Below are 56,600 nucleotides of genomic sequence, written 5' to 3' on the forward strand. Positions count from 1 at the left end.
GACACGGACTGGATGAAGCAGGCATGCGGCTGGGGATGCTCATAGGCGCTGTCGGATTTGGTCAGCTTGCCGGACTTGTAGTCGACATAGTGGTGGCCCTGCGCGGGACCATCGATGCCATAGGCCCAATGCAGGCCAGTGTTGAACCACTGGGGCGAGTTGGGCGCGGCGCGCTGGGTTGCCAGCATGTAACGCATCTCGTCGTAATAGGCACGGGCGTCTTCCTCGGTCGAGAAATAGCCGCCCTTCCAGCCCCAATAGGTCCAGCCCCCGGCAAGACGGTCAAACACTTGTTTCGACGAGGTTTCTCCGCCAAATTCAACGTCATCCCCATCGGGCGCAGAGCGCCACAGGAACTCGGGCACGCCCTTCTCGCGTACCTTTTTCAGGCGGCTCGGCACACCGGCCTTGCGGAAGTATTTTTGCGCAATGACGTCGCTTGCAACCTGGCTCCATCCCGCCGGAACTTCGATGTTCTCAAGGCGGAATACGATGGTGCCATCGGGATTGCGAATCTCGGAGGTGGCCGAGATGAAATCCAGCTCCGCGTAGGCGTCCTGTCCTGACTTGGTAAACTTGCGTTCGATCTTCATGCTCTGCCCCTTTGCATTTGCTCTGTCCCGTCTTTTTGTCGGCACCCCGAAGGAGCGCCTGCGCCACGGCCAAACACAAAACAGCAGTCGGTGCATGCTTGCGAAAAAGCACGCCAGAAGGCCCCACACCTGCCCCGAACCAAGGAATCTATACTAGTGTTTAGTCTTGTTGCGACACCCAAGACCTCTACCAGATCTAGTGGCGCCGCAACTGGCCCCCACAATCTGGCGTATTCGCGACCAAAGGGTCAACGCAAAATTTACCGATTGAATACCAATTTTTTGGTTGACCGGAACGAAGGAAACCGCGGGGTCAGGATCACCCCGATTCATCCACATCCCGCATCCGCTGGCAACCGGCACCCGCCGGACATCGTTTTGTTTGGAATTTCTTTCGAAACCTAAAAGGTTTGCCGCACGAACCTCACACTCTCACCCAAAACCATTTACCACACCATCCCGTTCCGCCGTCCTGCGTTCCGCAGATTTCCGGTCGCGATGACCACACGGATACTCGTGGCTGCCGTTGCACATTCCGCACAGAAATCAGGCGGCCTGGCTCCCCCACTAAAGCCGAAACAGAAGCAAACTTGTCGCCGTTTCGCGTCACATGGTTAACATCAGGTTAACACAACATCTTGTAGCCACCAACTCCCCAACATCTATCTAGGCGTGATTCTCCCGATAAATCCGCTCTCACACACCCCAAGTTACAGCCGGGCCTGCCCACCAAAGCGGCTTTGGCACCGGCCACACCCGACCAGGCAAGACCTGAACACACCCGCGCAGATGGCGTGTGATGCGTCAGAGGAAGAATTCCAAAGAGGAGACCTACCCGGCGGACCTGTGGTCAGCTGCCTTGTAGGAGGAGGATGGTCGGGGCGGCGAGATTCGAACTCACGACCCCCTGTACCCAAAACAGGTGCGCTACCAGACTGCGCCACGCCCCGGACCGTGCGCTTTCCTAGCGGCCCCGAACTGGTTTGAAAAGCCCTAACAGGGCCAAACCGGCTGATTGGCGGAAAAAATTTCGTGTCGCAGTTGGGTGCCTGCCGTGATCCCGTAATCACGAGCGAGACCGGCGTTGATTTCAAGCACCGAAAAGACCCGATCCCCGCCAGCAATCGGGGTGAGATCAAGCGGTTTTGCATTGACGTGGACAGAGGTCACCGTTCCGGTTTCATCGACAAAGATGATGTCCAGAGGGATGTAGGTATTCTTCATCCAGAAGGCTGCCGTTGTCGGTTGATCGTAGACAAAGAGCATTCCAGCGCCACGGGGAAGCGTGTCCCGGAACATCAGCCCCTGGGCTCTTTCCTTTGCCGTATCAGCCAGCTCTATCGAAAAGGAGGCACGCCCCCAATCGCCGCGCAGATCGACACGGTCGTCCCGGCAGGCAGGATCATTTCCGGCAGTCGCGGCAATGGCAGAGGCCGCAAGCGAAGCAACACACAAGGAAACGATCCGGCCAAACCTTTGGACCCCAGACCGTCGTCTCATGGGTTATGCGTCCTCTTTGTTCTTGATGGCAGCTTCCCAGGCCATGACCTCGACAGCCATTGCGCCCCGCTTGCCGTCGATCACACGCAAGGCGAGCGCTTCACCCGGCTGCAGATCCGCAAGCCCGGATTGACGCAGAACCTCGACATGCAGAAAAACATCGTGACTGCGGCCGAACAGGTTGGCGAAACCAAATCCTTTGCCTTTATCGAACCATTTCACGCGCGCAGGCTCCAGCGGGCAGGCCTTCAGAGCCTCGGCGTCCAGATGCATGAAATCGCTCAGAACCGGAGCATCGTCGCGGGCGGGTGGCGTAATGGACAGGATTTCAACAGCCTGCACCCCACGGTCGGTGGAATGCGTGAGAATCACCACATCTGCGCCATCGGCAATCGAGCTTTGCCCGAAATTGCGCAAAACATTGACGTGAAGAAGGATATCAGGCCCGCCCGTGTCAGATACAATGAAGCCATACCCCTTGGCCGGATCAAACCACTTCACCGTGCCCTGGATTTGCCGCAAGCTGCTTTGATCGTCTGCCACTTGTTTTGGTCCGCTTTGTCTTATTTGTTTTCCCGATGCTTGATGCGCGATTTCGACATATGAGTTCAAGTTAAAAAAATTCCCCATTGTCCAGAAGTCCGCTTTCTGCATCGGTGCGCTCAGGGGTTCAGACGCTCCACACGCCACGAGTCTTGAGGACTTTCCCGACGCCAAACAAATCGATCATGGAGCCGAAACGCGCCATCGGCCCAAAACTCGATCTCCGTCGGCACAATCCGAAACCCACCCCAGAATGGCGGACGCTCGGGATCAGGCCCTTTCAATGCCGTTATTTTTGCTACCTCAGCCATCAAAGAGGCGCGGCCGGACAGAGGACGAGACTGTTTGGATGCCCAAGCTCCAAGCCTGCTTTTGAGCGAGCGAGACTTGAAATAGGCATCCGCTTGAGGGCCATCTTCACGGGTCACATGCCCCCGAACACGAATCTGCCGGCGCAGGCTTTTCCAATGCATCACAAAGGCAGCCTTGCCGGATTGTTCAATTTCCCGACCCTTTGCACTTTCGTAATTGGTGAAAAAAACAAATGCGTCTTTTTCAATTTCCTTTAGAAGAACCATACGAGCATTGGGCATCCCGTCGGGATCGACCGTAGAAAGGGCGATGGCATTGGGATCGTTCAGTTCGGTTTCCTCGGCCTCGGAAAGCCAGGACTGAGCGATCTCAAAAGGGTTTTCTCCGGCAAAAATCCCTGAGCGTTCGGACATGTAAACCTCACTATTTTCTGGGCACCCTATTCCTCTGGTTCAGGCAGTACAAGACAGCCCAATCAAGGTCCAGTCCCGGGCGCACTCGCGCCGCTTATGGCGCTCCGGATTGGCGCGTGACGCCGTCACATGGGCTCTAGCTCCATCGCCTTAGTCTCTTGAAGCAAAGGCAAGGTCATATTAAACGACCATCAGATTATTTCCTTTTCAGGCGGAGAACCTGCATGCCCAGTCAACTGCTGTCCGGCAAACGCGGCCTCATCATGGGGCTGGCCAACGACAAATCCATCGCATGGGGAATCGCCAGAGCCTGCGCGGATGCAGGCGCCGAGCTTGCCTTTTCCTATCAGGGAGAGGCCCTGAAGAAACGGGTCGATCCTCTCGCCGCTCAGCTGGGCAGCGACATTGTCCTGCCCTGCGACGTATCCGACGAAGCCTCGGTCGATGCGCTGTTCGACGCCCTGCAGGAAAAATGGGGCAAGCTGGACTTTGTTGTCCATGCCATCGGGTTTTCCGACAAGAACGAGCTGCGCGGGCGTTATGTCGACACCAGCCGCGACAACTTCCAGATGACCATGGACATCTCGGTCTACTCCTTCACCGCAGTGGCCCGCCGCGCCGAAAAGCTGATGAGCGATGGCGGCTCGATGCTGACGCTGACCTACTACGGAGCCGAGCAGGTCATGCCTCACTACAATGTCATGGGTGTTGCGAAGGCCGCTCTTGAAGCTTCGGTGAAATACCTGGCCGAGGATCTGGGCAAGGACGGGATCCGCGTCAATGCCATCTCGGCCGGCCCGATCAAGACCCTGGCTGCCAGCGGCATCGGCGATTTCCGCTACATCATGAAATGGAACGAGTACAACTCGCCCCTCCGCCGCAACGTGACGATCGATGACGTTGGCAAATCCGCCCTTTATTTGCTGTCGGATCTGTCCTCCGGTGTGACAGGTGAAAACCTGCACGTGGATGCAGGCTATCACGTAGTCGGCATGAAGGCAGTGGATGCCCCCGACATCACCAAATAAGCCATATCCGGGCCGCGACAGACTGCGCGCTGCCCCTTCTGCCTGACGCCATCACCTTCGGAGCTAGACGCAAGATGACCGATCGCCTGCCACACGAGAAAGGGTTTCACATCAGCTGGGACCAGATCCATCGGGACAGCCGCGCCCTTGCCTGGCGCCTGGATGGTCAGGGACCGGACGATGGCGCATGGCGCGCGGTCGTCGCCATCACCCGCGGTGGCATGGCGCCCGCAATGATCGTCAGCCGCGAACTGGACATCCGCACCGTGGATACCATCTCGGTGAAATCCTACCACCATCAGTCCCAGGGGGCGGCGCAGGTTCTGAAAGCACCGGACAAGGCCCTGATGGGGGACGGTGAAGGCATTCTTGTGATCGACGATCTGGTGGACAGTGGCAAGACCCTTGAACTGGTGCGCCAGATGTACCCCAAGGCGCATTTCGCGACCGTCTATGCCAAACCCAAGGGACGTCCGATGGTGGACACCTTCATCACCGAGGTAAGCCAGGACACCTGGATCTTCTTCCCCTGGGACATGGCCCTGCAATACGTGGAACCTTACCGCGGCACCGACTGAGGTCGACTGCCTCCTGTTCCGGCTCAAGGCCCTGTCAGCGCGCCCCCGTGGCGCGCTTTTTCTTGAGCGTTCCGCCTGCCCATGTCACACAGTTCGGCGCAGGCATTGCCACGCGCCACCAGAGACGGCCTTTTGATCACAGAAAGACACCCATGACACCCTCCAGCATTTCCGCACCGGCCCACCATATTGCCAGCACCGAGGCGACCTTTTGCTCTCCGATCGTGGAATCGCGGCGCTGGCTTGATGGTGTAGACTTTCCCGCCTCCCGTCCGCTGATCAACGTCAGCCAGGCGGCCCCGACCGAGATGCCGCCCGAAGGGCTGCGTCAGGCGATGGCCGAGGCGGCGCTCACACAGGTCGATGCGCATCTTTACGGCCCCGTTCTAGGCCGTGACGACCTGAGGGAAGCCCTGGCCGCGCAGATTTCCAGCCTCTACGGCGGCGCGGTCACTAGGCAGCACATTGGCATTACCTCGGGCTGCAACCAGGCTTTTGCGGCCAGCATTGCGGCCCTGTGCACCAAGGGGGACGAGGTGATCATTCCCGTGCCCTGGTATTTCAACCACAAAATGTGGCTCGACATGTCCGGCGTTGCGGCTGTGCCTTTGCAGGTGGGCGCGGATATGGTGCCTGACCCCAAGGCGGCAGCGGCCCTGATCACGCCCCAGACCCGTGCCATCGTTCTTGTCACCCCGAACAATCCCTGCGGCGTCGAATACCCAGCCGGGATCGTAAGCGCCTTTTTCGACCTCGCCCGGCAGCATGGTCTGTCGCTGATCCTGGATGAGACCTACCGCGATTTCGACAGCCGCGAGGGCGCGCCGCACGAGCTGTTCCAGGACCCGTCATGGGACGACACGCTCATTCACCTTTATTCCTTCTCCAAAGCCTACCGGCTGACCGGGCATCGCGTCGGAGCCATCGCGGCGAGCACCGGCAGATTGTTCGAGATTGAAAAGTTCCTCGATACCGTGACCATATGCCCGGCCCAGCTGGGCCAGATCGGAGCCCACTGGGGTCTGCAAAACCTGCAAGCCTGGCTGGCCGGTGAGCGGCAGGAGATTCTGGATCGCAAGGCCGCGATTGAGGACGGTTTTCACCGGCTTGCCGACAAGGGCTGGTCTCTTTTGGGATGCGGCGCCTATTTTGCCTATATTGAACATCCGTTTCAGCACTCATCGGAAGAGCTCGCCAAACGTCTGGTTCGGGAATGCTCTGTCCTGATGCTGCCGGGAACCATGTTCATGCCCGCAGGCGACCCCGGCGGCGCCCGTCAGTTCCGAATTGCCTTTGCCAATGTGGACCGGGCCGGGATCACGACGCTGTTCGACCGGCTGGCGGCCTTCGACCCAACATAGCTCTGCGAGCGATACCTGCCCTTGCCTGCGCGACAAGTTCTTGCTCCTGCTGGGGCGGCAGCGTATGCAGAAGCCCGAAGTGACAAATGGCACCCCCTGCCCGCCGCACCCCGGCGAAGGCGGGGCGGGCAGCAGGTAGGAACGAGGGCACTATGGCCGCTGGCATAAAAAATCTATCACGAACCTTTGTCTGGATCCTCATGGGGATGCTGATCGTGGGGCTCGCCGGGTTTGGCGCGGTCAATTTTTCCGGTTCAATGACATCCGTTGCCCTGGTCGGTGAACGCGAGGTCTCGGTCGATGCCTACATGCGGGAACTTCAGCGTGAACAGCAGGCCATTCAGGCCCAGACCGGTCAGGCCATGCCGATGTCGCAGCTTACCGCCATGGGCCTCGATCAGGTCGTCCTTGGCCGCCTGATCACCCTTGCCTCTATCGACAACGAGGTAGACCAGCTTGGCATCTCGATCGGTGACGAAAACCTGCTGGAAGAACTGACCAAGGTTTCGGCCTTCCAGAACGCCAGCGGCCAGTTTGATCGCGAAGCCTACCGATTTGCCCTTGATAATGCAGGTTTCAGCGAGTCCGAATTCGAGGATGATCTGCGCCGAGAGGCCGCACGCACCCTGGTGCAGGGCGCCATCATGTCCGGTGCACGGATGCCCGCGACCATGGCGGATACGCTGGTAGCCTACATCGGCGAGCGTCGCAGCCTTACCTATGTCTCCATCCCCACGGCCACGGTGCCACTGACGATGCAGATGCCCGGCGATGAAGAGCTGAAAGCCTTTTATGACGCCAACATCGATCGTTTCACCCTGCCCGAGACCAAAGTGTTGACCTATGTTCACCTCAGCCCGGAGATGCTGCTCGACACGGTCGAGGTGGACGAGGACGCGCTCCGCGCGCTCTATGAGGAGCGTACCTCCGAATACAACATCCCCGAGCGCCGCCTGGTCGAACGGCTTGTCTTTGCCAGTCAAGAGAGCGCCGCAAGCGCAAAGGCCCAGCTCGATGTGGGCGGCACAACCTTCGAAGTTCTGGTCCAGGATCGCGGTCTCTCTCTTGCCGATGTGGATCTTGGTGATGTGACCGAGACCGAGCTGTCTGAGGCTGGCGGGCAGGTTTTCGCGGCGGAGATCGGCGCGGTCGTCGGCCCCTTGCCCTCTGACCTTGGCCCGGCCCTTTACAGGGTCAATGGCGCTCTTGAGGCGCGGCTCACCACCTTTGAAGAGGCCAGAGACGAGCTGCGCGATGAGCTCGCCGCAGACCGCGCGCGCCGCTTGATTGAACAGCAGGCCGAGCCGATCGAAGACATGCTGGCCGGCGGCGTTACGCTGGAAGAGATTGCCGATCAGTCCGATGCCCAACTCGGTTCACTGAACTGGACCGGCCTGAACAGCGACGCCATCGCCGCCTATGACGGATTCCGCTCGGCGGCCGAACAGGTCACCGTCGAAGACTTCCCCTCGGTCGATTTCCTGGAGGACGGCAGCCTGTTCGCCCTGCGCCTCGATGAAGTCCTGCCGCCGCGCCCGGAACCCTTTGAAGACGCAGGCGAAGCCGTCTTCCAGGCCTGGAACGACAACCGCGCAACCGAGGCTGTCGCCGCCCAGGCCCAAGAGCTTATGACACAGGTCGAAGAGGCCGGAGCCTTCCCCGAAGACCGTGACGTAAAGACCGAAACCGCGCAGACCCGCACGGCCTATATCGACGGAACACCGGCTGAAATGATGATTGCCGCCTTCGAGATGCAGCCAGGCGAGGTGCGCGTCGTCTCGGACGAGAACGGCGCTGTCGTTCTGCGCCTGGATGAGGTCCTGCCTGCCGAAGACAGCCCGGAAATGCAGATGCTGCAACAGGCACTGGGCACCCAGCTCGATCAGGCGATCTCTCAAGCCCTGTTCGAAGCCTTTGCTCAGGACGCCCAGATCCGCGCCGCACCGCGGGTCGACCAGCAGGCACTGAATGCCGTCAAGTCCAGCTTCCAGTAACGATACAGACCCAGGCACATCGACATGGCTTTGACCCCGGATTTCGACAGTTTCGCCGCAGCCTATGACGCGGGTGAAAACCAACTGGTCTATACCCGCCTCGCCGCAGATCTTGATACCCCGGTGTCCTTGATGCTGAAACTGACCGGCGCGCAGAAAGATGCGTTCATGCTGGAATCCGTGACCGGCGGTGAGGTGCGCGGGCGCTATTCCATTATCGGGATGAAGCCCGATCTGGTCTGGCGCTGCCGGGGTGAACGTTCCGAGATCAACCGCTCCGCGCGCTTTGATGCCGAAGCCTTCGCAGCCGAGGACGGAAACCCGCTGGACAATCTGCGCACGCTGCTCGCCGAAAGCCGGATCGATCTTCCCGAAGACCTTCCGCAGGCTGCCGCGGGTCTGTTCGGCTATCTCGGCTATGACATGGTGCGCCTTGTCGAACATCTGCCGAATGTGAACCCGGATCCGCTGGGCCTGCCCGATGCCATCATGATGCGCCCCTCGGTGGTTGCCGTTCTGGACGGCGTCAAGGGAGAGGTCACCGTCGTCTCGCCCGCCTGGGCGGCCGCTGGACAGTCGGCCAAGGCCGCCTATGCGCAGGCTGCAGAGCGGGTGATGGATGCGGTCCGCGATCTGGAACGCGCGATGCCAGCCGAGACCCGCGATCTGGGCGATGCTGATGAAGTGGCTCCGCCGGTCAGCAACTTTTCCAAATCCGGCTACATGGAAGCGGTTGAAAAGGCCAAGGAATACATCCGCGCAGGTGACATCTTCCAGGTGGTGCCCGCTCAGCGCTGGAAGCAGGACTTCCCGCTGCCACCCTTTGCTCTGTATCGCTCGCTGCGGCGCACGAACCCGTCGCCCTTCATGTTCTATTTCAACTTTGGCGGCTTCCAGGTCATCGGTGCCAGCCCCGAGATCCTGGTCCGGGTCTTTGGCAAGGAAGTCACCATCCGTCCCATCGCCGGCACCCGCCCGCGCGGGGCCACCCCGGAAGAGGACAAGGCGCTTGAGGCAGATCTGCTGGCCGACAAAAAAGAGCTGGCCGAGCATCTGATGCTTCTGGATCTGGGGCGCAACGATACGGGTCGTGTCTCAAAGATCGGAACCGTGCGCCCGACCGAAAAATTCATCATCGAGCGGTACAGCCACGTGATGCATATCGTTTCGAACGTCGTGGGCGAATTGGACGACGACAAGGACGCGCTTGACGCTTTCTTTGCCGGAATGCCAGCGGGCACGGTCTCAGGTGCACCAAAAGTGCGGGCGATGGAGATCATCGACGAGCTGGAGCCGGAAAAGCGCGGCGTTTATGGCGGCGGAGTGGGCTATTTCTCGGCGGGCGGCGACATGGACATGTGTATCGCCCTGCGCACGGCCATCGTTCAGGATCAGACGCTCTACATTCAGGCCGGTGGCGGCGTTGTGTATGATAGTGACCCCGAGGCCGAGTATATGGAAACCGTGCATAAATCCAATGCGATCCGCCGCGCGGCGGCAGATGCCGCGCGCTTTGCCGGGCGCGGCAACCGCTGAGAAAGGCGGGCGCAAGACAGCGCGACTTGCTGCAGGGGATTATTCGGCGCTGTCTCTCAGATTGGCGGCAAGGCTGGCCGATACCGGTACCAGGGCCACGCGGCTGGCGCGGTCCTGCAACCCCCACAGCAAAAGCGCCGAAATCGTGTCGGGCTGCAACCGGCCCAGCATGATCACCGCGCCCTCCTGCCCCGCGCGAAAGGCGGCCTGATCGAGGAACCTGCGCATGGCGCGCGGGTTTTGTCCGGCGCCGTCAAAGTCACGGAAGACAACCCCGGCCGGGATCCCCTCCCGCAGCGCAAGCTTCTGGACCGTATTGAGGCCACTGTTTTGCAAGAGGAGGCCGTATCCGGCCGCCTGAGCCACATCAGACACCTGATCCGCCAATGGCCTCGTCCCTTGCACCCCTGTCTTGACCCCTTCGAGGAAGGCCACCGCCTCTGGCAGGCGGTCCCGCCAGACTGCAAGGGCGGTCTCTGCATCCTGCGGCTGCGCCTCGCGCGGCAGATCCGCCAGGATCAAAACCTCAAACCCGGCCGCCCGGTGTGCCGCCATTTTCTCAGCCGCGCGCGGGTCTTCGGGATCAATGGCAAAGCTCAGGGGATAGGGAAATTCCGCCAGGGCTTCGGCTCCGACGGCGTTTGCATCATCGATCAGTACGATGGACATCAGGGGGCGTCCGTCGCTGCCATCGAATGGCGCAGCGAAGGCTTCAAATGGCGCCAGTTGTGGCACTTCACGATTTGCAGCGGCCTCCTCGGCCCCGTCCCGTTCTGTCAGAGGGCGCACACGGGTCCCGATCTGAGGCCCATCAGCGCGATCGGGGGCATCCGCCGTGGGCAGGCCGGCGATCCGATCCGATCCGCCATCGTCCAGCGGCCCGGTTCCGGTGTCCGGCTGTTCTCTTTCTGCATCTTGCTCGGATGGAGCAGTCTGCCCCTCCGGCGCAGGGGCTTCGAAGCTGATCACCGGAGGCGCGGTCGGCGCGGGCGCGGTGCCCAGAGACGGCATCGAGATGGCGGGCACGCTGGGCGCACCGGCAGGGGGCCTGTCCTGCCCGACAGCAATCTGTGGGCGATCCGTTTCCTCCGCAGCTTCAGTTGGTGCCTCGGGCACATCCGCCTCGGATCCGGAAGGCGCAGGCGCGGGCTGGGTTGATACTACAACGTCATCCTCCCCGGTGAGCGTTTCCGGCAGGGCAACCGGCTCCCCGGTCCCGCTGGCGCTGGTCGGTTCAGAGGGCGCCGCTGGCTGATCCGGAAGCGCAGATTCGCCACTTCCGGCAACCTCTCCCGGCAAGGCGAGTTCGGGCCGCGAGGCAGTCTGTGTATCGGCCGCATTGATCCCGCTGACATCGTCAACAGGTGCCGTACTGGGCGCCACCGGGGCCGCCTCGACCAGATCGGCATCCGTGGCAGGGCTTTCGATGGGTGCAGCCGTGCTCGGCTCTGGCGCGACACCCGCATCCGGTTCGGTCACGCTGACGCGCACCTGCGACGGCAACGGCGTGGACAAAGACCACATGGCCGCACCGCAAACGGCCACCAATGTTCCGATACTGACACCGCCCAGAAAGCCTCGCATGCCCGTTTTGCCTCTCAATTCTTTGGTCCGGCCCGCTACACGCCCCACCTGCCCGGATCCGCCCGGGCAATTGTGCCAAAACCGCACCCTACCCTTGACGCTGGACGGCAAGCCTGAACATGTATGTCGCAACAACTATACTGCGGCGCAAGCCCTGCCCGCCACCCTTAAAAGAGCCTGCCAAGATGTTGCTGCTGATCGACAACTACGATTCCTTTACCTACAACCTTGTGCACTATCTGGGCGAACTCGGCGCAACGCTGGATGTGCGCCGCAATGACACGCTCGATGTGCAGGAAGCGATGGCTCTGAGGCCTGCCGGCATTCTCCTCAGCCCCGGCCCCTGCGATCCCGATCAGGCCGGGATCTGCCTGCCGCTCACACTGGCTGCTGCCGAGGCGGGGATCCCGCTGATGGGGGTCTGCCTTGGGCATCAGACAATCGGTCAAGCCTTTGGCGGCAAAGTGGTGCGGTGCCATGAAATCGTTCACGGCAAGATGGGACAGGTCCATCACAAAGGTAAGGGGCTGTTTGCAGGGCTCCCCTCGCCCTTTGAGGCGACCCGCTATCATTCGCTGGTCGTGGATCGAGAGACCCTGCCCGATTGCCTTGAAATCACCGCGGAGCTGGAAGACGGAACCATCATGGGGCTGCAACACCGGGATCTGCCGATCCATGGCGTCCAGTTCCATCCAGAATCGATTGCTTCGCAACACGGCCATGCGCTGCTGCAGAACTTCCTGAACGAGATGAAGGTGCCCGCATGAGCGACCAGATGAAGCCGCTGATCAATGCCGCTGCCGAACGCCCCCTGACCCGCGCGGAGGCGGAAGAGGCCTTTGCAATGCTGTTCGAGGGCGAAGCCACACCCAGCCAGATGGGCGGCCTGCTGATGGCGTTGCGCACCCGCGGCGAAACCGTCGATGAATACGCTGCGGCTGCCGCCGTGATGCGCTCCAAGTGCAATGCGGTGCGCGCGCCCGAAGGCGCGATCGACATCGTCGGCACCGGTGGCGATGGCAAGGGCACGCTCAACATCTCGACCGCAACGGCCTTTGTAGTTGCCGGGGCAGGCACGGTAGTTGCCAAGCATGGGAACCGCAACCTCAGCTCGAAATCCGGTGCAGCGGATGCGCTTGGCCAAATGGGAATCAAGGTCATGGTCGGCCCGCAAGTAGTTGAAAAATCCATAAATGAGGCGGGTATCGGCTTTATGATGGCGCCGATGCATCACCCGGCGATTGCCCATGTGATGCCCACCCGGCAAGAGCTTGGAACCCGGACGATATTCAATATCCTTGGTCCGCTGACCAACCCCGCAGGCGTGAAACGGCAGTTGACCGGCGCCTTTTCCCGCGCCCTGATCCGCCCAATGGCAGAGACGCTTCAGCAGCTTGGATCGACCCGCGCCTGGCTGGTACATGGATCGGACGGCACCGATGAGTTGACCATTACGGGCATCAGCTGGGTCTCTGCGCTTGAAGAAGACGGCAGAATCCGCGACGTTGAACTCCATCCCGAAGATGCGGGCCTGCCCGTTCACCCCTTCGAAGAGATTTTGGGCGGCACGCCGGAGGAAAACGCAACCGCCTTCCGCGCTCTTCTGGATGGCGCGCCCTCGGCCTATCGCGACGCGGTTCTTCTCAACAGTGCCGCGGCGCTTGTGGTTGCCGGGGACGCGAGCGATCTTCGAGAAGGTGTTGAAAAAGCACGTGAAAGCATCGACAGCGGCGCCGCGAAAGACAAGATCGTCGCCGTTGCCCGGATCACTTCCGAGGCATCCTGATGCCTCAGCCAGACCGGCTTGGCGCGTGGGCGGACCTGCCGTTCTTTGCAACCCGCTGGCCACAGATCGAGGCCAAGCTGGCGCGGGAGAGCAAAGAGATCCTGCCTCCGGGCTCGCAACGGTTCGCGGCGCTTGAGCTGACCCGACCAGATGACGTGCGCGTGGTGATCCTCGGTCAGGACCCCTATCCGACCCCTGGTCATGCCCATGGGCTGGCCTTTTCGGTAGAACCGGATGTGCGCCCCCTGCCCCGCTCCCTGTCCAATATTTTCAAGGAACTGGAGGCGGATCTTGGTGTCTCGCGGCAGAATGGTGATCTGCGGGGATGGGCGCGACAAGGGGTTTTGTTGCTCAATACGTCCCTGAGCGTCCCCGCGGGCGAGGCGAATGGGCACAAAGATCTGGGCTGGGATCACCTCGCTCAAGAGGTGCTTGAGCGCACATCAGGGCAGCCAACGGCCTATGTCCTGTGGGGAAAACAGGCGCAAAGGCTTGAAAAACACCTTAATCCGGGCGATCACCTGATCCTGAAGAGTGCGCACCCCTCGCCGCTGTCGGCGCGGCGCGGATTCTTTGGATCGCGGCCGTTCTCGGCAATCAACACCTGGCTGCAGACCCGTGGCCACGCGCCCATCGACTGGGCCGCCTGACAGGAGGCTATGCAATGACGGAAAACGTGCTCGACAAGATAAAGGCCTACAAGCTGGAGGAAGTCGCCGCCGACAAGGCCGCCGTTCCCCTCGCAGAGGTCGAGGCCGCTGCGCGCGAGGCCTCTCCGGTGCGCGGGTTCGCCAAGGCACTGATTGCCGCCAGCCGCCAGGGCTACGGGCTGATCGCAGAGATCAAGAAAGCCAGCCCTTCCAAGGGATTGATCCGCGAAGACTTCGATCCAGCCACCCTCGCACAGGCCTATGAACAAGGGGGCGCGACCTGTCTCTCCGTTCTGACGGACACCCCGAGTTTTCAGGGCGCGAAACCCTTTCTGACCGAGGCGCGCGATGCCTGCGCCCTGCCCGCCCTGCGCAAGGATTTCATGTATGATCCCTATCAGGTGGCCGAGGCGCGTGCGCTGGGAGCCGACTGCATCCTGATCATCATGGCATCTGTGTCGGATGCTCAGGCGAAGGAACTGGAAGACTGCGCCCTGGAATGGGACATGGATGTGCTGCTGGAAGTGCATAACGCCGAAGAGCTGGAGCGCGCCTGCGCGTTGAAGTCGCCTTTGATGGGCATCAACAACCGCAACCTCAAGACCTTCGAGACCACCCTGGACACGACCCGGGATCTGTCGCGCCGGGTGCCCGCCGACCGCACGATCGTCTGTGAAAGCGGCCTGTTCACGCCCAAGGACCTGTCGGACATGGCACGATATGGCGCCCGAACCTTCCTAATCGGTGAAGCCCTGATGCGGCAGGAGGATGTCGCCGCCGCAACCCGGCAACTGCTGGCCAACCCGTTGACCCCGGGAGGCATGTGATGGCGCTGACGCATTTTGACGGCAAGGGCGATGCCCATATGGTGGATGTCTCGGACAAGGCGGTCACCTCGCGCATTGCAACCGCAGAAGGCCACATCCGGATGGCCCGCGAGACCTTTGACATCATTTCGGAAGGGCGCGCCAAGAAGGGTGATGTCCTGAGCGTTGCCCGACTGGCCGGCATCATGGGCGCCAAGAAAACGCCAGAGCTTATTCCCCTGTGCCATCCCCTTCCGGTGACCAAGGTGGCGGTTGAACTGACGCTGGACCCGGAGCTACCAGGCGTCCGTATCGAGGGCACGGTCAAGACCACCGGCCAGACCGGGGTCGAGATGGAGGCCCTCACCGCTGTCTCCACCGCCGCGCTCACCGTCTATGACATGGCCAAGGCCGTGGACAAGGCGATGGAGATCGGGGGCATTCGCGTGATCCTGAAAGATGGCGGAAAATCAGGTCGGTACGAGGCGTAAATGATCCCAGTCAGCGAAGCCCTTGCGCATCTTCTGAACCTGGTCTCACCGCTTGAGCCAGAGATGATCCCCTTGGCAGAAGCTGCTGGCCGCGTCCTTGCCCGCGACGTGGTCGCGCGGCGCGATCAGCCTCCCTTCTCTGCTTCTGCTATGGATGGCTATGCGGTAAAAGGCGCCGAGGTGGAACTGCACGCCATGTTCAAGGTGATTGGCGAAGCGGCTGCCGGTCATCGCTTTGACGGCGTCGTTGGCGCCGGTCAGGCGGTGCGCATCTTCACCGGCGCGCCCATCCCCGAAGGCGCAGGTTTTGTCGTCATTCAGGAGGATGTGACTCGCAAGGGCGATCTGATCACCATCACGGACGAGCCCGGAGATGGCGACAATATCCGCCCGCGTGGCGGAGACTTTTTCGACGGCGAAACCGTTTCGGCGCCTCGTCGGCTGACGCCATCGGACATTGCCCTGCTTGCCGCGATGAACATTGCCGAAGTTCCCGTTACCCGGCGGCCCGAGGTCGCCTTGATCTCGACCGGAGATGAGCTGGTGATGCCCGGCAGCTCGCCCGGTCCCGATCAGATCATCGCCTCGAACACCTTTGGTCTGAAAGCCTTGCTCGAAGGTCTCGGGGCGCATGTTCGCATCCTGCCCATAGCCAAGGATACGATTGGATCGCTGAAAACCGCCTTTTCGCTGGCGACCGGCGCGGACCTCGTGGTCACCATCGGCGGCGCCTCTGTCGGTGATCACGACCTGGTTGCCGATGTGGCACAGGATCTTGGCATGGAGCGGTCCTTCTACAAGGTCGCGATGCGGCCGGGCAAACCCCTCATGGCGGGCCGCATGGGAACCGCTGTGATGGTCGGTCTCCCCGGGAACCCGGTGTCCGCGATGGTCTGTGGCCATGTCTTCCTGGCTCCGATGGTCAAAACCATGTTGGGCGCATCGGTTGTACAGGCTCCGCTGCTCAAAGCGCGGCTGGAGGCCCCTCTTGGCAAGAACGGCCCGAGAGAGCATTACATGCGCGCAACTCTGTCTGAAGACGGGCAGATCCACGCGTTTGACCGCCAGGACAGTTCTCTCTTGTCTGTTCTGGCCCAGGCAAATGCGCTCTTGGTGCGGCCACCGCACGATCCCGACCGCCATGTCGGAGATACAGTGGACTATCTGCCCCTCTGATCGGATCCGTCCCCCTTCAATCATGAAGCTTGTGCAAAAGCTCCAGAGCAAGCTCCGGGCTCAGTTGACACAAATCGTGAACAGGAGTAGAACAAAGTAACACAAACTGGCGCAGAGGGACGGACATGCTGACACAAAAGCAATTGGATCTATTGGAATTCATTCACGCCCGGATGCAGAAGGACGGCGTTCCGCCCAGCTTTGATGAGATGAAGACTGCACTGGATCTGCGGTCGAAGTCCGGGATTCACCGGCTGATCACCGCGCTTGAGGAGCGGGGTTTCATCCGTCGCCTGGCTCACCGGGCGCGGGCGATCGAAATCCTGCGTCTTCCTGACTCCCTCGGTGGTCGCGGCCGCGGCCAGTTTGCCCCAAGCGTCATCCCTGGGGGGCTATCGGGCGGGAACACAGGGGCCGCCCAGGGGGCGGACCTTTCTGCACCATCCGTTGCCACTGCGCAGGAATTGCCCCTGATGGGACGCATTGCTGCCGGTGTCCCGATTGAAGCGATCAGTCAGATTTCCAGAAGGATCAGCGTCCCCAGCTCTATGCTGAACGCGAATGGTGCCCACTATGCATTGGAGGTGCGCGGGGACTCCATGATCGATGCCGGGATCAACGACGGCGACATCGTAGTCATCCGCGAAACGGACACCGCAGACGATGGAGACATCGTGGTGGCGCTTGTCGAAGGCCACGAAGCCACGTTGAAAAAGCTCTTTCGCCGCAACAACACCATCGAACTGGAAGCGGCGAACCCGGCCTACCAGACACGCTGCTATCCGGCCGATCAGGTCAAGGTTCAGGGACGGCTGGTTGGGCTTATTCGCAGCTATTAAGGGGCGCCTTAGCCAGGGCACGGCCGGATACTTCCCTGCACCGGATCATCGTTCTCGCGACCGTGGCTGCTGATGCTGTTGTGCGAAACCGGTCAGGAGCCGCGCGTGCGCCCTTGCGGGTTGCGGGCCGTCTGCCGGGTGCATCCTTCTTTCACGGCAATCCCTTCAGGATCAAGGTTTGTGGCAGGTACTCCGAACCCGAATGGAGGGTCCACAGGCGCGTTCCGGCAACCTGCCGAGCAGTGGTGATCCTCCCTTCGGCATCAATGCTCAGACTGCCGGTACTGCGCAAGGTTCCGGGCCCCAACACCAGACATGGGCCGCTGAGGTCGATATCGACGGTCGTCACAACGATGTCTCGGGCGTCACAGTGACCGAGCCGATCTGCCGCGCGCTTCCCGAACGCGTGGACAAGGCGAAAATCTCCCAGCTGAGCATTCGGAAGCATTGAGGCCTTCCTGTGCGTGGTTTCACTGGATGCCTTGCCCGCCCATCTGCCGAAGGCCTGTTTCTGGCTGACGCGATCTCCATCGTTTTCCAACCAGACCCGGGCAGCGAACCCCTGCCCTTTTTCGCGTGACAGGGCACGCCCCTCTGACCCCAAGACTCCGACCAGCCCTCCATCGGGCGCAACAAGAACCAACGGGCGCAGGCTCTGGCTCCACACCGCCAAGGCCAGGGTGATCGGCAAGAGCCCCGCGAACCTGAACCATCCCTGCCAGATCAGCACAAACAGCCCGCCCAACGAGATCAGGGGCAGGACCACCCCACTTGGCTGCACGATCGCGCCCTGAGCTCCGGGTATATCGGAGATGACTGCAGCAACCGCCAATATCCAGCGCAACCCGGAATCAAGCACCGCCAGGGCAAGTCCTTCGAGGCCAAAAGGAAGCAAGACCAGCGACATGACTGCGGCCGGAACCACGACTGCTCCCATTATGGGAACAGACAGAAGGTTGGCCGGCAGCCCGTAGTGGGCCAACGTATTGAAATGCGCCGCGCCAAACGGTGCGGTGGCAAGTCCTGCCACCAGCGAGGACAGGATCAGGGCCGTCACGGGGCGTAGCCAATCTGGCCCGAGGGACAGTCTCCTGTCGCTGATCCATGCAAAAACGCCGACAAGGGCCGCAGTTGCGGCAAAACTCATCTGGAAGCCGGGACTGAGAAGGCTTTCCGGGCGGCGCAGCAACACCAGGGTTGCCGCCACCGCCACCGCACGCAGGGAAATGGCCCGCCGATCCATGAGCACGGCACCAAACATCACCGCCACCATCAGAAATGCGCGCTCGGTTGCGACGTTTCCTCCTGACAAAGCTAGGTATCCCGCTGCCGCCACCAGGGCCACTGCCGCAGCAACCTTCTTGATATTCACCCTCAGGGCAAGTGGCGGCACCAGGCACAGACCAAACCGCAAGGAGCCGAAGACGAACCCCGCTACAAGCCCCATGTGCAACCCGGATATGGCCAGAAGGTGCGCCAGATTGCTGGCCCGCAGATCCTCGAGGGTGGCCTGGCTTACACCACTGCGATCGCCGGTGGTGATGGCAGCGGCAATGGCTCCGACTTCACCTGGAAGACGGTGATGGAGAAACGAGGTAATCTTGCTGCGGATATGTGAAACTCCGCTCTCGGCTACGGCCGGGGCAAGGGTCAGGACTGCGACGCGGGAGTACCCGCTGGCGCCAAGTTGCGCGAACCATGCGTGGCGTCGAAAATCAAAGCCCCCCGGCTCCACCGGCCCCTGAGGTGGCATCAGATGGGCGGTTGTGGCCACCTGTGCGCCAATTTCGGGCAAGTCGCTGTCCGCAAGAACCGAAATCCGCACATGGACAGGCGTTCTTTCGATGGGCACGTTTTTCAAACGCACATCCGCCAGTGTCAGGCGCAAGAGATCCCGGCCAGACCGGTCAATTTCGACAAGACGCCCCTCAACCGGACCATAGTACCGGAAACCCAGAACAGGCGCTTCGACCGCATGACTGCGCAGCCCCGCAACCAGGACTCCGAGACAGGTGATAAGGATGGCCCGCGCAAGCAGTCCAAGGCCATGGGGGAGAAACGCAAACAGCACGGCCGCTCCGCCAAGCATTGCGACACCGCCATATGCAGCGATGCCCGGCTCGACAGGCAGTGCAAAATAGACCCCTATTCCAAGCCCCAGAAACACCGGCCCCCAGGCCAGCAGATGTCCCCTTTGAACCTGTAGCAGCTGGTCGAGGATACGCATCATTCCCATGCTTGCTCCTGACCCTTCGGGTGGGTAGACAGGCTGAAACGCTACTCCTCTTATGGTTTCCAAAAGGTAAATCGCCCCTATGTCCACACCGGTCGTCACCCGTTTCGCCCCCTCGCCCACCGGCTTTTTGCACATCGGCGGCGCGCGTACCGCGCTGTTCAACTGGCTTTATGCCCGGGGGCGCGGCGGACAGTTCCTGCTGCGAATCGAGGATACCGACAGGGAACGCTCCACCCCCGAAGCGACGGCGGCCATTCTTCAGGGGCTGGAATGGCTCGGCCTCGATCACGACGGCGATGTGGTCAGTCAATTCGCCCGCGCGGACCGTCATGCCGAGGTCGCCCATCAGCTGCTGGCCGAGGGCAAGGCGTATAAATGCTTTGCAACACAGGAAGAGATTGCGGCCTTTCGCGACGCGGCTCGGGCCGAGGGCAAATCCACCCTCTATCGCTCGCCCTGGCGCGATGCAGATCCGGCCAGCCATCCGGATGCTCCCTACGTGGTGCGCATCAAGGCACCGCAGGACGGCACCACCGTCATTCACGATGAGGTCCAGGGAGATGTAACCATCCGCAACGACCAGCTGGACGATATGGTCCTTCTCCGCTCGGATGGAACGCCTGTCTACATGCTGGCCGTGGTGGTGGACGATCACGATATGGGAGTGACCCATGTGATCCGGGGTGATGATCACCTCAACAACGCCGCACGCCAGATGACGATCTATCAGGCCATGGGCTGGGATGTACCGGTCTGGGCCCATATTCCTCTGATCCACGGGCCGGACGGCAAGAAGCTGTCCAAACGCCACGGCGCCCTCGGTGCGCAGGAATACCAGGCCATGGGTTATCCGGCAGCTGGTATGCGCAATTACCTGGCCCGCCTTGGCTGGAGCCACGGGGATGATGAGTTTTTCACCGACGCGCAGGCGCGCGACTGGTTTGACCTTGGTGGAATCGGCAAAAGCCCTGCCCGGTTTGACACCAAGAAGCTCGAAAGCCTCTGTGGTCAGCATATCGCCGTTGGCGATGACGCTGCATTGCGGCAGGAAATCGAGGCCTATCTGGCCGCTGCCGGAGAGCCTGCTTTGACTGACGCTCAGTCAAATGATCTTGAACGCGCCATGTACTGCCTCAAGGACCGGGCAAAGACTTTTCCAGAACTCCTTGAAAAGGCCCATTTTATTCTGGCGTCGCGCCCGCTTGAGGCGGATGAGAAAGCCGCAAAGGCGCTCGCATCTGTATCCGACGGTATACTGAAAGAATTGACGCCGCAGTTGCAAAGTGCTAGCTGGACGCGAGACGATCTGGAGGCGCTTCTCAACGCATTTGCGGAAGCACATGATACCAAGTTCGGAAAGCTGGCTGGACCCTTGCGGGCCGCCCTTGCAGGCCGCGCGGTAACGCCTTCGGTGTTCGATATGATGCTTATTCTGGGCCGCGACGAGACACTGGCCCGATTGACCGACGCAGCAGGCTGACCCCAGTCCTTAACCCTTGGGTAAGCCTGTTCCGATACGACCTCACCTGCGCGATGCCTCGCGCGGGTGCTGCCTGCCCAAAGCCCGGATGATTTCCGGGTTTTTGCGCCTGTAACAGGAAGGGACATCTATGACCGATTCAAACAAGACAGCCCAGCTCAGCCTGAATGGCGAAACCTACGAGCTTCCCATTTTCTCTCCGACGGCCGGGCCAGATGTTCTGGATATCCGCAAGCTTTACGCCCAGGCCGGCGTCTTTACTTACGATCCGGGCTTCACCTCGACCGCAAGCTGCGACAGCACCATCACCTTCATCGACGGCGGCAAGGGCGAACTGCTGCACCGCGGTTACCCGATCGACCAGCTGGCCTCGCAGTCGCATTACCTCGAGGTCTGCTACCTGCTGCTGTACGGGGAATTGCCGACCGCAACCCAGTTGGAGGACTTTGAAGCCCGTGTGACCCGTCACACCATGGTGCACGAGCAGATGCACAACTTCTTCCGCGGGTTCCGTCGCGATGCGCACCCGATGGCGACTCTGGTGGGTGTGGTCGGAGCCATGTCGGCCTTCTACCACGACTCCACCGATATTGCGGATCCCTGGCAGCGCGAAGTGGCCTCGATCCGTCTGATCGCCAAGCTGCCGACGATTGCGGCGATGGCCTACAAGTATTCGATCGGCCAGCCCTTCGTTTATCCGCGCAACGACCTGGATTACGCGGCAAACTTCCTGCACATGTGCTTCTCGGTTCCGGCCGAAGAATACCACGTGGACCCGATCCTGGCCCGCGCCATGGACCGCATCTTCATCCTTCATGCGGACCACGAGCAGAACGCCTCGACCTCAACCGTGCGCCTGGCATCCTCTTCGGGCGCGAACCCCTTTGCCTGTATCGCGGCTGGCATCGCATGCCTTTGGGGCCCTGCCCACGGCGGCGCCAACCAGGCCTGCCTGGAGATGCTGAAGGAAATCGGAACCCCGGACCGCATTCCGGAATTCATCGCCCGGGCCAAGGACAAGAACGACCCGTTCCGTCTGATGGGCTTTGGTCACCGCGTCTACAAGAACACTGACCCGCGCGCCAAGGTGCTGAAGCAATCCGCCGACGAAGTGCTGGAACTTCTGGGTGTTGATGACAACCCGCTGTTGCAGGTTGCCAAGGAGCTGGAGCAGACCGCGCTCAACGATCCTTACTTCATCGAGAAGAAACTGTTCCCGAACGTGGACTTCTACTCGGGTATCATCCTTGAGGCGATGGGCTTCCCGACCTCGATGTTCACGCCGATCTTTGCCCTGTCGCGCACGGTCGGCTGGATCTCGCAGTGGAAAGAAATGATTGCAGATCCACAGAACAAGATCGGTCGTCCGCGTCAGCTGTACCTCGGTGAAACAGCACGCGATTACGTCGACATCGAGAACCGCTAAGGCGTTCGAAACATAATGAAAAGGCCCCCCTGGATCCTGTCCGGCGGGGCCTTTTTCTTTGCGCAAATGCCACCATTGATCAGACTGCAGTGATCGCGATGCAGAGCCGCGCGCCCTTTGATGCCTGTATCAGACACAGTAGCATGTTCATCCAACCGACTGTTTCCCAAACAGACGTGATGATAAGGTTTTGTACTACTTAAGTTTTTGACAACCCTGACCAACGCCGATAATTTTCCATAAGTTGTATTTTTTTATTCTGGAAGACCCTCATGATTGCTCTGGCAGCTCTGCTTTCCTTTGGCCTTTTGGCCGGCTTACTGATTGATTCATCTGACGATGATGACCTGGCCTCATCTGAGGACGAAACATCATCGCCGGAGACCGGCGAAACCACCCCGCCCGGCGATCTCATCGAAGGCACCGCAACAAACGACAGGCTGATCGGGACCAATGCGGGTGAAACCCTGGCCGGACGCGGGGGAAATGATGAACTCCGGGGACTGTCGGGAGACGATCGGTTATTCGGCGATGCCGGGAACGACTCCATTCTTGGCGGTTTCGGAGACGACCTTGTATCAGGCGGGGCCGGAAACGATCAGATGACAGGTAGTGAAGGCAACGACACGATCTTTGGTGGCAGCGGCAATGACCTCGTTATTGACGGTCTTGGCAGCGATACCATCAACGGCGGCACCGGTGATGACGTGCTCTGGACCAGTTTCTTTGAAGTGGATCCGGTCGACGGCACAATTCTGTCCGATGGCGATACCGGCGCTGATGTGGTCAATGGTGGCGACGGTGATGATACCGTGCTCTTCGGCCGTGGGGATACGGTTACGGGCGGCAGCGGAGCGGATGAATTTTTCGCGGGTCATTGGCTCGAAACAACCGAAGCGGCCACCATTACCGACTTTGAACAAGGCGAAGACCAGATTGTCTATGGCTATGATCCGGACGACGGCCCGGCCCCGCGGCTGACGGTCGTGGATCGCGCCAATGACGCCGGAGGCAGCGACGCTATTGTATATGCAGACGGGGTCGAAGTCCTGCGCGTGCTCAATCAGGATGGCCAGTTCGATCCGGCCCGCGACATTCGCCTGTTTGCGGACGGCGGCCTTCCGATCTCCTGACTGTTCCGGTCATCGGTTCCAAATTGAAAAAGGCCTTTGCTGGATATCCCGCAAAGGCCTGTCTTCCATGAAAGGCTGGACTGGAAAGCGCCCTTACCGCCCTTCGAACTTGGCGGGGCGCTTTTCCATAAAGGCGGTAACCCCTTCGAGGAAATCGCGGGTTTTGCCGCATTCCCCCTGAAGATGCGCTTCGGCAGACAATTGTTCGGGCAGGCTGTTCTCATAGCTGCCCCGGATCGCGGTCTTGATGGCGCCAAAAGCCTTGGTCGGCCCATTGGCCAGATAGGCCGCACGGGCGCGCCAATGGGCGTCAAACTCCGCATCCGGCACCGCTTCCCAGATCATGCCCCAATCGCTGGCCTGTTTGGCCGTAATCTTGTCGGCAAACAATGCGGCCCCCATCGCCTTGGCCAGCCCCATCTGGCGCGGCAGGAACCAGGTACCGCCCGCATCCGGCATCAGGCCGATCCGGGCAAAAGCCTGCAGGAAATAGGCGCTTTCGGTGGCGATCACCACGTCCGCCGCCAGCGCAAGGTTCGCCCCTGCCCCGGCCACCGGACCGTTGACAGCCGCCATGGTCGGCACCGGACAGTCATACAGCGCCTCCAGCATGGGCGTGTATTCATCGCGCAAGGTCCGCTCCAGATCCAGGCTGCCGGATCCCGAAGCGTCGCTCAAGTCCTGGCCGGAACAGAACGCGCCACCCGCCCCGGTCAGAACCACTGCACGCGCTTCGCCAGCGGCCTGCTTCAGCGCATGGGTGATTTCGGCCCGCATCTGGCCGGTCAGCGCGTTCATCTTGGTCGGGCGATTGAGGGTAACGACCGCAAGACCGTCATCAAGTGAATAGAGGATATCTTTATAGTCCATCAGAAAGCCTCGCCTTTCAGTATCGGGGCACGCAGATCCATGGAAAGGATGCCCGCAGGGATTTGCGTCATGGTGACGCAAAGCGAAGGGCTGGAAAAGACGGACCCGGCGTCACTCATCCATGATTTGTTTGAGGCGCGCCTGCTCGTCCGGGCTAAGGCCCGCTTCTGCCGTACCCGGCGCCCGCGCGCGACCGCGCAGGTAGGCAGCCGCCAAGAAAAGGGCAGCCAACAGCATCAAGGGGCCTGCCGCCCAAAGCAGCCAATTGGCACCGCCGGTCGTCGGACGCAGCAGGACGTATTCGCCATACCGATCCACGACAAAATCGATCACCTCGGTGTCGCTGTCCCCGGCAACCAGCCGTTCACGCACCAGAATGCGCAGATCACGGGCGAGATCGGCATTGGATTCATCGATATTCTCGTTCCGGCACACCAGACAACGCAGATCCTTGGACAGCTCTCGCGCCCGCTCCTCCAGTACCGGATCAGGCAGAACCTCATCCGGCTGAACTGCTAGAGAGGCCCCCGGAACGAGACAGGCAAAACAGACCGCCAGCGCAGCAACCAGGCCTTTGAGATGTGTCATGCCCATCATTCTGCAGGCACCTTTGCAGCCGAGGTCTTCCGCGCGCCTGCGGCAACACGGAAGCGCCGGTCGCTGAGGCTGAGGAAGCCGCCAAGGGCCATCAGGATACATCCGCCCCAGATCCAGTTGGCCAGGGGTTTGATGTAGGTGCGCACGGTCCAGCCGCCATCGTCCTGCTGGTCGCCGATGACCACGTAGATGTCACGCAGGACCTGGTAATCGATGGCGGCTTCGGTGGTGGGCATCTTGGCGACCGGATAGTCGCGTTTTTCCGGGTACAGTACCGCCACATCCGCTCCGTCGCGGAAGACGCTCACTGTGCCCATCGTGGTGAAGTAGTTCGGGCCGCGCGCGCGTTCGACCGAATCCAGCACCAGCTCATACGACCCCACGGTGAATGGCTCTCCGATCTGGGCCACGCGAATGTCCTCTTCCTCCCATGCGGTCAGCCCGGCGATCGCGAACATGGTGATGCCAAGCCCCGCATGAGCCACGGCCTTGCCCCAGTCTGCGCGAGGCAGACGCAAGAGCCGGGCTGCGCGCCCGCCCTGCCCGGTCCGCGACCACAAGTCAGCGGCCGCGCCAAAGACCATCCAGGCACCAAGGAACAACCCCACTGGACCCAGCGCCGAACGACCCGTTTGCATGGCCCAAGCCAGTACCGCCAAGGCAAGTGACAGGATCAGCACATAGCGGAGATACCAGACCGTCTGCCCGATACGCCCCCGTTTCCAGGGCATCATGGCCCCGATTGGCAGAATCGCCCCGAGGATCACCATGAACGGCGTAAAGGCTGCGTTGAAGAACGGCGGACCAACGCTCAGCTTGCGATCAAAGGCCATCTCGGCCACCACGGGCCAGAGCGTGCCAAAGAACACCACAAAGCAGCTCACCGCCAGAAGGATATTGTTGGCCACAAGCGCGCCTTCGCGGCTGACGACCCCAAAGACGCCCTTGGCCTGCATTTCCTGAGCGCGCGCCGCAAACAGCGTCAGCGCGCCACCGGTGAAGAACGCCAGAATCATGAGAATGAAAACGCCCCGTTCGGGATCATTTGCAAAGGCGTGGACCGAGGTCAAAAGACCGGACCGTACGATGAAGGTCCCGATCAGCGAGAAACCGAAGGCAAGGATCGCCAAGAGGATCGTCCAGCTTTTCAGCGCTTCGCGCTTTTCCACCACGATAGCGGAATGCAGGAGCGCGGCCGCCAAAAGCCAGGGCATGAACGAGGCATTCTCGACCGGGTCCCAGAACCAGAAGCCGCCCCAGCCCAGTTCGTAGTACGCCCACCACGAGCCAAGAGCGATGCCGATGGTCAGAAAGATCCATGCTGCCAGCGTCCAGGGGCGCACCCAGCGCCCCCAGGCCGCGTCGATCCGCCCCTCGATCAGGGCCGCAACGGCAAAGGAAAAGGCCATCGAAAGCCCAACATATCCGAGATAAAGGAACGGCGGATGGAAGGCGAGGCCGGGATCCTGCAACAGCGGGTTGAGGTCCTGCCCGTCGAAGGGTGGAACCGCCAGCCGCAGGAACGGATTGGAAGTGAACAGGATGAAGGCAAAAAACGCTACGCCAATGGCAGCCTGAACGGCCAGAACACGCGCTTTCAGGGTTTGCGGCAACCCCCCTCCAAAAACCGAAGCCAAGGCGCCAAAGAGGCTCACGATCAGCACCCAAAGCAGCATGGAGCCTTCATGGTTTCCCCAGGTACCGGAAATCTTGTAGAGCATCGGCTTGGCCGAATGGCTGTTCAGCGTCACAAGCCGCAGCGAAAAGTCGGATGTGACAAAGGCCCAGACCAGCGCCGCGAAGGAAAAGGCGGTAAAGAAGAATTGCGCCTGCGCGGCAGGTTCGGCGACGGCCATCCAGCCGGGCCAGCGTTTATGGGCACCCACCATGGGCACGACCATCTGAACGATGGCGACCATGAAGGCGAGGATGAGGGCGAAGTGACCGAGTTCTGTAATCATGCAGGAGTTATAATCCGTCCCCGAGGCCGCGCCAATGGCATTCGGCGCGTCCAGCCGCCGCAGCCCACGATTTCGTGATCAGCTTTCAGATTGTGCAGAAACCTGCTGTCGCTCGCTTGCGCGCCAGGCGCTGAGGGCGGCATTTTCTGCCTCTGCAAGACGGGTGGCAGGCCCGGTTTGCGGCCTGTCGTCTTCCGTCAGGCCGCGCCTTTTTCCTGTGACCTCAGGCACCAAGGCCAGCATCTGCGTCAGGCTGCGCTGAAAGTCCTGGCTTTTGGCCTGATGCCGCGCACCGAAGTAAAAGGAAACGATCACACCCAAAAGCCACCAGAGCGGCTCTGGCACCAACAGAAGCCCCTCCATGCGCAGCGCAAACCAGACCGGATCCACCATTGCTGAGGACAGAAGCAAGAGCGTGGCAAAGGCGAGCATGGGGCGCGGCAGCCGATTGAGCCCGTCGATGACCGTGTCGAAGGTGCTCCGCTCGGCCCTTGCGAATTCTGCCGCGAATTGATCCAGAGCCGCCTTGCGATCCTGGTGTGCACGCTCGGCCCCGGCCTCAGCGTTTTCGCGGAACACTTCAACCGTTTCACGCAAAACGTTGCGATCAAGCCCAATGAGCGCATCAAACAAAGCCTTGATCATCAGATCACCCTTCCCATCCGGCCACCCGCGCCCGAAACGCGGCCGCATCCATGTGATATTTCTTAGAAACGAACTCTTCGGCCCGGCGGATCCAGCCGCCTTTGTGGCCCGCCCGCGTGCGGGCATATTTGCGGCTGGCAGGCCGCCGATCAGCCAGATCAAAATAGTAGCTGCGCCTTGCGATTCCGTAAGCATCCCTGAGGCTTACAGCATCGACCCGAGCCGCCCGATGAGCCGCCGACGCAGTCTGCGGTCCCACCACGCCATCCACAGCCACATCAAAGCCCATCTGCACCAGCAGACGCTGCAGGATGCGGATCGCGTTGCCGCCGGCATTGACATACATGTCAAAAACGCTGGCCTGCAGGACCGCGGGCAATCGTCCCAATCCGGGACGGTCAAAATACTCTTTCATGAACAGGCCTATCGCCTGCTCGCGGCTCAGCGCCTTGACGTCCCTGATGTCCACCTGCCCGTCTCCCGTAAGATCCAGACCAAGACGTCGCAGGGTGTGGATGGTCACCCCATGGTTGGTCGCGCCGCCGGGATCGTGGGGATCATTCACATAGCCGCCCTCACGGCGCACAATCTCCTCGGCGATGTTTCTGACCGTCATGGGAACGCCTGCTTTCTGGTGAGCCTCAATGATGGCAAAGACTCACTGACCATGTCTTTTCGCGCCGCGCGGGACCATGGCAACACGGCAGTCTTGGGTTGTTTCTGCCGCCCCTCGTCTGATAGGCGGGTTCATCAAAACAGCCCAAGGCAACGATATGACGCAGAACTCAATCAAGGTGGTCGACCGGGCAACGGGAAAGACCTTCGACGAGGTGATCCTTGGCGAGAAATGGATTCGCTGGGCCTATCAGGATGCCGGCTCCAGCCTGCTTGAACGGGTTCTGTTTCGCTCTTCTCTTGTCAGCCGCCTGTTCGGCGCCTGGTTCGACTCGCCGCTGTCGCGCGGCAAGATCGCTTCGGTGATTGACGAGCTGTCCATCGACATGAAAGAAGCCCGCGATCCCGTTGAAAGCTTTGCGTGTTTCAACGACTTTTTTGTTCGCCACCTGAAACCTGAAGCGCGCCCCTTTGACGAGGACCCGCACCAGATCGTCTCGCCTGCGGACGGGCGGGTCCTGGTGTTTCCCAAGCTGGACGAGGATGTCTTTGTCCCCGTCAAAGGCCATCCGATGTCGATCCGCACCATGCTGCCAGGCCTCTATGAGCGGTTTCTGGGCGGCGCACTGGCCATCATGCGCCTGTGCCCTGCCGATTATCACCGCTATCACTTCCCAACTGCAGGCCGGATCGTCGAAAGCCATGACATTCCCGGAGCGCTCCATTCGGTGAACCCAATCGCCCTGGGCGCGGGCCCCGATGTCTTTGGCGCCAACAAACGCAGCCTGACTCTGATCGAAACCGAAACCGCAGGCACAATGTGTTTCGTCGAAGTGGGCGCATTTGGCGTTGGCTCCATCGTCAACACGACGACCGCCGGAACCGTCACCAAGATGCAGGAAAAGGGTTACTTCAAGTTTGGTGGATCGACCGTCGTCGTTGTCTTCGAACCCGGCAAGATCCGCTTTTCCGATGACCTGATTTCCAACAGTGACAAAGGGTTGGAAACTCTTGTTAAGGTTGGCCAACCCCTTGCAACGGCCCTGTAGGCGCTATTTCTCAGGTGGGATCGAATAGGTCATGGTAGAGCGCGCCACCATCTTGTCCGACCCGTCCGAGAACATGTGCACATCCCCCACCGCCAGTGAGCGCCCAAGCTTCAGCAAGGTTCCCCTGGCGATCAGATCAACGCCCGCCTCTGGCTTGCGCATGAAATCAAGCGAGCAGTTGGTCGTGACCGCCAGCGCCTTGCGCCCGAGCCGAGACAGAACAAGCCCATAGACGGTCACATCCGCCAGCGCAAACATCGACGGGCCAGAGACGGTGCCGCCGGGTCGCAGATGCCGCTCGGCCGTCAGCAGGCGCATTGTGATCCCGGCCTCGGTCAGCTCATCAATTGCAAAATCGTCCGCAACCTGTGGAAATATCTCCGACATGTAGGCGGACAGCCCCGCCGCATCAAAAGCCAATCCCATGCTTTTCCTTCTCCCTTGTCCACCATAGAGTTGCCCCAAACAGGGTCAGGAGGACAAGATGACAATTCTGGAACGTCGCGACGCGGATGGCGTTGCCCATCTTATAATGAACGCACCCGAGCGGCTGAATGCGCTCTCGGATGAGATGCTGGCAGCGCTGCAGGAACAGATCGATGCCCTGCAGGGGGACAGCGCCATCAAGGCGGTGGTGATCTCTGGTGCGGGCAAGGCTTTCTGCGCGGGCCATGATATCCGACAGATGACCGCAGGCCGCGAGGCTGCGGACGGTGGAAAGGCCTATTTCCAGGATCTGTTTGCACGCTGCACCTCGGTCATGCTGGGGTTGCAACGCCTGCCCCAGCCGGTGATTGCGCAGGTACACGGGATTGCAACGGCTGCGGGTTGCCAGCTGGTGGCGTCCTGCGATCTGGCCGTGGCGGCGGATGACACGCGCTTTGGCGTCAATGGCGTCAACATCGGATTGTTCTGCTCGACCCCCATGGTGGCGCTGTCGCGAAACATCCCGCGCAAACATGCGTTTGAACTGCTGACCACCGGTGAATTCATGTCCGCCACGCGCGCTGCCGATCTGGGCCTGATCAACCGGGCCGTTCCGGCCGACACGCTTGAGGCTGAAACCCGGAAACTGGCAACAACCATCGCCGCCAAGCTGGGCTCCGCCGTCAAGATCGGCAAGGAAGCCTATTACCGGCAGTTGGAAATGCCCCTCGAGGAAGCCTACGCCTATACCAGCGGGGTGATCGTGGAGAATCTGATGCACCGCGATACAATCGAAGGGCTGGCGGCGTTTATCGAAAAGCGCCCACCGAACTGGGAAAAGAGCTGAATTTTCCGAAAATTTATGACAAGTTCAGCCTTTGTTTACAATTGACCGGGTATTGTTTCCATATCCGGTCTTTCAAAAAAGGCAGGATCATGGCAAAGATTGGGCACCGGTCACAGACCGGTCACAATTTTGGGTCGCTGCGTCGGAAGGTCCCTCCGATCCGGGTCTCTCTCCCCGGCTGACATACCCGCCGCAGCGACCCCAAAATCCCCCCCCAAAAAAAACCTCCACCTACCTCGCACCAGGTGCACAGGCCGATACTTGGATTCATGGACGCTCGTTCATCGAATACGGTCGACCGCGCCTGTCGTATTGCGCAAGGGCCGAAGCTGCCCTATGTGGCACGTCATGACACAGGAATTGCATATCGTGGGCGGCGGCATGGCCGGGTCCGAAGCCGCCTGGCAGGCGGCCAACATGGGCGTGAAGGTGGTGCTGCATGAAATGCGCCCCAAGGTGGAGACCTTTGCCCATCAGACCGGCAACCTTGGGGAAATGGTCTGCTCCAACTCCTTCCGCTCGGATGATGATGAGCAGAACGCCGTGGGCCTGTTGCATTGGGAAATGCGCGCGGCAGGCGGATTGATCATGACGACCGCCGATGCCCACCGCCTGCCTGCGGGCGGTGCCCTGGCCGTGGACCGCGACCCCTTTGCCGAAACCATTACGGCCAAGTTGAAGTCTCATCCGAATGTGACTGTTTCCTATGAAGAAATCACGGCGCTACCCACAGATGGGCACTGGATTTTTGCCACCGGCCCGCTGACCTCTGCGGCATTGGGCCAGGCCATTCAGGCAGAAACCGGGGCTGAGGCGCTGGCGTTCTTTGATGCCATAGCGCCCATCGTCTATGCCGAAAGCATCGACATGTCCAAGGCCTGGATGCAGTCGCGCTATGACAAGGGCGAGACCGAGGAAGAGCGCACCGCCTACCTCAACTGCCCGATGGACAAGGACCAGTACGAGGCCTTCATCGATGCCCTTCTGGCCGCCGACAAGACCGAGTTCCACGAAGGCGAGACTGCCGGATACTTCGACGGCTGCCTGCCGATCGAGGTGATGGCCGAACGCGGCCGCGAAACCCTACGCCATGGGCCGATGAAGCCCGTAGGCCTGACCAACCCGCACCAGCCCGATGTGAAGGCCCATGCGGTGGTGCAGTTGCGGCGGGACAATGCGCTGGGGACGCTGTTCAATATCGTCGGCTTCCAGACCAAGATGAAATATGGCGCCCAGACCGAGGTGTTCCGGATGATTCCGGGGCTGGAGAATGCCAGCTTTGCCCGCTTGGGCGGTATTCACCGCAACACCTTCCTGAACTCCCCCACGCTGCTCGACAGCCAGATGCGGCTGAAGTCCAAACCCCATATCCGCTTTGCCGGGCAGGTCACCGGTGTTGAAGGATATGTGGAGAGTGCTGCGATGGGTCTGCTGGCAGGCCGTATGGCCGCGGCCGAGATCCTGGGCCAGGACCTGAGTGAAGTACCGCAGGACAGCGCCATGGGCGCGCTGATCCACCACATCACCGGCGGCGCCGAGGCAAAGACCTTTCAGCCGATGAACGTGAACTTTGGCCTGTTCCGCCCGGTTGATGGCCTGAAAGGCGGTCGCCGGGGCCGCAAGGACCGCTACAAGGCCTATACCGACCGGGCCAAAGAGGCCTGGACGAACTGGCTCCAGCAGTTTTCCTGAACACTGGGGGGGGCGCAATGACATTTCGCACCCGATTTGCACCCTCTCCCACCGGCCCGCTGCACCTGGGCCATGCCTACTCTGCCATTGTGGCCCATGACATGGCCCGCGCCGCTGGCGGAGAGTTCCTGCTGCGCATGGAGGACACGGACCTGCAGCGCTCCAAACCGGAATGGGACGCGGCTGTGATCGAGGATCTAACCTGGCTTGGCCTCAGCTGGGATGGCCCCATCCTGCGCCAGTCCGAGCAGCTGGAAAGCTACAGCACTTACCTCGAAGCCTTTGAACAGATGGGGCTTTTGTATCCCTGCTCCTGTAGCAGAGCCGACATACGCGCAGCCCTTTCCGCGCCGCAAGAAGGTGTGTCTCACGATGTCTATCCCGGCACCTGCAAAAGCCGCACGATGGCCACCCGCAAGCCGGGCGACGCCCTGAGGCTCCATCTTGACCGCGCTCTTGCGCGGCTCGAAGGCCAGAGTGTCGTATTTGAGGAAACCGGTGAGGCCCACAGGGGCACGCATCATCTGGATCCAGAGCCCACCCTGCGCGACATCGGCGATGTGGTTCTCTGCCGCAAGGGCGAAGAGATCATCGCCTATTTCCTGGCCTCTGCGCTGGACGATGCGCATCAGGGCATCACCCATGTGGTAAGGGGTGAAGATCTTTTTGACTTCACGCAAATCCAGGTACTGCTTCTGACCCTTCTGGAACTGCCCATCCCAATCTACCACCATCACCGGCTGATCCGGGATGAGACGGGCAAACGGCTGGCCAAACGCGACGATGCCCGCGCGATCTCGAAATACCGGGCTGAAGGGGCAAGCCCGCAGGACATCCGCCGCATGGTCGGACTGGCCTGAAACGCCTCAGACCATGGGCTTCATAAGCTCGACTTCTTCCCCGTCCCGCACCGCGGTATAGAAACAGCTGCGCCGGTTGGTGTGGCAGGCCGGCCCGGTCTGGCGCACCACGGCCAACAGACAATCGCGATCACAGTCCAGTCTGAGATCGACCAGTTCCTGCACATGGCCAGAGCTTTCGCCCTTGATCCAGAAGGACTGACGCGAGCGCGACCAATAGGTAACCTTTCCTGTCTCAAGCGTCAGGGCCACGCTTTGTGCGTTCATCCAGGCCATCATCAGCACCTCGCCGCTGTCGTGGTCCTGCGCGATGCAGGGGATCAGACCATTGGCATCATAGCGCAGGCTTTGCGGATCAAAGGATGGAGTGCTAGCGGACATGGCAAAAACCTTTTGCATCTGAGGCGTTGCTGCCTATGTATTGGGAAGTCACCAAAAGGGAAACCCCGAGGCCGTCATGTCCAGTGAAACCGATCTGATCAAGCTCTATTCGTCGCGTATCCTGGCGCTTGCGGCGGATATTCCTTATCTGGAGCGGCTGGAAAACCCGGATGCCACTGTCAAGAAACGGTCCCCCTTGTGCGGCTCCACCGTCACGGTGGATGTGAACATCGAGAATGGCAAGATCACGGATTTCGGCCAGGACGTGAAAGCCTGCGCATTGGGACAGGCCGCCGCTGCTGTGGTGGGTGAGAACATCATCGGATGCTCATTGGACGAGGTGCAAACCGCGCGCGATCAGCTTAAGGCGATGCTCACCGAAGGAGCGGCACCCCCCGATGCTCCTTTTCAAGATTTGGAAGTTCTGCTGCCCGCGCGGGAGTTCAAGAACCGTCATGCCTCAATCATGCTAGCGCTTGAGGCAACGCTTGAGGCCATGAAGCTTAATTCGAAGGAAAACTGCGCTTAACGCAAAATTCACCGTATATGCGGTATCCGTTTACGATCTTGAGTAGGCGGAGCCCGAATGCAGAAGTTGAATAGTGCGCCTCAGTCATCCGCACCCCGTGGCGGTGGAGCGGACATGAACGAGTTGGCAGAGATCTCCTCCCAACTTGGCTTTGAAATCGTCGACATCGCAGGATTTCTTGACGCAATCGAATGCAAATCCCAAACGCAGCTGGACGATCTGAAACAGCTTGATCGCGGCGCAGAGCGGGTCGTCAAGGCAAACGCCCAGGTGATGCAAACCGTGGATGCGGTGACGAAATCCGCGCAACAGACCCTCGCATCCGTCCAGAGCTCGGTCACCCTGGTCCGCGAAAGCAGCACACACGGACAAGAAGTCGCCGAATGGGTGCAGGAGCTCAACAACCGCACCGAGGCTGTCGCCGAAACCGTTGATTCAATGCGCAAGGACAACGAAAAGATCACCGCCATCGCCGCCCAGGTCAACATCCTGGCGATCAACGCCAAGATTGAAGCGGGGCGCGCAGGGGATGCGGGGCGCGGCTTTGCCGTTGTTGCCGAAGCGATCAACGATCTGTCCAAACGCACCACCGTTGCGGCCAGCGAAATCAGCAGAAACATCGAAACGCTCTATGCCTGGATCAAGAATCTTGACCAGGAGACCGAGACGATATCGCAATCCGCCGGCCGCATCCTGGATCAGGCGCGGGATGCCGACGCCTCTTTGCTTGGAATCGAAAAAGACACCCAGCACGTCAGCACCGGCACGGACCGCATTCTGAGTGATGCAACCACCGTTCGCGATGCCATGGAGGCCTGTTTTCCAAACATCAACCGGATCAAGAGCTCGGTACAGGAAACCACAACCGGCATTCACAAGGCCCATGAACGTGTCGAAAAGCTTGTTGTTTCATCCGAACGCCTCGTGCAGGGGACCATCGCCCTCGGCGGGCAATCCGCGGACAAGAGATTCATATCCTTTGTGACGGATATGGCCGGAAACATTGGCCGGTTGTTCGAAAAAGGGCTGGAAAGCGGAAAGATCTCCGAGGCCGCGCTTTTTGACCGGACATATGTGCCGATCCCGAACACCAATCCTCAGCAGGTCATGACAGGGTTCACCAAATTCACCGACAGCGTTCTGCCGCCGCTCTTGGAGAGCGCGCTGGACCTGGATTCAAGGGTTGTCTTCTCAGCCGCCGTCGACGTGAATGGATACCTGCCTACCCACAACAGGAAGTTCTCCCACCCGCAAGGCCCCGATCCTGACTGGAACATGGCCAACTGCCGGAATCGCAGGATTTTTGACGACCGCGTCGGCCTCAAGGCCGGGCGCAACACCGGCCCCTTCCTGATGCAGGTCTATCGCCGGGACATGGGAGGTGGCAAGTTTGTCATGATGAAGGACCTTTCGGCACCGATCACCGTGAACGGACGTCACTGGGGTGGTTTGCGCATGGCCTTTACCAGCTGAAACCGGCGTCGATCACCTAAAAAAAAAGCCGCCGCACATCCGGGCAGATGGCGGCGGCAGCAGAAGCTCTTCATGCGGGACGTGACGCGCTTTCCGGCAATCGGGATGCGCCGGAAGGGATCTCGGTACAGGCAGGTGCTCCCCTCATCAATTCGGGACAGGATGCAAGTGCAGTCACCATAAAGAGCCAAGGCAGGGAATTTCGCGGGTCAGAGAAGCCCCGGAAGATGCAAGGCCGCCACCAGCATCACCATCAATGCGCCAGCGCCGATGGCATCTTGCAGAAGGGTGGATTGGGCATTTTGCAGCGTCGATTTAAGCTGTTCGATCATCTGTCGTCCTCCAGGTCAGTTCTTTGCGCGTTCGGCACGCCTTTGTTGCCCCTTTGTTCTCATGAACGCCGAGTCGAGTAAAGAACTTTTTGAGAACATTTGCGAACTTAACGGAACACCACAGTCCAGAGACGTCAAACAAAACCGCTAACCAACTGAAATCAAGCGAAATGCCTGATCCTGTTTCATCAGCCAGAGGAGAACACGGGCCGCCTGACCACGTGGACTGCTCAGGCCCGGATCTTGTGAGAGAAGCGCCCGTGCATCGGTTTGCGCCACCGCCATCAGCGCAGCCTGCCGTTCCAGATCCGCGATTCTGAACCGGGGAAGACCGGACTGTGCCGTGCCAATCATATCCCCGGCCCCGCGCATTTGCAGATCGGTCTCGGCTATGCGGAAGCCATCCTCAGATTCCCGCAAGACTTCGAGTCGACGCCGTCCCCCGTCACTGAGCGGGGGCTGATACATCAACAGACAGGTTGACTGGGCGCTCCCGCGCCCAACACGCCCGCGAAGCTGATGAAGCTGGGCAAGGCCAAAGATCTCGGCGCGTTCGATCACCATGATCGTCGCATTGGGCACGTTGACGCCCACCTCGATGACAGTGGTGGCCACCAGAACCTTGGTCCGGCCATCCTGAAAGGCGGTCATCGCCGCATCCTTCTCGGCTGGCGGCATCTGCCCATGCACAAGACCAACAACCTCATCGCCCAGGATCGCGCGCAGGCGTTTGAACCGTTCTTCGGCCGCTGTCAGGTCCATGACTTCGGACTCACCCACCAAAGGGCAGACCCAATAGCACTGACGCCCGTCGTCAATGGCCTGCTGCAGGTGGCTCACGACCTCGTTAATGCGTTCGGTACTGATCACCGCCGTCTTGACGGGCTTACGGCCCGGCGGCTTTTCATCCAGGATCGAAACATCCATGTCGCCATACTGGGCCAGCGCCAGCGACCGGGGGATGGGGGTGGCCGTCATCACAAGAACATCGGCCCCGATCCCCTTTTCCGCCAGTTCCATACGCTGACGAACGCCAAAGCGGTGCTGCTCATCTACGATGGCCAGCCGCAGATCTGCAAAATGGACGTCTTTTTGGAACACCGCATGGGTACCGACCAGAATCTGGATATCGCCTTTGGCGAGCGCGGCCAGCTTGGCCTTACGCTCGCTGCCCTTGTCGCGCCCCGTGAGCAGTTCCAGCACGACACCGGCCTCCTCGGCCAGGGGACGCAGACCTTCAAAATGCTGCTGGGCGAGGATACTCGTCGGGGCCATCATCACCCCCTGCCCGCCTGCCTCGACCGCAACCAACAGCGCCATCAGGGCCACAAGGGTTTTGCCCGCCCCAACATCGCCCTGAAGAAGCCGGTTCATCCGCTCGGCCGAGGCCATATCGGCCGAAATTTCTTCAATGGCCCGTTTCTGAGCCCCGGTCGGCCGATAGGGCAGAGCCTCAAGCACGCGGGACTGCAACCGGCCCGTGGCCAGACTTTGGATGCCGCGCGCCTTGCGCTCTGACTGCCGCGCCAGCGCCAAGGTCAGTTGATGCGCAAGAAGCTCGTCATAGGCAAGCCGGGCGCGTGCGGGCGCTTCAGGCGAAAGATCCTCAAGTCCCTTGGGTTCATGAGCCTCCGTGATGGCGCACTGCCATGACGGCCAGGCCTCTCGCTTGATCTGCCCCGGATCGATCCATTCCGGAAGGTCCGGCAGCAGGCTAACTGCCCCGCGCAGCGCCTTGAACATGGTCTTTTGCGTCACGCCATGGGTCAGGTGATAAACCGGCTCGAACTCCGGAATATCTGCGGCTTCTTCCACTGGAAGCATGTGATCAGGATGTACCATCTGGGCGATCCCGTCGAAAAGCTCCAGCTTGCCGGAGACAAGCCGCCGCGCACCTTCCGGGCATTGCGCCATCAGGTACCGGCTGCGTCCATGGAAGAACACCAACTGGAAGTCCGTCTCCGCATCGCTAACCGTGATCCTGTAGGCACCGCCCCGATTGCGCGGCGGCCTGTGGCTTCCGATGGTCACCTCAACCGTGGCCACCGCGGGCAGATCCAGCCCTTTGATGGTGTCGCGGCGCCGACGATCCTGAACGGAATACGGCAGGGAAAACAACAGGTCACGCGGCGTTTCTATCTGGATTTGTTCCAGATGCTGGGCCGTTTTCGGGCCAATTCCCGGCAGGTTGTCCAGCCGGGAAAACAGAGGAAAAAGGATCTCCGGACGCCCGCTCATGACTGATCAATCAGCTCCAGCCAGCCCGCCTCATCCAGCACCTTGATCCCCAGTTCCGCCGCCTTTGTCGCCTTGGAGCCGGCACCGGGGCCCGCAACCAGGATGTCGGTTTTCTTTGACACCGAACCCGACACCTTGGCGCCAAGCGCCTCGGCCCGCGCCTTGGCCTCTGCCCGTGTCATCTTCTCGAGCGTTCCTGTGAAGACAACGGTCTTGCCCGACACCGGGCTTTCCGCCGCCGGAGCATCGGGGGGCACGATGGTGAGATGGGAAACCAAACGATCGATTGCCGCGCGCTCCTCCGGGTTGGCAAGCGCATCAGACAGGGACAGGGCCAGGATCGGACCGATCCCATCGGTTCCAACCAGATCCTCCCAAGCGCCCTGTGCTGCAGCCGATACATCGCAGGATTTGATGGCGGTCGCTCGTGTTTCGGAAATCCGGGCCCTGCGCCCTTCACCTTCGGCTGCGATTCGTTCAGCGTCTTCGGCTTCATCTGCAGCCCGATGCGCCAAGGCTGCAGGGCGCGCGTTATCCAGTGCTGACGCAAGAGCAGCCCACTCCCCATAGTGAAGTGCCAGATCCTTTCCCGCGACCTCTCCGACATGGCGAATACCAAGGGCAAAAATGAACTTGGCAAATGGGATGTTGCGCTTTTCATCAATCGCGTCAAAGAGGTTGGTGGCAGACTTTTCCCCCCATCCTTCGCGGTTCTTGAGCTGCTGCATGCCAGAGCCGAAACGCTCGCGCAGGGTAAAGATGTCGGCAGGCTCCCGGATCCAGCCGTCACCATAGAATTGTTCGACCTGCTTGTTCCCCAGGCCCTCAATATCGAACGCTCCGCGCGATACGAAATGTTTCAGTTTTTCAATGGCCTGCGCCGGGCAGATCAAGCCACCCGAACAGCGGCGCACCGCATCGCCCTCTTCGCGGATCGCGGGAGAACCACACTCCGGGCAGATATGCGGAAAGACAAATGGCGACGCATCCTTGGGGCGTTTGCCGAGGTCCACATCGGCAACCTTTGGGATCACATCGCCCGCGCGATAGATCTGTACCCAGTCGCCTACACGAATGTCCTTGCCGCCACGGATCTCACCGCCTTTGGAATCGCGCCCTGCAATATAGTCTTCGTTGTGAAGCGTCGCGTTGGAGACAACCACACCGCCCACCGTCACGGGGGTGAGCCGCGCTACGGGGCTCAGCGCGCCTGTGCGGCCGACCTGAATGTCGATGGCCTCGAGCCGGGTCCAGGCCAGTTCAGCGGGGAATTTATGCGCGATGGCCCAGCGGGGCGTTGTCGAACGAAAGCCGAGACGCGCTTGCAGTGCCAGATCGTTGACCTTGTAGACCACACCGTCAATATCGTAGCCAAGGGTCGCCCGCTGGGCCTCGATACCCCGATAATGCGTGATCATGTCCTCCACTGAAACGCACAGCTCTGTCAGAGGATTGGTGGAAAACCCAAAGGACCGCAGTCTGTTTATTGCCTCAATCTGCGCTTCCGCCAAAGGAGATGAAAGATCGCCCCAGCTGTAGGCGAAGAACTGCAAAGGTCGCGATCGCGTAATCTCGGGATCCAGTTGCCTCAGAGAGCCGGCGGCAGCGTTTCTTGGATTTGCAAAAACCTTTCCGCCACGCTCCTCTTGTCGCGCGTTCAAAGCAGCGAAGGCATCGTGGCTCATGTAGACTTCACCGCGCACCTCAAGGATATCGGGGGCCCCTGCTATCTGTTGGGGGATATCCGCGATGGTCCGTGCGTTTTCCGTGACGTTCTCCCCGACGCTTCCGTCCCCGCGCGTTGCCGCCTGGACCAGAACTCCATTCTCATAGCGCAATGACAGGGACAGCCCGTCGATCTTTGGCTCTGCCGTAAAGGAAAGCGGGCTGTCCTCGGACAGCCCCAGGTATTTGCGGATACTGCGGACAAAATCTGCAACATCCTCATCCTCAAAGGCATTTCCAAGTGACAGCATAGGAACAGCATGCGTTACCTTCCCAAACCCCGAAGCAGCGGGTGCCCCCACGGAACCCAGCTGCGTTGCCTCTTTCTCCAAATCAGGAAAGGTATCGACCAAGGCGGCGTACCGGCGTTTTGCCGCATCATAATCGGCGTCCGAAATCGTCGGCGCATCTTCCTGATGATAGGCAATATCGGCCGCAGCCAGTTTTTCCTGCAACGCAAGAAACTCTGCCCTGGCATCGGCCAGGGAAAGAGACTTTGGATCACTGTCCTGAGTTTGTGTCACGCGTGTTCCCCATCTGTCTTTTCCTAGGTGATAGGACGGGGAAGCCATGACGTCCAGTCAGGGTAGAGTGGCGCAGGACACCGGACACGAAAAAACCCGCCGGGGCGGGTTTTCGAACCATCTCGCTGCGGTGCCTAGCGGAAGTCGAAGAGAATAAGCTCTCTTCATTCGCCCGCCAGGACCTGTCGTCGATGGTTGGTGAGATCAGGCGCCAACCGCAAGGCGCTGTTCGGTGCCATTGCCCAGCTGGTCATCCTGCGGATCACGCAGAACGTAACCACGGCCCCAGACGGTTTCGATATAATTTTCGCCGCCGGTGGCAGTGCTGAGTTTCTTTCGCAACTTGCAAATGAATACGTCGATGATTTTCAGTTCAGGCTCATCCATGCCGCCATAAAGATGGTTCAGGAACATTTCCTTGGTCAGCGTGGTCCCCTTGCGCAGGCTCAGCAATTCCAGCATCTGGTATTCTTTGCCGGTCAGATGCACCGCCTTGCCGTCTACTTCGACCGTTTTGGCGTCCAGGTTGACCGAGATCTTTCCGGTCTTGATGATGGACTGCGAATGGCCTTTGGAGCGGCGGATGATCGCGTGGATACGCGCCACCAGTTCTTCGCGGTGGAATGGCTTGGTCAGGTAATCATCGGCGCCAAAGCCAAAGCCCTTGATCTTGTTGTCGGTGTCATCCGCGCCAGACAGAATCAGAATGGGTGTTTCGATCCGCGCCATGCGAAGCTGACGCAGCACCTCGTGACCGTTCATGTCAGGAAGGCCCAGATCCAGCAAAATCAGATCGTAGTCATAAAGTTTCGCAAGATCGATGCCCTCTTCACCCAGATCCGTCGTGTAAACGTTCAGGTTCGCGTGGGTCAGCATCAACTCAATGCTTTTTGCAGTGGTAGGATCATCCTCAACAAGAAGAATGCGCATGTTTATTTTCTCCGCCTGTATCCTGTTTCCCTCAGGTCGCGTTAACCTTGCTGGAAAATAGTTAATGGGCCGTTACCATAATCGTTAAATCTCAACTACAAAGCAACCTGGTTCGCTAACACTACCACAAGGTGCGTTCAAAGGGGAGCAGGATCAAAAGGATAGTTCGGCACACTAAGGCTTACGAAACTTCTTCAATTGAGTGGTTTTCAGCGCTTCTTCACCGTGATCCGCCACGGCGGCGATCCAACTGCGGAACTCTTCTTCACTCAGACCATAGGTCCGCAGGGCTTCACTTTGGGGAATCAGGCCGTAAAGGACTCCCCGCACCACGGAGGCCTTGCGCGAGGCCACCCAGCGTTTGGTTGTCTTCGGCGGAAGGTCCGCCCGTGTCATCACCGTGCCATCCGGCAGGGTCACGGCGCGCGGTCCATCAACTTTCTTCAAGAACATCACTTTATCCTTGTGCGGATTTGCGTATTTAGGAGCACAAGCAGATTTGGCCGATTGTCCTTAACGGCACGTGAACCACGCCCTTGAGGATCGTTAGCATTTTCCTATATTCTGCAACGCCTTTGCCTTGATCTGAGGAGTCGCCCCATGGCGCTGGATTCGAATGGACCGCTGAACTCGCTTGGCTTTGCCAAACCACCCTCGGAAACGCGGGTGGTCGTAGCCATGTCGGGCGGCGTCGACAGCTCGGTTGTTGCAGCATATCTTGCCGATCAGGGCTATGACGTGGTTGGCGTGACGCTGCAGCTTTATGACCACGGCGCCGCCCTGGCCAAGAAGGGTGCATGCTGCGCCGGAATCGATATTCATGATGCCCGCCGCGTCGCCGAAGAGCGCGGCTTTCCGCACTATGTCCTCGATTATGAGAACATTTTTAAGGATGCTGTTATCGATGAATTTGCCGACAGCTACCTTGCCGGCGCGACGCCGGTTCCCTGCATTCGCTGCAACGAGAGGGTAAAGTTCAAGGATCTTCTGGAAACCGCCAAGGATCTGGAGGCCGATTGCATGGCCACCGGCCACTACATTCAGCGCAAGATGGGACCAAACGGGCCAGAGCTGCACTGCGCCGAGGATGCAAACCGCGACCAGAGTTATTTCCTTTTCTCAACAACGCCGGAACAGCTCGACTTTCTGCGGTTTCCGCTCGGGCACCTCCCTTCAAAGGATGCGACCCGGGACATGGCAGCCCAATACGGGCTAGCAGTGGCGGACAAGCCCGACAGCCAGGACATCTGCTTTGTGCCCAACGGCGATTACGCAAGCGTGATCGAAAAACTGCGCCCGGGCGCAGCCGATCCAGGCGAGATCGTGAACGCGGATGGCCGTGTTCTGGGACAGCATACCGGCTTGATCCATTACACCATCGGCCAACGGCGCGGTCTTGGCATCGGCGGCCTGAGCGAGCCGCTTTATGTCGTGCGCCTGGATGTCGAAAAGAAACAGGTGGTCGTCGGACCGAAAGAGATGCTCGCCACACGCACGATTCCGGTGCGCGAAATCAACTGGCTGGGCGATGCGCCCTTCACCAGCCAGAAGGAATGGCATGTCTCGGTCAAGGTTCGCTCAACCCGCCCACCGCGCGAGGCGATCATTCGTCCGTTGTCAGAGACCACGGCCGAAGTGGAACTGCTGACGCCAGAGGAAGGTGTCTCGCCCGGTCAGGCCTGCGTTTTTTATGACACAAACAGCACCCGGATTTTTGGCGGCGGCTGGATCTGGCGCGGTTACTGAAGCCGCGCCAATACCGCTCGGGCGGCGCGCAGACCGGGCGCTTCGCCGCCCTCACCCAGTCGCTCCATCGTCAGCGCCATCGCTGCTGCCTGCGCCTCGGGTTTGGCACGTACATCTGACAACGCGCTGGCAATGCGGGACGGGGTGCAATCGGGGCCAAGGCACTCAGGTACGACGCGGGCGTCGCTGACCAGATTGACCAGCGTTACCGTGTCGATCAGCGCCATACGTTTCATGATCTGCCAGGTCAGCCACTGGAACCTGTAGGCAATCACCATCGGCGTGCGCGCTGCCGCCAATTCAAGCGAGACCGTGCCAGAGGCCGCCAGCGCCAGATTCGCAGCCGCAAAGGCCGCCCGTTTGCGCGCTTCGGCCACGGTTGGCTCAATCCCTCTGGGATCGAGCAGCATGGTGCCCGTCGGCCAATCCGCCACCTGTTCGCGCACCAGGTCGGCAACCGGACCCGCGCAAGGGACAAGGATGCGATACTCGGGGTGGGCGCCGACAAAATCCGTCAAGGCCGCGCCAAAAACCGGAGCAAGACGCAACACCTCGGACCTCCGCGATCCCGGCAAGGCAAGAAGCACCGGCGCATCGCCAAGGCCCAGATCTGCCCGCAGCTCCGCAACCTCCTCTGGATTTGCCTGCCGCTCCCCCACCACGGGATGCCCCACAAAATCACACTCCATGCCCGCCGCCTCCATATAGGGCGGCTCGAAGGGGAGCAGGGCCAGCACCTGATCGATGGATTTCGCCATCTTCTGCGCCCGCCCCGGCCGCCAGGCCCAGACCGAAGGCGCCACATAGTGCACTGTTCGGGTGTTGCTTTGCTCTTTGACGAGACGCGCCACGCGCAGCGAGAAATCCGGGCTGTCGATGGTGATCAGCACATCCGGCTGCGTGGCGACGACGGCCTCGGCGGTTTCACGGATGCGGCGTTTCAAATGTCGGTACTTCGGCAGCACCTCGGCCAGCCCCATCACCGAAAGCTCAGCCATTGGAAAACGGGACGAAAGCCCCTGAGCCGTCATCAGCGTACCGCCGATCCCTTCGAACGTAACACCGGGGTCGAGGGTCTTGAGTCCCTCCATCAGCGCAGCGCCCAGCCGATCCCCCGAAGGCTCACCGGCCAGGATAAAGACCCTGAGGCTCATGCCCCGTCCCGCAGCCACAGGAAGAGACCCAGATCATCACAAGCCGCGATTACCGCCTCCTGATCCAATACGATCACTCCGCCCGCCTCAAGCACGATACCGGACAGCCCTGCAGCCGCCGTCTTTTTGACCGTGGAGGGGCCAATCGTCGGCAGGTCGGCCCGGCGGTCCTGACCCAGTTTCGGCGCCTTGACCATCACGCCCCCCTGCCCGTCCGGGCGTCGGATCAGCGTGTCCAGCATCCAATCGGTGCCAAATACCGTTTCAATTGCGATCGCCTGCCTTGCACGCACTGCGCAGGACTGGCCGATGTCGGCCGCGCTCATGGCGGCAACCACCTCGGCGCCGCGCGCCGCATCGGCCTTGTCCAGCTCGCCCGGCTGAACGCGCGTCGGCACCCCCGGCGCCATCAGAAGATCCGGTGCAACCTCATGCGCGGCACGCACGGTGAAACCGGCGGCCTCGATCAATTGCATGACCGCCCGCAGGGCCCCGTCATCCCCCGCAGACAAGGCCCCCTGAAGAACCGGAACCATCGGCAAGGTTGCCGCGTCGATGGCCGAAGGGTCGATCACCGGGCGGGTCACCGCCCCGGCAAGGCAAATCTCTGCGATGCCCGCAGATTTCAGGCGCTCCAGAAAACTGCCGAACTGCTCAAGGCGAAAGGTGATCTCAGCATCCAGTGCATCGGGTTCCGATCCCATCATGGCGCAGACCAATGGCCGCTCTGTCAGACGTTTGCAGATTTCTGCAGGCAAGGCGCCCTGCCCCGCGATCAATGCAATCATGGCTCACCCACCCGGCGTCAGGAAGGAGCGGTCGCTGGCTCCGGTGATAAAGCCGATGATCTCTTCCACATAGGCACTGTCGGTTTCGTCACCCAAACGCCGGGCGCGCTCCTGGAAGGTGCCTTCGCCCTGGGCGAGCATCTGAAAGGCGGCCCGTAGCGCCGTAATGTCAGAGCGCGCAACACCCCGCCGTTTCAGACCGACCAGGTTCAATCCGTCAAGCTCTCCGCGCGGGGCCTGCACCAGCCCATAGGGGATCACATCATTAGTGACCATGGTGACGGCCCCGATGATGGCACCGCGGCCAATCCGAACCCATTGGTGAATTCCGGAAAGGCCACCTATGATGACATCATCCTCCAGCACGCAATGCCCCGCCACAGCGGCCGAGTTCACGACAATCACGCGGTCCCCCACCTGGGCGTCATGGGCAATGTGGCAGCCGGCCATGAACAGACCATCATCCCCGATCCGGGTGACCCCGCCCCCGCCTTCGGTGCCGGCATTTACGGTCACATGTTCGCGGATGCGGTTACGCTTGCCGATCACCGTCCGACTTTTCTCGCCCTTGAATTTCAGATCCTGGGGGATCTCACCGATCACGGCGAAGGAAAAAACTGTCGTGTCTTCTCCGATCTCGGTATCGCCCGTGACAACCACATGGGATTTCAGCACCACCCGGTCCCCGAGTGTCACCCCGGCTCCGACGACGCAGAACGGGCCAATCTCGCAGCCCTCGCCAATCGTGGCGCCCTCTTCGATCACGGCGGACGGATGGATCAGGCTCATCTGGCTCAGTCCTTTTGAATATCGACCATGGCCGAGAATTCGGCTTCGGCAGCGGTTTCCCCATCAACCGAGGCAACGCCCCTGAACTTGAAGATCTTGCCGCCCTTCTTCCCGCGCAGGGTTTCCACGTTCATCTCCAGCACATCGCCGGGGATCACCTTGCGGCGGAATTTGCACTTGTCGATGTTCATGAAATAGATCAGCAGATCGGTGTCGATCATATCCATGCCGACACCCAGCATCACGCCGGCGGTCTGCGCCATGGCTTCCACAATGGTCACACCCGGCATGATCGGGGTTCCAGGGAAATGCCCCTGGAAATGCGGCTCATTCATCGTGACATTCTTGATGCCGCGGGCCGAAGCATAGCCATCGATATCAACCACTTTGTCCACCAGCAGGAACGGATAGCGGTGCGGCAAGATCCGCTGGATCAGGTGAATATCCGCGCTTTTGAGATCGGCTGTCATGGCGTATGTCCCGTTTGTTATGCGTTGCGCGTCCCTAGCAACCTTGACCGCTCTGGGCAAGCGCGGGGGCATGGCTGTTTCCGACCTTTTCAGGGGTCGGTTGAAGTATCGCTCAAATCCGATCCATCCCCCAAAACCGCATCGATTTTGGCAATTGCGAGTTCCGTCACATCCGCGGCCTCCGCACTCAGAAAGACTGATGCATGGTCCAAAATGGCGCCGGCACCGCTGTCACGGAGAATTCCCTGGAGCACGGGCAATGAAGCCGCGAAAAAATCCCGCCGCGCTGTTTCGCGCATCTGGTTGATTTCTCTAAGTTTCCGGACCTGAGTGCGGCGGGTTTCCTGAACCTTTTCGTCAAAGGCATCCGCCAAGGCACGGAATGCCTCCGGCCCCATCGACGCTCGGCGCTCGGTCAGTTCCAGTTCCTCGGCCCGGAGTTCAGCCTCGACCCGGCGGTTCTCAGCGGTCAGGACAGCCCCTTCGGCTTCCAGTTCCCGCGTGATGCGCTTGCCGAATGCGCTTTCTGAAAACAAGCGCTCAGGTTGAATGGTGAGAACTCCGCTCAGAGGCGTCCCGAGTTGGCCGCCCTGAATGCGGAGCGGCTCGAAGGGAGCGGTCGAGCGCGCCACATCGCCCTGCGCCCCGGCGGGCCCAGGGCCGATGGCAAGAGCCATCATTGCCGCAAGGACAAGGCGTGCAATCGTATCTTTTCCCTGTCTCATCCTGCCCAGGGGCGCCGGTGTGGCACTCCTGGCTCCTTCGTATTGCTCACATGTGAAAACGCAGGTGCCACAGGCAATCAGAACCGCGCTTGCAACGTCAGATCGAAGCTCTGCTCCTGATCGTAGTCTTCTTTCTTGATCGCGTTCGAGAAATTGAAGCGCAAAGGCCCGAAGGCCGTGGTCCACAGGACAGAGAATCCAATGACATGCCGGAAGGATCCGTTGCGTCCCTGAATGTTTCCACCAGCGGCTGCGGTATTCACGTTCTGCAATCCCCAAAGATTACCGACATCATAGAAAAGTCCGCCGCGAAGCCCCAGTTCCTCGGGCAAACCGAGCGGGAATTCCGCATCAAACCGTGCGACCGCGTAAAGGTTGCCCCCAAGGAAATCGCTATAAGAGCCACCTACGCCGCCCGGACGCGGTGACGTGTCCCTAGGCCCAATACCGCCCGGCTCGAAGCCCCGCATGATGCTTGGGTTCAGGACAAAACGATCGATGGAGCGGCTGTTGTCATTGCCCATCCAGTGCAGCGAACCCGTCTCCAGCGTCGCGCGCAGGGTCACCTCTTCGTTCAGGATTTTTCGCTGAGCCACAACTTTCGCAGTGGAGCGCAGGTATTCGCTATCTCCGCCAATGCCGGCATAGTCCGCGTTGACCTGAACCACGAAGCCGCGATTGGGATCGAGCCCGGAAATACGGCTGTCGTACGTATATGTCAGACCGATCGCGCTGGTGGATTTTTCACCCTGAGCGATCTCGCTGCTGACAACCGGTCCAGCAACGGGGTAGGAGACCCCGGAAACCACGCCATCGGCTCGTTTGATCATCTCGCTCTTGGACCACTCGTACCGCACCTGCAAAGAGGTATCTTCACTCAATTTGAAGGTGAGCGCAGGACGGAAGAACGCGCGCGAGGTATCGTATTCGGCAAAGCTGGAATCGGTTTCCGAAATCCCAAGATCCAGGTCGAATGTCAGATCCCGGCCCAGAAGGTGGGGTTCCGTAAAACCAAGAACGTATTCTTCCGATTCCTGAGCTGTTGCGATCGAGAAAGACAAACGCTGACCGCGTCCAAGGAAGTTGTTTTCCGACAGTCCGACGTTCACACCAAAGCCGTCGTTTACCGAATAGGCGCCACCCAGGCTGAGCGAGCCGGTCGGTTTTTCGTCCACATCAACATCGACGATCACCTGATTCTCGGAGCTGCCTTCACGCACTTCGACATCGGACTGAGAAAAGAAACCCAGAGCCCGGATGCGTTCAGCCGCTTCCCGGATCTCGCGCGGGTTGAAAGGATCCCCCTCGACTGTCCGGAACCGTTGGCGGATGACACGGTCAAGTGTTGTCGTGTTCCCCTCGATATCGATCCGCTCCACAAAAATCCGCGGACCGCGGACCAAGGCAAACTCGACGTCCAGCGTCAGATCGCGATCATTGCGTGTAACCCGCGGCTCCACCCGCAGGAAATCCACCCCCTGCCGGACAGCAAGCGTTTCAAGTTTCTCGATGGCCCGTTCCACAAGCAGCGGCGAGTAGACGACGCCCGGCTTGACCTTCAACGCCGAGAAGTAAAGATCGGCATCGGCTTCCGCGATCTCGCTTGTGACCGAGATGTTGCCGAATTTGAACTGCTGCCCTTCGGTCACATCAACAACGAGATAAACCGCATCACGCTCCCGCGTGACTTCGGCGTTGGCGCTGTTGATTTTGAAGTCCACATATCCGCGAGACAGGTAGAAATCCCTCAACACCTGCCGGTCGAACTGGAGGCGATCCTCGATAAGCGTGTCCTTGTTGATGAAGGTCCGCAGCAAACCGGCCTGCTTGGTTTCCAGAACACGGCGGAGCCTGCGATCAGAGTAGGCCTTGTTTCCGACAAAGGAAACGCGTTCCACCTCAATGGTATCGCCTTCGACGATCTCAAAGACCAGATCCACCCGATTGTCGTTCCGGCGGATGATCCGCGGGGTCACGCGCGAAGCAAGGCGGCCCTGCGCCCCGTAGGCAGCCGCGATCGTTTCGGCGTCCCGTTCGGCCTGGGCGGCGCTGAAGACACGTCGGGGGGAAGATTCGATCAGTTCAGCCAGCTTGTCGTCCTTGATGCGACGATTGCCTTCAAAGTTGATCCGGTTGATGGTTGGGAACTCGGTCACCTTGATGACGAGTGTGTTGCCACGTGGAACCAGTTCCACGGTCTCAAACACACCGCTGGCCAGAATACGCTGATAGGCATCGTTCAGTTGCCCGGCGCTGACGGATTTACCGCGTTCCAGCCCCGCATAAGACACGATGGTATCGGTCTGAATGCGCTGATTGCCCTCAACCTGAACAGCATTGAAACGATAGCTTTGAGCGTTGGCGACAACAGGTGTTAATGCAAACCCCATGGTGACCGCCAGAACGGCGGCAGATACGCTTCTATACAAAATATTGGTGCGTTTGATACGCACACCGCAGGATATACCCGCGACTTTCCCCCGAACCATCAGTCATAACCCGATTTTTTAAGCAGCTTTTAATCGTGCGTATCGGGTTTAAAGTCCGTTGTCAAAACCAAGAACGCATTGTCTGGCACGAACATGCTCAAAGATCGAGCGGTCAGCCTGTGCGAACGGTTCTCAGCTATAGACGAAACGCCCCCCCGTCAGAGGGAGGCGATCCATGCGCCGGCACACAGACTTAGCACAACAGCCAGGACGGATAGCATGCGATCCCAGTTCAGGCTCATCAAAAGACCCAATCCCGGATCCATTCTCGTCAACCGATCCATCAGAGCCCTCCATATTCTCATTCACTGCAAATGAACGGCGCCGTGCGACATCGCACGAAGCCCATCCGGGACCATCCCTAGATCGCGAATATGGCCACAGTTTGGCGATGCCGCGCAGCCGCCAAACTGGTTACTTAAGATTTAACAGAAAATGTCGTTTCCGAGCGCAAAGAGCATCAGGGAAAGAATGACCGCAATGCCCAGCGTCATCAGGATCCGCATGACCGCATCGTTCGGCGGGCGCCCGGACACCGCTTCATAGGCATAGAAGACCAGATGTCCCCCATCCAGCGCCGGCACCGGGAACAGGTTCAACATCCCAACCGCCGTCGACAGGACAGCGATGAAGCGAATGAAGCTATCAAGGCCCTGGCTGGCCATTGCGCCCGAGGTTTCAGCAATCCCGATCGGGCCGGACAGGTTGCAGGTGCTGATTGCCCCGGTGATCATGTGGGTCAGCCCGGAAATCGACATATCGACAACAGACCAGACCTGGGAAACCCCGGCGGCCAGCGATTCGCCAAGACCCGCCGCTTCGGTTGCCGGCTCAAAGGCCTGGCCTCCGATGACGCCGATACGCCAATGCGTTGCGAAACTGCCATCGGCCTGCGGCTCATCCGTGCGGCGCGGGGCAAGCGTCAGGTCAAGGTCCTGCCCGTCGCGCCAAACCGACAGGGCCAGTTCGCGCCCGTCGGCCTGTTCAACGGCCGACTTGAGCTGGTCGAACGCAAAGATCTGCTGACCGTCAACCGCAGTGATCACGTCGCCGGGCCTGAGACCGGCATCAGACGCGGCACTGCGCGGTGCGACGCCGCGCACGTAAGGCGGCGACAGGAAAGGCCCCTCCACCGACACCACCTCTCCACCGCGGCGCACCTCGTATTGCATCGGCTGCACCAGAGGCAGGGCTTCGCGGAAGGCCGTCCAGGAGGTGCCATCGCTCTCTTGCGGAATGGCCACCCCTTCCAGAGCGATCAACTCATCGCCCGCCCTGAGTCCATTTTGAACACCAGGAAGCGGCAAGAGCCCTCCCACGGTCAAAGGCTCGCGCACGGTCCCCTGAGACAGGGCGAGCGCCGAGAAAATGATCGCGGACATCACGAAGTTGAACACGGGACCAGCCGCCACGGTGGCACTGCGTGCCCAAAGCGGCGCGCCGTGCATGGTCTTGCGCAAATGCGCCGGGTCTTGCGCTGCAGCCTGCATCGCTCCGGCATCCTTGCCAGAGGCGGCATCCGCATCCCCAAGGAATTTGACGTATCCGCCAAAAGGCAGGAGGGCGATCTGCCAGCGTGTGCCCCGCTTGTCGACGCGGCTCCAGATCACAGGACCGAACCCAAGCGAGAAAACCTCAGGGTGAATGCCGGACCAGCGACCGACGATGTAATGGCCGTATTCATGAACGGCCACGATCACCGACAGCGCCACCACAAAACTGGCGACCACATAGAGAAAACCGCCAAACTGCGGGAGAAGAGATACGATATCCAAGTTCTTACCTTATTGACGTTCTGCTGCGGCGCGTGTTGCCTCTTGCCGAGCGAGATGGTCCGTTTCGGTGACGTTATCAAGGGTCATTGCGGAATCAATGAGGCCACTTTGTGCCTCCATCCGTTCCAAAACGGTTGCGGTGATGTCCGCCATATCGGTGAACCCGATGCGCCCCTCGATGAACAGGTCCAGTGCCCGTTCCTTGGCGCCATTGAACGCCGCCCCCATCAGACCGCCCCGATCCATGACGTCATAGGCCTGGCTCAACGCCGGATAACGCGCCGGATCAGGCTTTCGAAAGTTCAGCTGGCCGATCTGGGCCAGATCGAGCCTGTCCACCGGCAGGTCCTTGCGCTCGGGCCAGTGCAGGGCATATCCGATGGCATGGCGCATGTCCGGTGCGCCCAGATGCGCCATCAGCGCGCCATCCTTGAACCCGACAAGGGCATGAACCATGGACTCCGGGTGGACGAGAACTTCGATCTGGCTCGGGACGACGCCAAAGAATTCTTTCACCTCAATAACTTCCAGGGCCTTATTGAACATCGAGGCGCTGTCGATCGTGATCCTTTGCCCCATGTCCCAGTTGGGATGAGAAGAGGCCTCCTCAAGGGTTGCGCCTCCCAGGTCCTCCAGCGGCCAATCCCGGAAAGCCCCACCCGAGGCCGTAATGATGATCCGCTCCACGGCAGAGATGTCTTCGCCGACAAGCCCTTGGAAGATGGCCGAATGCTCGCTGTCCACGGGCAGAAGGCGGGCGCCGTGTTTCAGGGCTGTGCGCATCAGCAATTCACCTGCGCACACAAGGGACTCCTTGTTGGCCAAAGCGAGCGTTGCCCCCTGTTCCAAGGCCTTCAGCCCAGGCGCCAGCCCGGCAGCACCCACGATGGCGGACATGATCCAGTCCGCTGGACGGTCGGCAGCCTCGATCAGAGCCTCCTGGCCTGCTGCCGCTTCGACCTCACTGCCCTCGAGGGCGGCGCGCAGGTCCTCCAACCTGTCTTCAAAGGCGGTGACGGCCACGTCAGCCTTGAGGGCAATGGCGTCGCGGGCAAGTTGCGCGATGTTCGCGCCGCCCGTAAGGGCAACCACATCATAATCGCGCGGGGCGCGGCGGATCAGATCGATTGTATTCTGACCAATAGATCCAGTAGCCCCGAAGATTGAAATCTTGCGCATCATCCGGCCTTTCGCGGCTATCCGAAAAACATCACGAAAATCAGAAAGGCCGCTGCCGCGCCAAGCATGCCGTCAAACCGATCCAGCAACCCGCCGTGCCCCGGAATGAGCGCGCTGGAATCCTTAACGCCCGTGCGCCGTTTCAACGCGCTTTCGGCGATATCTCCGGCCTGACTGGCCATCGAGATGACCACGGACAAGGCGACTGCCCACAGTCCAAGCCCCGAGGCCTCGGAAAAGGCCAGGCCTGCACCGGCCGCCGCAAGCCACCCGGCGGAACTGCCCGACCAGGTTTTCTTGGGACTGATGCGCGGCCAGAGTTTGGGGCCACCAATGATCTTGCCCGCGAAATATCCGGCGATATCCGTAACAACCACGACCCCGATCAGCCACAGCAGCCAGAGAACGCCCATTTCGTTGCGCAGCCAGACGAATGCGAAGCCTGCGCAGACGATCCAAAGGCCAAACAGACCAAAGCGCACCCGCGATGCTGACGGCATCTGAAAGATCCCTGCCATCACGGGGGCGGCCAGAAGCGGCATCCCCCACATGGTCGGCAAAAGCGTCGCGCCGAGCACCGCCGCTGCCGCCATGCTCCCAAGCTGGAGGGCCTGTCCGTCCTGATCCGGCGCCAGCATGCGCACCAGCTCCCAGATCATACCTCCGCAGGCCGCAGCGATGAGCAGTGCGAACCAGACCCCTCCGAGCCAGATTTCGACAAAGCCCACGGCAACCATCACGATTGCCGACAGGATCCGCGGCATCAGATCTGACCAGCGCCCCGTGCTCATGTCTTGACCGCTCCGAAACGGCGATCCCGCGTCGAGTAGTGCCGACACAGCCGCTCAAGCTCTTCAGCCGAAAAATCCGGCCAGAGCGTGTCGATGAACTCGTACTCGGCATAGGCCGATTGCCACAGAAGAAAGTTCGAGATCCGCGCTTCTCCGCTGGTGCGGATCACGAGATCGGGGTCGGGCAGAACATGCGTGTCGAGGTACCTGGGCAGGGTTTCTTCATCCACATCATCCGGCGACAGTTTGCCAGCCGCCACATCCTGAGCCAGACGTTTGGTGGCGCGGGCCACCTCGTCCCGCCCCCCGTAGTTCAGCGCAATGGTCAGATGTGTTCCGTCATTGCCTTTGGTTTCCTCTTCCAGCTGGTCCATCAACTGGATCAGCTTGGCATCAAGGCGTACCCGATCCCCGATGAATCGCACCCGCACATTCCTGGCCGCGAGCGCCTTCATCTCTTTGGAGATATAGCGGCGAAACAGGCTCATGAGGCCGGCGACCTCCACCTGGGTCCGCTTCCAGTTCTCGGTCGAAAAGGCAAATATCGTCAAATACTTGATGCCAAGGCCCGGACAACATTCGACGATTTCTCGAACCCGCTTTGCCCCAGCGTGATGGCCGAAAAGCCGCGGACGTCCGCGGGACTGAGCCCACCGCCCGTTGCCATCCATGATGATGGCAACATGGCAAGGCCCCTGTGGGATGCCCGCATGCGGGGCGTCCTTCTGGAGCGCCGTGTCTGTCAGTTCGGCCATGGCTTGGGATCAGACCTGCATGATTTCGGCTTGCTTGGTCTCCAGCGCATCGTCCACCGCCTTGATCATCTTGTCGGTCAGGTCCTGAACTTCGCTTTCCCAGAACCTCTGATCGTCCTCGGACATGCCGTCGGCCTTGGCCTTTTTGATCTGGTCCATTCCGTCGCGGCGCACATTGCGGATCGAGACGCGCGCGTGCTCGGCATACTGGCCTGCGACTTTGCTCAGCTCCCGGCGGCGCTCTTCGTTCAGCTCGGGGATCGGCAGCATGATGATCGTGCCATTGAGCTGCGGGTTGATACCCAGGCCGGATTCCCGGATCGCCTTTTCAACCTTGCCCACAAGCGACTTGTCCCACACGTTGATGGTGACCATGCGCGGCTCGGGCACGTTCACGGTCCCAACCTGGTTGATCGGCGTCATCGAACCATAGGCATCCACCATCACCGGCTCCAGCATCGAAGCCGAGCCACGCCCCGTGCGCAGGGAGGCAAACTCCGTGCGCAAGTTGGTCATGGCACCATCCATGCGGCGCTTCAGATCGTCGGTATCCAGTTCAAAATCATCAGACATTCTGCTCTCTCCCCTGACTTGAGGCGGTCTTTACACCGCTCATAAGCGATTGGCGCAAGATTGTATAGCAATGTTGGCGATGGAAAGCCGCCTCGGTCCGAAGCAGCCACCATTCCGTTTCGCAAGACGGCCAATCGTTTCGCCTCTTGCGGCTTGCGCTCAGCCCTGAACCTTGGTGTAGGTGCCCTCTCCGGCCAGAATACCGCGGAATCCACCCGGCTCGTCCAGGGAGAAGACGATGATCGGCAGGCTGTTGTCCCGCGCCAGCGCAATGGCAGAGGCATCCATCACGCCCAGGCGCTTGGCCAGCACATCATCATAGCTGACGGTGTCATAGCGCTTGGCATCGTCAAACTTGACCGGATCCTTGTCGTAGACGCCGTCCACCTTGGTGCCCTTGAAGATCGCCTCGCAGCCCATCTCGTTTGCCCGCAGGGTCGCCGCCGTGTCGGTGGTGAAATAGGGGTTGCCGGTACCTGCGGCAAAGATGCAGACCCGTTTCTTTTCCAGGTGACGCACGGCGCGGCGGCGAATGTAGGGCTCGCAGACCTGATCCATCGGAATGGCGGAAATCACCCGCGTGTAGACACCCAGACCTTCAAGTGCGGCCTGCATGCCAAGGGCGTTCATCACGGTGGCCAGCATGCCCATGTAGTCGGCCGTGGTGCGCTCCATCCCCTGCGCCGCGCCCGAAAGGCCGCGGAAGATATTGCCGCCACCGATGACCATGCAGATCTCGACGCCCATGTCGTGCACCGATTTGACTTCCTGGGCGATGCGCTGAACGGTGGGCGGGTGCAGGCCAAACCCCTGATCCCCCATCAAGGCTTCGCCAGAGATCTTGAGCATGACACGTTTATAGGCGGCTGCCGACGGGGCGGCCGGTGTTTCGTTTTCTTGGGGCATGTTGCGCTCCGGAATGTGACGGGGTTACTTTACGCGGCAAAATGGAGCAAATCGCCGCCGGGATCAATGCAGCCCAAACGCCTTTTTGTCCCTCACAGCTGCCAATTTCGGTTACACGCAGGTCCGCCCAGATATGACATTTCCAGACATCGACCCGGACAAGCCCGTCCTGATCGCAGGACCGACCGCTTCGGGCAAATCCGATCTGGCGCTCCGGATTGCCGAAACCCAGGGCGGCGTGATCGTCAACGCAGATGCCAGCCAGGTCTTTGACTGCTGGCGCGTGGTCACAGCGCGTCCGTCGCCAGACGAAGAAGCGCGCGTTCCGCACCGGCTTTATGGCCATATCGCCTATGACGTGACCTACTCGGCCGGCCATTGGCTGCGGGAGGTGATCCCCCTGCTGACAGGCCCAGAACGCCCGATCATCGTCGGTGGAACCGGCCTCTACTTCAGCGCCTTGACCGAAGGACTGGCCGAAATACCCGCAACCCCGCCGGATGTGCGCGCCGCTGGGGATGACCTTTCGCTTGAAACCCTGCTTGCACAGCTGGATCCCAAGACTGCAGCACGCATCGATGTGAAGAACCGCGCCCGCGTACAGCGTGCCTGGGAGGTTCTGACAGCGACCGGTCGCCCCCTTGCAGAATGGCAAGACGCCACGCCGCCTCCGGCCCTGCCCCTCGCCCAAAGCACCGCGCTCGTTCTGAACAGCCCAAAGGACTGGCTCGAAGCACGGATCCGAAAAAGGTTCCGCCAGATGATTGAGGCAGGCGCCCTGGATGAGATTGACGCCATGCGGAATCGGTATGATCCGGCGCTTCCCTCGTGCAAAGCGATCGGCGTGCCTGAGTTGATGAGCTACGTGACAGGCCAGGCCACCTTGCAAGAGGCTGAAGAGGCTGCGGCGATTTCGACCCGCAGATTTGCCAAGCGACAGCGGACCTGGTTCCGGGCAAGAATGTCAGCCTGGCAGGAAGTCTTGCCGCAGCTGAACCTGTAGCTTTCATATCATCAGATTGTAAGACCCCGTATCCTTTGCAAATGACCGGAATCGCAGGAAGGCAAGCGTTGCCTTGCCAGAATCGCATTTTCGTGGAGACTAATGTTCAATTTTACCGATTAATGAACCCTGATGCCATTCGATCCAAAACCAACCGAGGACCTGTGCGTTTCGCCTCTCTCCCGTCTTACTCCTGACGGTCCGTGGCAAACCGAACTGTCGCATGATCGCAGGGAACACGTCCTGATCTGGATCACCCGCGGTCAGGGGCGCTGTCTGATGGATGGACATCAAAGAG

General features: G+C 60.4%; 54 protein-coding genes and 1 tRNA gene (2 of these 55 only partly in view). 24 read left to right on the forward strand and 31 right to left on the reverse strand.

What is annotated here, in order from left to right; genetic code table 11:
* The 5 genes from AADA15_RS00815 to pdxH all read right to left on the reverse strand — a co-directional run.
* Positions 1-593, reverse strand: the beginning of a protein-coding gene (locus AADA15_RS00815; protein ID WP_341639644.1) for a vitamin B12-dependent ribonucleotide reductase. It extends 3,079 nt beyond the left edge of the window; only the first 593 of its 3,672 coding nucleotides appear in the window; its start codon is at positions 591-593; its stop codon lies off the left edge, out of view.
* A gap of 873 nt (positions 594-1,466) precedes the next feature.
* A tRNA-Pro gene (locus tag AADA15_RS00820) sits at positions 1,467-1,543 on the reverse strand.
* 43 nt (positions 1,544-1,586) lie between these two features.
* On the reverse strand, positions 1,587-2,093 hold the full coding sequence (locus tag AADA15_RS00825; protein ID WP_341639645.1) for a DUF192 domain-containing protein: 507 nt from the start codon (positions 2,091-2,093) through the stop codon (positions 1,587-1,589).
* 3 nt (positions 2,094-2,096) lie between these two features.
* Positions 2,097-2,636 (reverse strand): cold-shock protein, encoded by a 540-nt coding sequence (locus AADA15_RS00830; RefSeq protein WP_341640059.1) that lies wholly within the window; start codon positions 2,634-2,636, stop codon positions 2,097-2,099.
* Between the two features lie 119 nt (positions 2,637-2,755).
* Positions 2,756-3,361, reverse strand: a complete 606-nt coding sequence (pdxH, locus tag AADA15_RS00835; RefSeq protein ID WP_341639646.1) for a pyridoxamine 5'-phosphate oxidase — start codon at positions 3,359-3,361, stop codon at positions 2,756-2,758.
* Between the two features lie 224 nt (positions 3,362-3,585).
* On the opposite strand from pdxH, the gene fabI reads away from it, so the two are divergent.
* The 5 genes from fabI (at position 3,586) to trpE (ending at position 9,858) form a co-directional block, all read left to right on the forward strand.
* Positions 3,586-4,389: an enoyl-ACP reductase FabI gene (gene fabI, locus AADA15_RS00840; protein ID WP_341639647.1), complete on the forward strand. Its 804-nt coding sequence runs from the start codon at positions 3,586-3,588 to the stop codon at positions 4,387-4,389.
* A 74-nt stretch (positions 4,390-4,463) separates the two neighbouring features.
* Positions 4,464-4,967 carry a xanthine phosphoribosyltransferase gene (gpt, locus tag AADA15_RS00845; protein ID WP_341639648.1) on the forward strand — a complete coding sequence of 168 codons (504 nt, stop codon included), beginning with the start codon at positions 4,464-4,466 and terminating at the stop codon, positions 4,965-4,967.
* Between the two features lie 152 nt (positions 4,968-5,119).
* Entirely contained in the window at positions 5,120-6,328 is a 1,209-nt protein-coding gene (locus AADA15_RS00850) for an aminotransferase (protein ID WP_341639649.1), read from the forward strand.
* 152 nt (positions 6,329-6,480) lie between these two features.
* Complete coding sequence (locus tag AADA15_RS00855) at positions 6,481-8,322, forward strand: peptidyl-prolyl cis-trans isomerase (protein ID WP_341639650.1); 1,842 nt, start codon at positions 6,481-6,483, stop codon at positions 8,320-8,322.
* 24 nt (positions 8,323-8,346) lie between these two features.
* Positions 8,347-9,858 (forward strand): anthranilate synthase component I, encoded by a 1,512-nt coding sequence (gene trpE / locus AADA15_RS00860; protein ID WP_341639651.1) that lies wholly within the window; start codon positions 8,347-8,349, stop codon positions 9,856-9,858.
* 39 nt (positions 9,859-9,897) lie between these two features.
* Here trpE and AADA15_RS00865 read toward each other — a convergent pair whose 3' ends face one another.
* A complete protein-coding gene (locus AADA15_RS00865) occupies positions 9,898-11,442 on the reverse strand; it encodes a divergent polysaccharide deacetylase family protein (RefSeq protein ID WP_341639652.1) in 1,545 nt (514 codons plus the stop codon).
* A gap of 185 nt (positions 11,443-11,627) precedes the next feature.
* Here AADA15_RS00865 and AADA15_RS00870 point away from each other — a divergent pair, with 185 nt between their 5' ends.
* The 7 genes from AADA15_RS00870 (at position 11,628) to lexA (ending at position 17,190) form a co-directional block, all read left to right on the forward strand.
* Positions 11,628-12,209 carry an anthranilate synthase component II gene (locus tag AADA15_RS00870; RefSeq protein WP_341639653.1) on the forward strand — a complete coding sequence of 194 codons (582 nt, stop codon included), beginning with the start codon at positions 11,628-11,630 and terminating at the stop codon, positions 12,207-12,209.
* The gene (gene trpD / locus AADA15_RS00875; RefSeq protein ID WP_341639654.1) at positions 12,206-13,228 is read left to right on the forward strand and encodes an anthranilate phosphoribosyltransferase; all 1,023 of its coding nucleotides are present in this window, start codon (positions 12,206-12,208) and stop codon (positions 13,226-13,228) included. The genes AADA15_RS00870 and trpD overlap by 4 nt, the downstream gene beginning before the upstream one ends.
* Positions 13,228-13,878 (forward strand): uracil-DNA glycosylase, encoded by a 651-nt coding sequence (locus AADA15_RS00880; RefSeq protein ID WP_341639655.1) that lies wholly within the window; start codon positions 13,228-13,230, stop codon positions 13,876-13,878. Before trpD ends, AADA15_RS00880 begins: the two co-directional genes overlap by 1 nt.
* Before the next feature lie 14 nt (positions 13,879-13,892).
* A complete protein-coding gene (gene trpC / locus AADA15_RS00885; protein WP_341639656.1) occupies positions 13,893-14,705 on the forward strand; it encodes an indole-3-glycerol phosphate synthase TrpC in 813 nt (270 codons plus the stop codon).
* Positions 14,705-15,175, forward strand: a complete 471-nt coding sequence (gene moaC, locus AADA15_RS00890) for a cyclic pyranopterin monophosphate synthase MoaC (protein ID WP_341639657.1) — start codon at positions 14,705-14,707, stop codon at positions 15,173-15,175. Before trpC ends, moaC begins: the two co-directional genes overlap by 1 nt.
* Positions 15,176-16,351 carry a molybdopterin molybdotransferase MoeA gene (locus tag AADA15_RS00895; protein ID WP_341639658.1) on the forward strand — a complete coding sequence of 392 codons (1,176 nt, stop codon included), beginning with the start codon at positions 15,176-15,178 and terminating at the stop codon, positions 16,349-16,351.
* Positions 16,352-16,476: 125 nt separating this feature from the next.
* Positions 16,477-17,190, forward strand: coding sequence for a transcriptional repressor LexA (lexA, locus tag AADA15_RS00900; protein WP_341639659.1), 714 nt, complete (start codon positions 16,477-16,479; stop codon positions 17,188-17,190).
* A 151-nt stretch (positions 17,191-17,341) separates the two neighbouring features.
* On the opposite strand, the gene AADA15_RS00905 is transcribed toward lexA, so the two are convergent.
* Positions 17,342-19,426, reverse strand: a complete 2,085-nt coding sequence (locus AADA15_RS00905; protein WP_341639660.1) for a ComEC/Rec2 family competence protein — start codon at positions 19,424-19,426, stop codon at positions 17,342-17,344.
* A 79-nt stretch (positions 19,427-19,505) separates the two neighbouring features.
* On the opposite strand from AADA15_RS00905, the gene gltX reads away from it, so the two are divergent.
* The 3 genes from gltX to AADA15_RS00920 all read left to right on the forward strand — a co-directional run bounded on the left by gltX (position 19,506) and on the right by AADA15_RS00920 (position 23,465).
* Positions 19,506-20,906, forward strand: coding sequence for a glutamate--tRNA ligase (gene gltX / locus AADA15_RS00910; RefSeq protein WP_341639661.1), 1,401 nt, complete (start codon positions 19,506-19,508; stop codon positions 20,904-20,906).
* Between the two features lie 130 nt (positions 20,907-21,036).
* Entirely contained in the window at positions 21,037-22,332 is a 1,296-nt protein-coding gene (locus tag AADA15_RS00915) for a citrate synthase (RefSeq protein WP_341639662.1), read from the forward strand.
* A 272-nt stretch (positions 22,333-22,604) separates the two neighbouring features.
* A complete protein-coding gene (locus tag AADA15_RS00920; RefSeq protein ID WP_341639663.1) occupies positions 22,605-23,465 on the forward strand; it encodes a calcium-binding protein in 861 nt (286 codons plus the stop codon).
* Between the two features lie 93 nt (positions 23,466-23,558).
* On the opposite strand, the gene AADA15_RS00925 is transcribed toward AADA15_RS00920, so the two are convergent.
* The 5 genes from AADA15_RS00925 to AADA15_RS00945 form a co-directional block, all read right to left on the reverse strand.
* The gene (locus AADA15_RS00925) at positions 23,559-24,335 is read right to left on the reverse strand and encodes an enoyl-CoA hydratase-related protein (RefSeq protein ID WP_341639664.1); all 777 of its coding nucleotides are present in this window, start codon (positions 24,333-24,335) and stop codon (positions 23,559-23,561) included.
* A gap of 111 nt (positions 24,336-24,446) precedes the next feature.
* Positions 24,447-24,923, reverse strand: coding sequence for a cytochrome c-type biogenesis protein (locus AADA15_RS00930; protein WP_341639665.1), 477 nt, complete (start codon positions 24,921-24,923; stop codon positions 24,447-24,449).
* A 5-nt stretch (positions 24,924-24,928) separates the two neighbouring features.
* A complete protein-coding gene (locus tag AADA15_RS00935) occupies positions 24,929-26,893 on the reverse strand; it encodes a heme lyase CcmF/NrfE family subunit (protein ID WP_341639666.1) in 1,965 nt (654 codons plus the stop codon).
* Between the two features lie 78 nt (positions 26,894-26,971).
* Positions 26,972-27,538: a holin family protein gene (locus AADA15_RS00940; RefSeq protein WP_341639667.1), complete on the reverse strand. Its 567-nt coding sequence runs from the start codon at positions 27,536-27,538 to the stop codon at positions 26,972-26,974.
* Positions 27,539-27,542: 4 nt separating this feature from the next.
* Entirely contained in the window at positions 27,543-28,154 is a 612-nt protein-coding gene (locus AADA15_RS00945) for a holin-associated N-acetylmuramidase (protein WP_341639668.1), read from the reverse strand.
* 157 nt (positions 28,155-28,311) lie between these two features.
* On the opposite strand from AADA15_RS00945, the gene asd reads away from it, so the two are divergent.
* Positions 28,312-29,202, forward strand: a complete 891-nt coding sequence (gene asd, locus AADA15_RS00950; RefSeq protein WP_341639669.1) for an archaetidylserine decarboxylase — start codon at positions 28,312-28,314, stop codon at positions 29,200-29,202.
* 3 nt (positions 29,203-29,205) lie between these two features.
* On the opposite strand, the gene AADA15_RS00955 is transcribed toward asd, so the two are convergent.
* Positions 29,206-29,628 carry a PaaI family thioesterase gene (locus tag AADA15_RS00955; RefSeq protein ID WP_341639670.1) on the reverse strand — a complete coding sequence of 141 codons (423 nt, stop codon included), beginning with the start codon at positions 29,626-29,628 and terminating at the stop codon, positions 29,206-29,208.
* A gap of 58 nt (positions 29,629-29,686) precedes the next feature.
* Between AADA15_RS00955 and AADA15_RS00960 the strand changes: the two genes are divergently transcribed.
* The 3 genes from AADA15_RS00960 to gluQRS all read left to right on the forward strand — a co-directional run bounded on the left by AADA15_RS00960 (position 29,687) and on the right by gluQRS (position 33,027).
* A complete protein-coding gene (locus tag AADA15_RS00960) occupies positions 29,687-30,475 on the forward strand; it encodes an enoyl-CoA hydratase (RefSeq protein ID WP_341639671.1) in 789 nt (262 codons plus the stop codon).
* Between the two features lie 348 nt (positions 30,476-30,823).
* Positions 30,824-32,167 (forward strand): methylenetetrahydrofolate--tRNA-(uracil(54)-C(5))-methyltransferase (FADH(2)-oxidizing) TrmFO, encoded by a 1,344-nt coding sequence (gene trmFO / locus AADA15_RS00965; protein WP_341639672.1) that lies wholly within the window; start codon positions 30,824-30,826, stop codon positions 32,165-32,167.
* A 17-nt stretch (positions 32,168-32,184) separates the two neighbouring features.
* Positions 32,185-33,027 (forward strand): tRNA glutamyl-Q(34) synthetase GluQRS, encoded by an 843-nt coding sequence (gluQRS, locus tag AADA15_RS00970; protein WP_341639673.1) that lies wholly within the window; start codon positions 32,185-32,187, stop codon positions 33,025-33,027.
* Positions 33,028-33,033: 6 nt separating this feature from the next.
* Here gluQRS and hisI read toward each other — a convergent pair whose 3' ends face one another.
* On the reverse strand, positions 33,034-33,426 hold the full coding sequence (gene hisI / locus AADA15_RS00975) for a phosphoribosyl-AMP cyclohydrolase (RefSeq protein WP_341639674.1): 393 nt from the start codon (positions 33,424-33,426) through the stop codon (positions 33,034-33,036).
* A 58-nt stretch (positions 33,427-33,484) separates the two neighbouring features.
* On the opposite strand from hisI, the gene AADA15_RS00980 reads away from it, so the two are divergent.
* Both AADA15_RS00980 and AADA15_RS00985 read left to right on the forward strand, forming a co-directional pair.
* Complete coding sequence (locus AADA15_RS00980; RefSeq protein WP_341639675.1) at positions 33,485-33,937, forward strand: iron-sulfur cluster assembly scaffold protein; 453 nt, start codon at positions 33,485-33,487, stop codon at positions 33,935-33,937.
* A 114-nt stretch (positions 33,938-34,051) separates the two neighbouring features.
* Positions 34,052-35,410, forward strand: a complete 1,359-nt coding sequence (locus AADA15_RS00985; RefSeq protein ID WP_341639676.1) for a methyl-accepting chemotaxis protein — start codon at positions 34,052-34,054, stop codon at positions 35,408-35,410.
* Positions 35,411-35,619: 209 nt separating this feature from the next.
* Here the strand turns inward: AADA15_RS00985 and AADA15_RS00990 are convergent, their stop codons facing one another.
* From AADA15_RS00990 to sciP, 5 genes are all read right to left on the reverse strand, one after another.
* Positions 35,620-35,742, reverse strand: a complete 123-nt coding sequence (locus tag AADA15_RS00990) for a hypothetical protein (RefSeq protein ID WP_341639677.1) — start codon at positions 35,740-35,742, stop codon at positions 35,620-35,622.
* A 147-nt stretch (positions 35,743-35,889) separates the two neighbouring features.
* Complete coding sequence (recG, locus tag AADA15_RS00995) at positions 35,890-37,980, reverse strand: ATP-dependent DNA helicase RecG (protein WP_341639678.1); 2,091 nt, start codon at positions 37,978-37,980, stop codon at positions 35,890-35,892.
* Positions 37,977-40,277: an NAD-dependent DNA ligase LigA gene (gene ligA / locus AADA15_RS01000; protein ID WP_437343158.1), complete on the reverse strand. Its 2,301-nt coding sequence runs from the start codon at positions 40,275-40,277 to the stop codon at positions 37,977-37,979. The genes recG and ligA overlap by 4 nt, the downstream gene beginning before the upstream one ends.
* Positions 40,278-40,433: 156 nt before the next feature.
* Complete coding sequence (gene ctrA, locus AADA15_RS01005) at positions 40,434-41,159, reverse strand: response regulator transcription factor CtrA (protein WP_341639680.1); 726 nt, start codon at positions 41,157-41,159, stop codon at positions 40,434-40,436.
* A 174-nt stretch (positions 41,160-41,333) separates the two neighbouring features.
* Positions 41,334-41,612, reverse strand: coding sequence for a CtrA inhibitor SciP (gene sciP / locus AADA15_RS01010; protein WP_341639681.1), 279 nt, complete (start codon positions 41,610-41,612; stop codon positions 41,334-41,336).
* A 147-nt stretch (positions 41,613-41,759) separates the two neighbouring features.
* Between sciP and mnmA the strand changes: the two genes are divergently transcribed.
* On the forward strand, positions 41,760-42,905 hold the full coding sequence (gene mnmA, locus AADA15_RS01015) for a tRNA 2-thiouridine(34) synthase MnmA (protein ID WP_341639682.1): 1,146 nt from the start codon (positions 41,760-41,762) through the stop codon (positions 42,903-42,905).
* Here mnmA and lpxB read toward each other — a convergent pair.
* The 12 genes from lpxB to pyrH form a co-directional block, all read right to left on the reverse strand.
* Positions 42,899-44,059, reverse strand: coding sequence for a lipid-A-disaccharide synthase (lpxB, locus tag AADA15_RS01020; protein WP_341639683.1), 1,161 nt, complete (start codon positions 44,057-44,059; stop codon positions 42,899-42,901). The two genes, mnmA and lpxB, sit on opposite strands and share 7 nt — an antisense overlap.
* Positions 44,056-44,847 (reverse strand): LpxI family protein, encoded by a 792-nt coding sequence (locus AADA15_RS01025; protein WP_341639684.1) that lies wholly within the window; start codon positions 44,845-44,847, stop codon positions 44,056-44,058. Before AADA15_RS01025 ends, lpxB begins: the two co-directional genes overlap by 4 nt.
* Positions 44,848-44,850: 3 nt before the next feature.
* Positions 44,851-45,636, reverse strand: coding sequence for an acyl-ACP--UDP-N-acetylglucosamine O-acyltransferase (gene lpxA / locus AADA15_RS01030; protein WP_341639685.1), 786 nt, complete (start codon positions 45,634-45,636; stop codon positions 44,851-44,853).
* A gap of 5 nt (positions 45,637-45,641) precedes the next feature.
* On the reverse strand, positions 45,642-46,106 hold the full coding sequence (gene fabZ / locus AADA15_RS01035) for a 3-hydroxyacyl-ACP dehydratase FabZ (RefSeq protein ID WP_341639686.1): 465 nt from the start codon (positions 46,104-46,106) through the stop codon (positions 45,642-45,644).
* A gap of 89 nt (positions 46,107-46,195) precedes the next feature.
* Positions 46,196-46,831, reverse strand: a complete 636-nt coding sequence (locus AADA15_RS01040; protein ID WP_341639687.1) for an OmpH/Skp family outer membrane protein — start codon at positions 46,829-46,831, stop codon at positions 46,196-46,198.
* A gap of 77 nt (positions 46,832-46,908) precedes the next feature.
* Entirely contained in the window at positions 46,909-49,320 is a 2,412-nt protein-coding gene (bamA, locus tag AADA15_RS01045) for an outer membrane protein assembly factor BamA (RefSeq protein ID WP_341639688.1), read from the reverse strand.
* Between the two features lie 425 nt (positions 49,321-49,745).
* Entirely contained in the window at positions 49,746-51,095 is a 1,350-nt protein-coding gene (rseP, locus tag AADA15_RS01050) for an RIP metalloprotease RseP (RefSeq protein WP_341639689.1), read from the reverse strand.
* 9 nt (positions 51,096-51,104) lie between these two features.
* Positions 51,105-52,274 carry a 1-deoxy-D-xylulose-5-phosphate reductoisomerase gene (gene dxr, locus AADA15_RS01055; protein WP_341639690.1) on the reverse strand — a complete coding sequence of 390 codons (1,170 nt, stop codon included), beginning with the start codon at positions 52,272-52,274 and terminating at the stop codon, positions 51,105-51,107.
* 17 nt (positions 52,275-52,291) lie between these two features.
* Positions 52,292-53,065 (reverse strand): phosphatidate cytidylyltransferase, encoded by a 774-nt coding sequence (locus AADA15_RS01060; RefSeq protein WP_341639691.1) that lies wholly within the window; start codon positions 53,063-53,065, stop codon positions 52,292-52,294.
* Positions 53,062-53,820: an undecaprenyl pyrophosphate synthase gene (uppS, locus tag AADA15_RS01065; protein WP_341639692.1), complete on the reverse strand. Its 759-nt coding sequence runs from the start codon at positions 53,818-53,820 to the stop codon at positions 53,062-53,064. Before uppS ends, AADA15_RS01060 begins: the two co-directional genes overlap by 4 nt.
* A gap of 9 nt (positions 53,821-53,829) precedes the next feature.
* On the reverse strand, positions 53,830-54,393 hold the full coding sequence (gene frr, locus AADA15_RS01070; protein WP_341639693.1) for a ribosome recycling factor: 564 nt from the start codon (positions 54,391-54,393) through the stop codon (positions 53,830-53,832).
* Between the two features lie 159 nt (positions 54,394-54,552).
* A complete protein-coding gene (gene pyrH / locus AADA15_RS01075; RefSeq protein WP_341639694.1) occupies positions 54,553-55,299 on the reverse strand; it encodes a UMP kinase in 747 nt (248 codons plus the stop codon).
* A 133-nt stretch (positions 55,300-55,432) separates the two neighbouring features.
* On the opposite strand from pyrH, the gene miaA reads away from it, so the two are divergent.
* A complete protein-coding gene (gene miaA, locus AADA15_RS01080) occupies positions 55,433-56,302 on the forward strand; it encodes a tRNA (adenosine(37)-N6)-dimethylallyltransferase MiaA (protein WP_341639695.1) in 870 nt (289 codons plus the stop codon).
* A 279-nt stretch (positions 56,303-56,581) separates the two neighbouring features.
* Positions 56,582-56,600, forward strand: the 5' end (the start) of a protein-coding gene (locus AADA15_RS01085; protein WP_341639696.1) for a helix-turn-helix transcriptional regulator. Its footprint extends 656 nt past the window's final position; only the first 19 of its 675 coding nucleotides appear in the window; the start codon lies at positions 56,582-56,584; its stop codon lies off the right edge, out of view.

Source organism: Phycobacter sedimenti (assembly GCF_038148855.1).
GTDB lineage: Bacteria > Pseudomonadota > Alphaproteobacteria > Rhodobacterales > Rhodobacteraceae > Phycobacter > Phycobacter sedimenti.

Coding starts and splice junctions, on each gene's coding strand:
- lpxA (WP_341639685.1), bottom strand. CDS start 45,636: ATGAGCCTGATCCATCCGTCCGCCGTGATCGAAGAGGGCGCCACGATT.
- AADA15_RS00940 (WP_341639667.1), bottom strand. CDS start 27,538: ATGATCAAGGCTTTGTTTGATGCGCTCATTGGGCTTGATCGCAACGTT.
- AADA15_RS00920 (WP_341639663.1), top strand. CDS start 22,605: ATGATTGCTCTGGCAGCTCTGCTTTCCTTTGGCCTTTTGGCCGGCTTA.
- AADA15_RS00925 (WP_341639664.1), bottom strand. CDS start 24,335: ATGGACTATAAAGATATCCTCTATTCACTTGATGACGGTCTTGCGGTC.
- pyrH (WP_341639694.1), bottom strand. CDS start 55,299: ATGCCCCAAGAAAACGAAACACCGGCCGCCCCGTCGGCAGCCGCCTAT.
- fabI (WP_341639647.1), top strand. CDS start 3,586: ATGCCCAGTCAACTGCTGTCCGGCAAACGCGGCCTCATCATGGGGCTG.
- AADA15_RS00870 (WP_341639653.1), top strand. CDS start 11,628: ATGTTGCTGCTGATCGACAACTACGATTCCTTTACCTACAACCTTGTG.
- AADA15_RS00905 (WP_341639660.1), bottom strand. CDS start 19,426: ATGGGAATGATGCGTATCCTCGACCAGCTGCTACAGGTTCAAAGGGGA.
- bamA (WP_341639688.1), bottom strand. CDS start 49,320: ATGGTTCGGGGGAAAGTCGCGGGTATATCCTGCGGTGTGCGTATCAAA.
- AADA15_RS00980 (WP_341639675.1), top strand. CDS start 33,485: ATGTCCAGTGAAACCGATCTGATCAAGCTCTATTCGTCGCGTATCCTG.
- hisI (WP_341639674.1), bottom strand. CDS start 33,426: ATGCAAAAGGTTTTTGCCATGTCCGCTAGCACTCCATCCTTTGATCCG.
- gluQRS (WP_341639673.1), top strand. CDS start 32,185: ATGACATTTCGCACCCGATTTGCACCCTCTCCCACCGGCCCGCTGCAC.
- recG (WP_341639678.1), bottom strand. CDS start 37,980: ATGAGCGGGCGTCCGGAGATCCTTTTTCCTCTGTTTTCCCGGCTGGAC.
- AADA15_RS01040 (WP_341639687.1), bottom strand. CDS start 46,831: ATGAGACAGGGAAAAGATACGATTGCACGCCTTGTCCTTGCGGCAATG.
- trmFO (WP_341639672.1), top strand. CDS start 30,824: ATGACACAGGAATTGCATATCGTGGGCGGCGGCATGGCCGGGTCCGAA.
- AADA15_RS00930 (WP_341639665.1), bottom strand. CDS start 24,923: ATGACACATCTCAAAGGCCTGGTTGCTGCGCTGGCGGTCTGTTTTGCC.
- AADA15_RS00855 (WP_341639650.1), top strand. CDS start 6,481: ATGGCCGCTGGCATAAAAAATCTATCACGAACCTTTGTCTGGATCCTC.
- fabZ (WP_341639686.1), bottom strand. CDS start 46,106: ATGACAGCCGATCTCAAAAGCGCGGATATTCACCTGATCCAGCGGATC.
- AADA15_RS00850 (WP_341639649.1), top strand. CDS start 5,120: ATGACACCCTCCAGCATTTCCGCACCGGCCCACCATATTGCCAGCACC.
- AADA15_RS00825 (WP_341639645.1), bottom strand. CDS start 2,093: ATGAGACGACGGTCTGGGGTCCAAAGGTTTGGCCGGATCGTTTCCTTG.
- lpxB (WP_341639683.1), bottom strand. CDS start 44,059: ATGAGCCTCAGGGTCTTTATCCTGGCCGGTGAGCCTTCGGGGGATCGG.
- uppS (WP_341639692.1), bottom strand. CDS start 53,820: ATGGCCGAACTGACAGACACGGCGCTCCAGAAGGACGCCCCGCATGCG.
- AADA15_RS00915 (WP_341639662.1), top strand. CDS start 21,037: ATGACCGATTCAAACAAGACAGCCCAGCTCAGCCTGAATGGCGAAACC.
- AADA15_RS00865 (WP_341639652.1), bottom strand. CDS start 11,442: ATGCGAGGCTTTCTGGGCGGTGTCAGTATCGGAACATTGGTGGCCGTT.
- ctrA (WP_341639680.1), bottom strand. CDS start 41,159: ATGCGCATTCTTCTTGTTGAGGATGATCCTACCACTGCAAAAAGCATT.
- dxr (WP_341639690.1), bottom strand. CDS start 52,274: ATGCGCAAGATTTCAATCTTCGGGGCTACTGGATCTATTGGTCAGAAT.
- trpD (WP_341639654.1), top strand. CDS start 12,206: ATGAGCGACCAGATGAAGCCGCTGATCAATGCCGCTGCCGAACGCCCC.
- trpE (WP_341639651.1), top strand. CDS start 8,347: ATGGCTTTGACCCCGGATTTCGACAGTTTCGCCGCAGCCTATGACGCG.
- AADA15_RS00960 (WP_341639671.1), top strand. CDS start 29,687: ATGACAATTCTGGAACGTCGCGACGCGGATGGCGTTGCCCATCTTATA.
- mnmA (WP_341639682.1), top strand. CDS start 41,760: ATGGCGCTGGATTCGAATGGACCGCTGAACTCGCTTGGCTTTGCCAAA.
- ligA (WP_437343158.1), bottom strand. CDS start 40,277: ATGGCTTCCCCGTCCTATCACCTAGGAAAAGACAGATGGGGAACACGC.
- AADA15_RS01060 (WP_341639691.1), bottom strand. CDS start 53,065: ATGAGCACGGGGCGCTGGTCAGATCTGATGCCGCGGATCCTGTCGGCA.
- miaA (WP_341639695.1), top strand. CDS start 55,433: ATGACATTTCCAGACATCGACCCGGACAAGCCCGTCCTGATCGCAGGA.
- frr (WP_341639693.1), bottom strand. CDS start 54,393: ATGTCTGATGATTTTGAACTGGATACCGACGATCTGAAGCGCCGCATG.
- AADA15_RS00990 (WP_341639677.1), bottom strand. CDS start 35,742: ATGATCGAACAGCTTAAATCGACGCTGCAAAATGCCCAATCCACCCTT.
- moaC (WP_341639657.1), top strand. CDS start 14,705: ATGGCGCTGACGCATTTTGACGGCAAGGGCGATGCCCATATGGTGGAT.
- trpC (WP_341639656.1), top strand. CDS start 13,893: ATGACGGAAAACGTGCTCGACAAGATAAAGGCCTACAAGCTGGAGGAA.
- gltX (WP_341639661.1), top strand. CDS start 19,506: ATGTCCACACCGGTCGTCACCCGTTTCGCCCCCTCGCCCACCGGCTTT.
- asd (WP_341639669.1), top strand. CDS start 28,312: ATGACGCAGAACTCAATCAAGGTGGTCGACCGGGCAACGGGAAAGACC.
- AADA15_RS00895 (WP_341639658.1), top strand. CDS start 15,176: ATGATCCCAGTCAGCGAAGCCCTTGCGCATCTTCTGAACCTGGTCTCA.
- AADA15_RS00985 (WP_341639676.1), top strand. CDS start 34,052: ATGAACGAGTTGGCAGAGATCTCCTCCCAACTTGGCTTTGAAATCGTC.
- AADA15_RS00880 (WP_341639655.1), top strand. CDS start 13,228: ATGCCTCAGCCAGACCGGCTTGGCGCGTGGGCGGACCTGCCGTTCTTT.
- AADA15_RS01025 (WP_341639684.1), bottom strand. CDS start 44,847: ATGATTGCATTGATCGCGGGGCAGGGCGCCTTGCCTGCAGAAATCTGC.
- AADA15_RS00955 (WP_341639670.1), bottom strand. CDS start 29,628: ATGGGATTGGCTTTTGATGCGGCGGGGCTGTCCGCCTACATGTCGGAG.
- AADA15_RS00945 (WP_341639668.1), bottom strand. CDS start 28,154: ATGACGGTCAGAAACATCGCCGAGGAGATTGTGCGCCGTGAGGGCGGC.
- lexA (WP_341639659.1), top strand. CDS start 16,477: ATGCTGACACAAAAGCAATTGGATCTATTGGAATTCATTCACGCCCGG.
- sciP (WP_341639681.1), bottom strand. CDS start 41,612: ATGTTCTTGAAGAAAGTTGATGGACCGCGCGCCGTGACCCTGCCGGAT.
- gpt (WP_341639648.1), top strand. CDS start 4,464: ATGACCGATCGCCTGCCACACGAGAAAGGGTTTCACATCAGCTGGGAC.
- pdxH (WP_341639646.1), bottom strand. CDS start 3,361: ATGTCCGAACGCTCAGGGATTTTTGCCGGAGAAAACCCTTTTGAGATC.
- AADA15_RS00935 (WP_341639666.1), bottom strand. CDS start 26,893: ATGATTACAGAACTCGGTCACTTCGCCCTCATCCTCGCCTTCATGGTC.